This is a genomic window from Larkinella soli, assembly GCF_003703975.1.
Taxonomy (GTDB): domain Bacteria; phylum Bacteroidota; class Bacteroidia; order Cytophagales; family Spirosomataceae; genus Larkinella; species Larkinella soli.
Genome location: NZ_QTJY01000001.1, coordinates 575214 through 632884 on the forward strand (window position 1 = coordinate 575214; position 57671 = coordinate 632884).

At 56.1% G+C, this 57671-nt stretch carries 51 protein-coding genes and 1 other RNA gene (2 of these 52 cut by a window edge); 16 read left to right on the forward strand and 36 right to left on the reverse strand.

Translation table 11 applies throughout. The features are described from left to right. Nucleotides 1–774: the 3' portion of a D-alanyl-D-alanine carboxypeptidase/D-alanyl-D-alanine endopeptidase gene (gene dacB, locus DX909_RS04385; protein ID WP_128543897.1), read on the forward strand. It extends 750 nt beyond the left edge of the window; the window shows 774 of its 1524 coding nt (coding positions 751–1524); its start codon lies off the left edge, out of view; it ends in the stop codon at nucleotides 772–774. Nucleotides 775–799: 25 nt separating this feature from the next. Here dacB and DX909_RS04390 read toward each other — a convergent pair whose 3' ends face one another. The 5 genes from DX909_RS04390 to DX909_RS04410 form a co-directional block, all read right to left on the reverse strand. Beyond that, entirely contained in the window at nucleotides 800–1261 is a 462-nt protein-coding gene (locus DX909_RS04390) for a response regulator (RefSeq protein ID WP_128543898.1), read from the reverse strand. Further along, nucleotides 1212–2705 (reverse strand): sensor histidine kinase, encoded by a 1494-nt coding sequence (locus DX909_RS04395; RefSeq protein WP_128543899.1) that lies wholly within the window; start codon nucleotides 2703–2705, stop codon nucleotides 1212–1214. The genes DX909_RS04390 and DX909_RS04395 overlap by 50 nt, the downstream gene beginning before the upstream one ends. A gap of 90 nt (nucleotides 2706–2795) precedes the next feature. Next, nucleotides 2796–3332 (reverse strand): ATP-dependent protease subunit HslV, encoded by a 537-nt coding sequence (gene hslV / locus DX909_RS04400; protein ID WP_128543900.1) that lies wholly within the window; start codon nucleotides 3330–3332, stop codon nucleotides 2796–2798. A gap of 119 nt (nucleotides 3333–3451) precedes the next feature. Further along, entirely contained in the window at nucleotides 3452–5143 is a 1692-nt protein-coding gene (locus DX909_RS04405; RefSeq protein WP_128543901.1) for a pyruvate dehydrogenase complex dihydrolipoamide acetyltransferase, read from the reverse strand. 143 nt (nucleotides 5144–5286) lie between these two features. Then, the gene (locus DX909_RS04410; protein ID WP_128543902.1) at nucleotides 5287–6042 is read right to left on the reverse strand and encodes an oxygenase MpaB family protein; all 756 of its coding nucleotides are present in this window, start codon (nucleotides 6040–6042) and stop codon (nucleotides 5287–5289) included. A gap of 131 nt (nucleotides 6043–6173) precedes the next feature. On the opposite strand from DX909_RS04410, the gene DX909_RS04415 reads away from it, so the two are divergent. After that, nucleotides 6174–8735: a TonB-dependent receptor gene (locus tag DX909_RS04415; RefSeq protein ID WP_128543903.1), complete on the forward strand. Its 2562-nt coding sequence runs from the start codon at nucleotides 6174–6176 to the stop codon at nucleotides 8733–8735. Between the two features lie 32 nt (nucleotides 8736–8767). Here the strand turns inward: DX909_RS04415 and DX909_RS04420 are convergent, their stop codons facing one another. From DX909_RS04420 to DX909_RS04430, 3 genes are all read right to left on the reverse strand, one after another. Further along, nucleotides 8768–9505, reverse strand: a complete 738-nt coding sequence (locus DX909_RS04420) for an OmpA family protein (RefSeq protein WP_128543904.1) — start codon at nucleotides 9503–9505, stop codon at nucleotides 8768–8770. Between the two features lie 57 nt (nucleotides 9506–9562). Next, entirely contained in the window at nucleotides 9563–11350 is a 1788-nt protein-coding gene (gene lepA / locus DX909_RS04425) for a translation elongation factor 4 (protein WP_128543905.1), read from the reverse strand. A 75-nt stretch (nucleotides 11351–11425) separates the two neighbouring features. Further along, complete coding sequence (locus tag DX909_RS04430; protein WP_128543906.1) at nucleotides 11426–12652, reverse strand: DUF819 family protein; 1227 nt, start codon at nucleotides 12650–12652, stop codon at nucleotides 11426–11428. A gap of 515 nt (nucleotides 12653–13167) precedes the next feature. On the opposite strand from DX909_RS04430, the gene DX909_RS04435 reads away from it, so the two are divergent. From DX909_RS04435 to DX909_RS04445, 3 genes are all read left to right on the forward strand, one after another. Continuing rightward, nucleotides 13168–13671, forward strand: coding sequence for an Lrp/AsnC ligand binding domain-containing protein (locus tag DX909_RS04435; protein ID WP_128543907.1), 504 nt, complete (start codon nucleotides 13168–13170; stop codon nucleotides 13669–13671). Between the two features lie 151 nt (nucleotides 13672–13822). Beyond that, the gene (gene sufB / locus DX909_RS04440; RefSeq protein WP_128543908.1) at nucleotides 13823–15268 is read left to right on the forward strand and encodes a Fe-S cluster assembly protein SufB; all 1446 of its coding nucleotides are present in this window, start codon (nucleotides 13823–13825) and stop codon (nucleotides 15266–15268) included. An 85-nt stretch (nucleotides 15269–15353) separates the two neighbouring features. After that, on the forward strand, nucleotides 15354–15686 hold the full coding sequence (locus DX909_RS04445) for a DUF3817 domain-containing protein (RefSeq protein ID WP_206512960.1): 333 nt from the start codon (nucleotides 15354–15356) through the stop codon (nucleotides 15684–15686). On the opposite strand, the gene DX909_RS04450 is transcribed toward DX909_RS04445, so the two are convergent. After that, nucleotides 15680–16420: a hypothetical protein gene (locus tag DX909_RS04450; RefSeq protein WP_229310945.1), complete on the reverse strand. Its 741-nt coding sequence runs from the start codon at nucleotides 16418–16420 to the stop codon at nucleotides 15680–15682. The genes DX909_RS04445 and DX909_RS04450 overlap by 7 nt on opposite strands. A gap of 139 nt (nucleotides 16421–16559) precedes the next feature. On the opposite strand from DX909_RS04450, the gene DX909_RS04455 reads away from it, so the two are divergent. Beyond that, nucleotides 16560–17483: a polysaccharide deacetylase family protein gene (locus DX909_RS04455; protein ID WP_128543909.1), complete on the forward strand. Its 924-nt coding sequence runs from the start codon at nucleotides 16560–16562 to the stop codon at nucleotides 17481–17483. A 3-nt stretch (nucleotides 17484–17486) separates the two neighbouring features. On the opposite strand, the gene DX909_RS04460 is transcribed toward DX909_RS04455, so the two are convergent. The 3 genes from DX909_RS04460 to DX909_RS04470 all read right to left on the reverse strand — a co-directional run bounded on the left by DX909_RS04460 (nucleotide 17487) and on the right by DX909_RS04470 (nucleotide 19974). Then, nucleotides 17487–18479 (reverse strand): aldo/keto reductase, encoded by a 993-nt coding sequence (locus DX909_RS04460; protein ID WP_128543910.1) that lies wholly within the window; start codon nucleotides 18477–18479, stop codon nucleotides 17487–17489. A 134-nt stretch (nucleotides 18480–18613) separates the two neighbouring features. Next, complete coding sequence (locus tag DX909_RS04465) at nucleotides 18614–19531, reverse strand: 1-aminocyclopropane-1-carboxylate deaminase/D-cysteine desulfhydrase (protein WP_229310946.1); 918 nt, start codon at nucleotides 19529–19531, stop codon at nucleotides 18614–18616. Between the two features lie 8 nt (nucleotides 19532–19539). Continuing rightward, entirely contained in the window at nucleotides 19540–19974 is a 435-nt protein-coding gene (locus tag DX909_RS04470) for a hypothetical protein (RefSeq protein WP_128543912.1), read from the reverse strand. A 127-nt stretch (nucleotides 19975–20101) separates the two neighbouring features. On the opposite strand from DX909_RS04470, the gene DX909_RS04475 reads away from it, so the two are divergent. The 3 genes from DX909_RS04475 to DX909_RS04485 all read left to right on the forward strand — a co-directional run bounded on the left by DX909_RS04475 (nucleotide 20102) and on the right by DX909_RS04485 (nucleotide 23928). Beyond that, nucleotides 20102–21166, forward strand: a complete 1065-nt coding sequence (locus DX909_RS04475) for an RluA family pseudouridine synthase (protein ID WP_128543913.1) — start codon at nucleotides 20102–20104, stop codon at nucleotides 21164–21166. Nucleotides 21167–21192: 26 nt separating this feature from the next. After that, a complete protein-coding gene (locus tag DX909_RS04480) occupies nucleotides 21193–21636 on the forward strand; it encodes a GNAT family N-acetyltransferase (protein WP_128543914.1) in 444 nt (147 codons plus the stop codon). A gap of 93 nt (nucleotides 21637–21729) precedes the next feature. After that, entirely contained in the window at nucleotides 21730–23928 is a 2199-nt protein-coding gene (locus DX909_RS04485) for a transglycosylase domain-containing protein (protein ID WP_128543915.1), read from the forward strand. 37 nt (nucleotides 23929–23965) lie between these two features. Here the strand turns inward: DX909_RS04485 and trmD are convergent, their stop codons facing one another. From trmD to fabG, 10 genes are all read right to left on the reverse strand, one after another. After that, nucleotides 23966–24643, reverse strand: a complete 678-nt coding sequence (gene trmD, locus DX909_RS04490) for a tRNA (guanosine(37)-N1)-methyltransferase TrmD (RefSeq protein ID WP_128543916.1) — start codon at nucleotides 24641–24643, stop codon at nucleotides 23966–23968. Beyond that, nucleotides 24633–25223: a ribosome maturation factor RimM gene (rimM, locus tag DX909_RS04495; RefSeq protein WP_128543917.1), complete on the reverse strand. Its 591-nt coding sequence runs from the start codon at nucleotides 25221–25223 to the stop codon at nucleotides 24633–24635. The genes trmD and rimM overlap by 11 nt, the downstream gene beginning before the upstream one ends. A gap of 115 nt (nucleotides 25224–25338) precedes the next feature. After that, entirely contained in the window at nucleotides 25339–25971 is a 633-nt protein-coding gene (locus DX909_RS04500; RefSeq protein ID WP_374755856.1) for a 30S ribosomal protein S16, read from the reverse strand. A 100-nt stretch (nucleotides 25972–26071) separates the two neighbouring features. After that, nucleotides 26072–27628 (reverse strand): OmpA family protein, encoded by a 1557-nt coding sequence (locus DX909_RS04505; RefSeq protein ID WP_229310947.1) that lies wholly within the window; start codon nucleotides 27626–27628, stop codon nucleotides 26072–26074. 77 nt (nucleotides 27629–27705) lie between these two features. Then, an RNA gene (gene rnpB, locus DX909_RS04510) (RNase P RNA component class A) lies at nucleotides 27706–28132 on the reverse strand. Nucleotides 28133–28253: 121 nt separating this feature from the next. Further along, nucleotides 28254–29549, reverse strand: coding sequence for a DUF4403 family protein (locus tag DX909_RS04515; protein ID WP_229310948.1), 1296 nt, complete (start codon nucleotides 29547–29549; stop codon nucleotides 28254–28256). Between the two features lie 124 nt (nucleotides 29550–29673). After that, nucleotides 29674–30636 carry a Smr/MutS family protein gene (locus DX909_RS04520; RefSeq protein ID WP_128543919.1) on the reverse strand — a complete coding sequence of 321 codons (963 nt, stop codon included), beginning with the start codon at nucleotides 30634–30636 and terminating at the stop codon, nucleotides 29674–29676. 75 nt (nucleotides 30637–30711) lie between these two features. Then, complete coding sequence (locus tag DX909_RS04525; RefSeq protein ID WP_128543920.1) at nucleotides 30712–31656, reverse strand: DUF2279 domain-containing protein; 945 nt, start codon at nucleotides 31654–31656, stop codon at nucleotides 30712–30714. Next, nucleotides 31643–33727: a vWA domain-containing protein gene (locus DX909_RS04530; protein ID WP_128543921.1), complete on the reverse strand. Its 2085-nt coding sequence runs from the start codon at nucleotides 33725–33727 to the stop codon at nucleotides 31643–31645. The genes DX909_RS04525 and DX909_RS04530 overlap by 14 nt, the downstream gene beginning before the upstream one ends. A gap of 5 nt (nucleotides 33728–33732) precedes the next feature. Then, entirely contained in the window at nucleotides 33733–34479 is a 747-nt protein-coding gene (gene fabG / locus DX909_RS04535) for a 3-oxoacyl-[acyl-carrier-protein] reductase (protein WP_128543922.1), read from the reverse strand. Nucleotides 34480–34569: 90 nt separating this feature from the next. Here fabG and DX909_RS04540 point away from each other — a divergent pair, with 90 nt between their 5' ends. Next, complete coding sequence (locus DX909_RS04540) at nucleotides 34570–35394, forward strand: phosphatidylinositol-specific phospholipase C/glycerophosphodiester phosphodiesterase family protein (RefSeq protein WP_229310949.1); 825 nt, start codon at nucleotides 34570–34572, stop codon at nucleotides 35392–35394. Here DX909_RS04540 and DX909_RS04545 read toward each other — a convergent pair whose 3' ends face one another. The 3 genes from DX909_RS04545 to DX909_RS04555 all read right to left on the reverse strand — a co-directional run bounded on the left by DX909_RS04545 (nucleotide 35395) and on the right by DX909_RS04555 (nucleotide 39894). Next, nucleotides 35395–36567 (reverse strand): hypothetical protein, encoded by a 1173-nt coding sequence (locus tag DX909_RS04545; protein WP_128543923.1) that lies wholly within the window; start codon nucleotides 36565–36567, stop codon nucleotides 35395–35397. Between the two features lie 77 nt (nucleotides 36568–36644). After that, a complete protein-coding gene (locus tag DX909_RS04550; RefSeq protein ID WP_128543924.1) occupies nucleotides 36645–39173 on the reverse strand; it encodes an ATP-dependent Clp protease ATP-binding subunit in 2529 nt (842 codons plus the stop codon). A gap of 67 nt (nucleotides 39174–39240) precedes the next feature. Next, nucleotides 39241–39894: a WbqC family protein gene (locus tag DX909_RS04555; RefSeq protein WP_128543925.1), complete on the reverse strand. Its 654-nt coding sequence runs from the start codon at nucleotides 39892–39894 to the stop codon at nucleotides 39241–39243. A gap of 113 nt (nucleotides 39895–40007) precedes the next feature. Between DX909_RS04555 and DX909_RS04560 the strand changes: the two genes are divergently transcribed. Next, nucleotides 40008–40883, forward strand: a complete 876-nt coding sequence (locus DX909_RS04560) for a lysophospholipid acyltransferase family protein (protein ID WP_310589824.1) — start codon at nucleotides 40008–40010, stop codon at nucleotides 40881–40883. A gap of 12 nt (nucleotides 40884–40895) precedes the next feature. On the opposite strand, the gene DX909_RS04565 is transcribed toward DX909_RS04560, so the two are convergent. The 8 genes from DX909_RS04565 to DX909_RS04600 form a co-directional block, all read right to left on the reverse strand. Further along, a complete protein-coding gene (locus tag DX909_RS04565) occupies nucleotides 40896–41834 on the reverse strand; it encodes a hypothetical protein (RefSeq protein WP_229310951.1) in 939 nt (312 codons plus the stop codon). A gap of 230 nt (nucleotides 41835–42064) precedes the next feature. Next, nucleotides 42065–42685 (reverse strand): L-threonylcarbamoyladenylate synthase, encoded by a 621-nt coding sequence (locus tag DX909_RS04570; protein WP_128543926.1) that lies wholly within the window; start codon nucleotides 42683–42685, stop codon nucleotides 42065–42067. A gap of 71 nt (nucleotides 42686–42756) precedes the next feature. Then, entirely contained in the window at nucleotides 42757–43794 is a 1038-nt protein-coding gene (locus DX909_RS04575; RefSeq protein WP_128543927.1) for a glycosyltransferase, read from the reverse strand. Between the two features lie 268 nt (nucleotides 43795–44062). After that, nucleotides 44063–45088 (reverse strand): YihY/virulence factor BrkB family protein, encoded by a 1026-nt coding sequence (locus DX909_RS04580; protein WP_310589825.1) that lies wholly within the window; start codon nucleotides 45086–45088, stop codon nucleotides 44063–44065. Between the two features lie 12 nt (nucleotides 45089–45100). Beyond that, the gene (locus DX909_RS04585; protein ID WP_128543928.1) at nucleotides 45101–45508 is read right to left on the reverse strand and encodes an acyl-CoA thioesterase; all 408 of its coding nucleotides are present in this window, start codon (nucleotides 45506–45508) and stop codon (nucleotides 45101–45103) included. A gap of 25 nt (nucleotides 45509–45533) precedes the next feature. Beyond that, nucleotides 45534–46571 carry an endolytic transglycosylase MltG gene (gene mltG / locus DX909_RS04590; protein WP_128543929.1) on the reverse strand — a complete coding sequence of 346 codons (1038 nt, stop codon included), beginning with the start codon at nucleotides 46569–46571 and terminating at the stop codon, nucleotides 45534–45536. 94 nt (nucleotides 46572–46665) lie between these two features. Further along, nucleotides 46666–47610, reverse strand: a complete 945-nt coding sequence (locus DX909_RS04595; protein WP_128543930.1) for an EamA family transporter — start codon at nucleotides 47608–47610, stop codon at nucleotides 46666–46668. Between the two features lie 36 nt (nucleotides 47611–47646). Next, the gene (locus DX909_RS04600) at nucleotides 47647–48717 is read right to left on the reverse strand and encodes an Ldh family oxidoreductase (protein ID WP_128543931.1); all 1071 of its coding nucleotides are present in this window, start codon (nucleotides 48715–48717) and stop codon (nucleotides 47647–47649) included. Nucleotides 48718–48837: 120 nt separating this feature from the next. On the opposite strand from DX909_RS04600, the gene DX909_RS04605 reads away from it, so the two are divergent. The 5 genes from DX909_RS04605 to DX909_RS04625 all read left to right on the forward strand — a co-directional run bounded on the left by DX909_RS04605 (nucleotide 48838) and on the right by DX909_RS04625 (nucleotide 54653). Continuing rightward, nucleotides 48838–50460 carry a DUF4139 domain-containing protein gene (locus DX909_RS04605; RefSeq protein ID WP_128543932.1) on the forward strand — a complete coding sequence of 541 codons (1623 nt, stop codon included), beginning with the start codon at nucleotides 48838–48840 and terminating at the stop codon, nucleotides 50458–50460. A 27-nt stretch (nucleotides 50461–50487) separates the two neighbouring features. Beyond that, complete coding sequence (locus DX909_RS04610) at nucleotides 50488–51696, forward strand: SGNH/GDSL hydrolase family protein (RefSeq protein WP_128543933.1); 1209 nt, start codon at nucleotides 50488–50490, stop codon at nucleotides 51694–51696. A gap of 52 nt (nucleotides 51697–51748) precedes the next feature. Then, complete coding sequence (locus tag DX909_RS04615) at nucleotides 51749–52342, forward strand: hypothetical protein (RefSeq protein ID WP_128543934.1); 594 nt, start codon at nucleotides 51749–51751, stop codon at nucleotides 52340–52342. A 40-nt stretch (nucleotides 52343–52382) separates the two neighbouring features. Next, a complete protein-coding gene (locus DX909_RS04620; RefSeq protein WP_128543935.1) occupies nucleotides 52383–53633 on the forward strand; it encodes a 3-phosphoshikimate 1-carboxyvinyltransferase in 1251 nt (416 codons plus the stop codon). A 90-nt stretch (nucleotides 53634–53723) separates the two neighbouring features. Beyond that, nucleotides 53724–54653, forward strand: a complete 930-nt coding sequence (locus DX909_RS04625) for an RraA family protein (protein ID WP_128543936.1) — start codon at nucleotides 53724–53726, stop codon at nucleotides 54651–54653. A 135-nt stretch (nucleotides 54654–54788) separates the two neighbouring features. On the opposite strand, the gene DX909_RS04630 is transcribed toward DX909_RS04625, so the two are convergent. The 3 genes from DX909_RS04630 to DX909_RS04640 all read right to left on the reverse strand — a co-directional run. Beyond that, nucleotides 54789–56237 (reverse strand): PQQ-dependent sugar dehydrogenase, encoded by a 1449-nt coding sequence (locus DX909_RS04630; RefSeq protein WP_128543937.1) that lies wholly within the window; start codon nucleotides 56235–56237, stop codon nucleotides 54789–54791. An 18-nt stretch (nucleotides 56238–56255) separates the two neighbouring features. Further along, nucleotides 56256–56684, reverse strand: coding sequence for a c-type cytochrome (locus tag DX909_RS04635; protein ID WP_128543938.1), 429 nt, complete (start codon nucleotides 56682–56684; stop codon nucleotides 56256–56258). A 138-nt stretch (nucleotides 56685–56822) separates the two neighbouring features. Then, nucleotides 56823–57671 carry the 3' portion of an aminotransferase class V-fold PLP-dependent enzyme gene (locus DX909_RS04640; protein WP_128543939.1) on the reverse strand. Its footprint extends 372 nt past the window's final position, so the window shows 849 of its 1221 coding nt (coding positions 373–1221); its start codon lies beyond the right edge, outside the window; it ends in the stop codon at nucleotides 56823–56825.

Sequence of the window (57671 nt, forward strand, 5' to 3'; positions counted from 1 at the left end):
GTCTTTCTGGAAGGCACGGTTCCGGCGGGTCCCAGCGAATTTGGGGTGAAAGGTTCGCTGCCTGACCCGGCCTTTTTCACGGCCTTTGCGCTTCACGAGTACTTGAATCGAAACGGCGTTCCCGTCAGTTCACCCCCTCAGGCCCTGGGGCCCGGCCGGACTGTCGAAGGTACGGTGCCGGAGGCAAATTCAGGTAACCCACCCGGCCGGACCACGATTCATCTCCATACCTCGGTACCGCTGTCGGAACTGGTACGCCTGACGAACCATCAAAGCATCAATCTGTATGCGGAAGCTCTGCTGATCACCGCAGGCAGCGCCATGGCGAAAGGGTCGTTAAAAACGAGTCAGGCCCTTCAACGGGAGGTTCAGTTATGGCAGGGTAAAGGTTTGGATATCAGCGGGTTTCGACCTAAAGATGGAAGCGGTCTTTCGCCCGTCGGTGCCCTCACGGCGGCTAACCTGACGGGTATCCTGGCGGCCATGTCGAAGGAGAAAACCTTCCTGCCCTTCTACGAAAGCATTCCGGTCGTGGGTGAATCCGGGACGGTAAAAAGCCTGGGCAAGGGCACGGCTGCTTCCGGAAATATACGGGCCAAAAGCGGCACCATCGAGGGGGTGCGGGCGTATGCCGGATATGCTACCTCGGCCGACGGCGAACTGCTTGGTTTCACCGTCATCGTCAACAAATACCAACCCGGTTCTTTAAAAGGCGTTATGGGCTACCTGGAAAAAATAATGGCTCAGCTGACGGCGCTTAACGCCTACCCGTAAACGGAGCCGGAAAGGTTTTGACGGCTTAATTACCGTCCCGTCCGCAGGTTTTTACAACATTGAACCAGTATTCGCCGATGGTCTGGGTCACGTCCATTAACCTCTGGAAGGAAGTCGGTTTGGTGATGAAACTGTTGGCGCCCCAGAAATAGGAATTTTCAATATCGTCCCGCGCATCCGAGGTGGTCAGCACGACGACCGGGATGTGGCGGAGGTTACGATCCAGTTTGATTTCCTGCAGGGCTTCTCTGCCGTCCTTTTTGGGCATATTGAGGTCAAGCAGAATCAGTTCGGGGAGCGGATGCCCGGCCGTCTCATACCGCCCGGTTTTCTGAAGGTATTCCATCAACTCTTCGCCATCCTCAACAAAAATCATTTCACTGACGGGAAACTGCTGACGGAAGGCTTCTCGGGTCAGGAAGCGGTCATCCTCATCGTCATCCGCCAATAAGATATGTATTGTTTTCGAGGGGTGCTGTGTTGTCATGTACAGACTGAATTTGCTTTTCGGGTAAGACAATGATGAACTGAGTGCCTATACCAGGCTTGCTGCGGGCCGTGATGTACCCTTTGTGGTAATTGACGATACGCTTACAGATTGCCAGGCCGATACCGGTTCCTTCATAGGCACTTTTTCCGTGTAAGCGCTGGAAGATTTTAAAGATGTGATCGATGTATTTTTCGTCAAAACCAATGCCTTTGTCTTCAATCGTAATCCTATAATACTTTTTACCTGAAATCAGTTCCTCATATTCCTCCCCCCCGACGAATTCCCCCCGGATCGAAATTTCCGCCGGCTGATTGGGTTTGGTGAACTTCAGGGCGTTGGAAATCAGGTTGGAAAACAGGGGATCCATCTGGCTGTGTACCGCATCGATGACCTCCAGATTTCCGATGGAGATCTCCGCGCCATGGGCCCTGATCTTCAACTCCTGATCGTTCAGGACCCCCTGCACTACCTCCGAAAGCCGCACCGGGCGGAACGGTTCTTTTTTGCTGGAGATCCGGGAGAAATTGAGCAGGTCCTTGATCATTTTCGACATTCGCTCCGCCGATTGAAGGATTTTATCCAGATAGACGCTCCCTTCCTGGTTCAGCTGGGCCGAATGGCGGTCCCGAAGCAGATACCCGAACGACTGAATCTTGCGGAGCGGCTCCTGCATATCGTGGGAGGCCACAAAAGCGAACCGTTCGAGTTCCTCGTTGGAAATTTCCAGCAGGCGGATCTTTTCCTGAAGTTCATCCTCGTAGGCCCGAAGCTGGTCTTCGGTTTTTTGCCGGGAATTGAGTTCGTTTTCAAGCAGATTGTACGATACCAGCAGGGTGACCAGGGTCAGCAGAGAAAGAATGAAAATGATGTAAATCGTCTTCCGGTACGACTGCTTGGCTTCCAGCGTATGCTCGCGAAGCAGCCCCTGCTCCAGTTCACTCATTTTTTCGATGGTGTTCCTGACCAGGTCCATCCTCGTATTTGTGGACAGCATGAAGGCGCGGGCAATGGAAGCCGGAACCTTGTTTTCAACGGCCCCAATCTGCCGCTTCACCGAACTGATCGTCCGATCGATCAGGGAGGTTAGGGAATCGGCATTCGCCATCTGGGCCGGATTTTTAGCCACGGCCGTCCGAATGCCTTCCAGTTCGGCTGAAAGCAGGGGGAGTGCTTTCTGGTACTCCTTCAGATAGAGAGGATCGCCCTTCGAAGCCGAATATCCTCGCGCTCCGGTTTCGATATCGGTCAGCAGGGATTGAAGCCGGCTCAGCCGGTTCGTGATCTCATACGTTCTTTCTATTTCCTTGCTTTCCTGGCCGTACTGGTTGTAACTATACAGGGTCAGAGCAAAGCCAAGCGCAATCAGAAACAGTGCGGTAATAAAACCGAAAGTGATTCGCTTACGGACGGCGGTGGGCAGAACGGCTCTGATACCTCTCATATCGTATACTAGGTCATGCGAATATAGCGGATTTCCTCAGGGTTTGCGCAGGGAACCTTTTCAGCTTAGGAACTGGACCCTTTCACTGAATTAACGGATGGTTTCTACCGTCAGATTATGGTTGGTATAAATGCAGATATCAGCGGCAATATGCAGACTTTCCCGGACCATTTCCTCCGCCGTCAGCTGAGGTGCGTGTTTTTTCAGGGCTACGGCGGCCGACTGGGCAAACATGCTTCCCGACCCGATGGCCGCAATCTGGTTGTCCGGCTCCAGCACATCCCCGGTTCCGGAGATAATCAGCATATCTTCCTTATTGGCGACGATGAGCATGGCTTCGAGCCGCCGGAGATACCGGTCGGTGCGCCAGTCTTTCGCCAGCTCGATGGCCGCCCGCTTCAGGTTACCACCATATCCGTTGAGTTTTTCTTCAAACCGTTCGATCAGCGTGAAAGCATCGGCGGTGGAACCGGCAAAACCCGCCAGAACTTTCCCGCCCATCAGGCTCCGCACTTTGCGAACGTTGCTTTTGGCGACCGTATTGCCCATCGTGGCCTGGCCGTCCGCTCCAAGAGCGATTTCCCCGTTATGAAGAATGCCGACGACGGTTGTTGCGTGTATTTTCATGGATAGTAAATGTTAATCGCCGGTCTGCCAAGCAAATAGGTCAGAAGGAACCCTGTCTTTCAAACGGCGTCCCTCCTGACCTACCTGAATTTGCGAACGGGCCTGAATGCAATGACTGATTAAACCAGCATCTTCATCGGATCTTCGAGGAACCCTTTGAACGTCTGCAGGAAGGCGGCTCCCAGTGCCCCGTCGACGACGCGGTGGTCGCAGGAAAGCGTCACCTTCATCACGCTGACGGGTTTGGCGACTTCGCCCTCGAACCGAACCGACTGCCGGATCGCTCCGACGGCCATGATGCAGGAATCAGGCGGGTTGATGATCGCCGTAAATTCTTCAATGCCGAACATCCCAAGGTTGGAAATCGAGAAGGTGCTGCCTTCCCAGTCTTTGGGCTGAAGCTTGCGATCCTTGGCTTTTCCGGCCAGATCCTTCACCTCGGCCGCGATGGTCGACAGGGTCTTCTGGTCGGCATTCCGGACCACCGGCACCAGGAGGCCTTCATCGATGGCCACCGCCACCCCGACGTTGACGTACCCGTACCGCCGGATTTTATCGCCCAGCCACGAAGCGTTGACGGCGGGGTGCTGCTTCAGGGCAAGGGCCGCTGCCTTGATGACGAAATCGTTGAAGGAAATTTTGACCGGGCTGACCTCGTTGACCTTTCCGCGCAGTTCGACGGCCTTGTCCATATTGATCTCCATCGTCAGGTAGAAATGCGGAGAGGTATACATACTCTCCGACAGACGCCGGGCGATGGTTTTCCGCATCTGACTGACCGGAATATCCTCGTACTGGCCTCCGGCCGGTACAGGCTGCGGAGCCGGGGCAGGCGCTGGTGCCGACGGGGCTGCGGGCTGGCCGGCAGGTTGCGGAGCGGCCGCCGGTTTGGCCTGGGGCTGGAAGCTCTCCACATCCTTTTTCACGATCCGGCCCTCGGGACCGGAGCCGGGCACTTCGGCAATATTGATTCCTTTTTCCTCCGCAATGCGTTTGGCCAGGGGCGAAGCGAAGACGCGGCCATCATGACCGTTGGCGGACGCGGTTTCAGCCTGGTGAGCGGCCTGAGGGGCGGCTTCCTGCGCCGGTGCCGGTTGGGGCTGGGCTGCCGGAGCCGGCTGACCACCACCCTGAATCAGCACCTTGAAATCGGCCCCTTTTTCACCGACCACGGCGATCACTTCGTCTACGGCGACAGCCTGACCTTCCTTCACGCCGATGTAGAGGAGTGTTCCCTCTTCGTAGGCTTCCAGATCCATGGTCGCCTTATCGGTTTCGACTTCGGCCAGCACATCGCCGGCTTTCACCGTATCGCCTTCCTTTTTATTCCAGGCCACGATGGTGCCTTCCGTCATGGTATCGCTCATCTTCGGCATCCGGATCACCGATGCGTTGACGTTCGGAGCGGGGGCGGCTGAAACGGCCTGGGGAGCGGGTGTCTGCGAGGTAACCTGGGAGGTATCGGCCCCGTTCGGGCTGGGGACTGGACCGGCCGGCTTTTCGGCAGGGGCTTCGGCTTTGCCGTTTCCGTTGGAGGAACCACCCCCTTCCAGCAGCGGTTTATAATCTTCACCGGCCTTCCCGATCACGGCGATCACGCCGTCGATGGGTACGGCCTGCCCTTTTTCCACACCGATGTACAGCAAGGTTCCTTCTTCGTAGGCTTCCAGATCCATGGTCGCCTTATCGGTTTCGACTTCGGCCAGCACATCGCCTGACTTGACCGTGTCACCCACTTTTTTATGCCATTCAGCGATGACACCCTCGGTCATGGTGTCGCTCATCTTCGGCATTCGGATTAATTCTGCCATATGCGGTTTTGATGCGAGAAATTCTGTAGTTCTACTTCAAGTGTCCAAAATTAGGGGAAACCATGTAAAGTTGGTTACCTCGGGACGAAGTTTCCAAATCCCGCCCTTGCAAGGCCCTGACTTCGGGATCGAACCGGGCAGAATCAGCGGTCCAGCGCCTGAACCTGTTTCAGGTATTCGGCCGGAAGCAGGGCCCGCTGGGTCAGCGTTCGCAGCTGAAGGCGGTTCAGCAGTTTGTATAACCAAACGGTATAGGCCAGCAACGGTTTTTCGGGAAGTGGCAGCAGGTTCTTCACGGCGGCCGGCACCAGAATGGCCTGGGCCTGCAACAGGAGATCATACCGCCAGTTTCCCAGTTCTTCCCGATACCGCCGAAAAAGTTCATCGGTATAAGGGCTTCGAACCAGGTCACGGTCCAGGTGAGTCTGCCGGTCGGGGAGCCATTCCGTAAAGGTTGCCGGAAGGTCCGGGATTCCCATGCCTTCCCCGACCCGCCGGAACACGTCGAAAAGCTCGCGGTGCTCCGGCTGCGTCAGCGGTCGATGCAGCAGTTCAAAGGCCCGGGCGGAATAATCGATGAGCATATACAGGACGTCCCGGTAGGCCCAGTCCGGAATGTGGTCGCCCCGGCTTTTCTCGACTCCTGCATGAATGGCCCGCATCCGGCCGATGGCCTCCATGGCCTTTTCCTGCGGCATGAAAACGATTTCCTGCGCATATTTCACCGTGGAAAACAACCGGCCGATCGGGTCGGCGGGCAGCTTCCCGGTAAAAAACAGCCAGTCTACCGCCCGGTTGACCGCAAACTCGGCCGCCCCGCCGGCAAAGATGAGCAGAATGACATCCGCATCCCCCCATATTCTCTTGACGATGGAATCCTCCCGGACAAAAAAACGCATGATTCTGAATCAGTTCTTATTCCAAAACAAATCCATTCGGTCCTTTATTTACTGATTTGTTTTGGCGTTAAAAAAATTGATTTCATTTTTATTCGGACAACTAACCTTATCACCATTAATAATTACCTGCCATGAAAAATTGGTTACTATTAATTTTGTGCCTCATCAGCAGTACCGGCTTCTCCCAATCCCGGATCGTGACCGGGCGGGTAACCTCCGCTTCCGGGGAGGCCCTGCCGGGAGCCTCGGTGATCGAGAGAGGCACCAACAACGGAACCACCACCAACGCATCCGGGGGCTATAGCATAACGCTTCGTTCCGAGAATCCGGTATTATCCATTTCCTTCGTCGGTTTTCAGAAAGCCGACATTGCAGTGGAGGGCCGCAGCCAGATCGATGTGGTGCTGGAAGAAGCCGGAACCCTTCAGCAAATCAACGTCGTCGGCTCCAGGAACCTGAACCGGTCCGTAACCGATTCGCCCTCTCCCATCGATGTCATCGACATCCGGGAAGTGACCGCCCGGACCGGCCAGCTCGACGTCAATCAGCTGCTCCAGTTCGTAGCGCCCTCCTTTAACTCAAACCGCCAGACCGGCTCGGATGGTTCCGATCACGTCGATCCGGCTACCCTGCGGGGCCTCGGACCGGACCAGACGCTGGTGCTCGTCAACGGAAAACGACGGCATCAGTCCTCCCTGGTCAATCTGTTCGGTACCCGGGGGCGTGGTAACACGGGAACCGACCTGAACGCCATCCCTGCGGCCGCCATCGAACGCATCGAAATCCTGCGCGACGGCGCTGCCGCCCAGTACGGTTCGGACGCCATTGCCGGCGTCATCAACATCGTTTTGAAATCCAGTGCGAACGAATTCACCGGTAACGTCAATTACGGAGCCTATCAGGCCAGATACCGCTTCGACGACCAAGCGTTCGACGGCGGCAATTTCAACGTCAACGGCAACTACGGCTGGAAGATCGGCAAGGACGGCTTCATCAATCTGACGGCCGACTATAATTTCCGGGGCCACACGAACCGGGCAAACACCTCGCCCGACAGCGTGCTGCAGCGCCGGCAATTCGGGGATCCGCAGATTCAGAATACCTCGGTCTATGCCAACTCCCGGTTGCCGGTCAGCCCGAACGCCTACGTCTATGTGTTCGGCGGGCTGAATCTCCGCAAGGGCGACGCCTACGCCTGGACCCGGTTCCCCGACAGCGAACGAAACGTGCCGGCGATCTACCCCAACGGCTTCGATCCCCTCATTACCAGCGACATCACGGACGGTTCCCTGACCGGGGGCATCCGGGGCAACTGGAAAGGCTGGGATGTCGATTTCAGCAATGTGTACGGCAGCAACCGCTTTCACTACGGCGTAAAAAATACCCTGAATACCTCGCTGGGCGCCCAGTCGCCCACCTCGTTCGACGCGGGCGGTTTTCAGTTGAACCAGAACGTGACGGGTCTGTATTTTTCCCGGCTTTTTCGGGATAAGCTTCAGGGTATCAACCTGGCCTTCGGCGCAGAATACCGGGTCGAACAGTATTCGATTTTTGCGGGCGAGGAAGGCTCCTACCGGGCCTACGACCTGACAAAACCGGCCGGTTCTCAGGGCTTTCCGGGTTTTCAACCGACGGACGTGATCAAAAAATCCCGCAGTAATTTTGGCGTCTACGTCGATGCCGAAGCCGATTTCACCCGCTCGTTCATGCTCGGGGCGGCCGCCCGTTTTGAAAATTACAGCGATTTCGGCAGTACCATGAACGGCAAACTGACGGCCCGGCTCAAGGTTAGTCCAAAACTGACCCTCCGGGGTACGCTCAGCACCGGCTTCCGGGCACCCTCGCTGGCCCAGATTTATTTCAACTCCACGTTCACCAACTTTGTGAACGGCCAGCCGGTGCAGGTACTCCTGGCCCGCAACGGTAGCCCGGTCACCCAGGCCCTGGGCATCCCGCCCCTAAAGCAGGAAACCTCATTCAACGCCAGCGCCGGCTTCACCAGCACCCTGGGCAGCGGGTTCTCGCTGACGGTCGACGGATATTACGTCCGGATCAGAGACCGGGTGGTTCTGACAGGCTCCTTCACCAACGAGGACGACGTGATCGGGGCCGATCTGAACCGGCTGGGTGTCCAGAAGGCGCAGTTTTTTACCAATGCCATTTCGACCCGTACCTATGGGCTGGATGTAATCCTGGCCCATCGGGCCTTCCTCGGACAGGGCCGCCTGAACACCACGCTGGCCGCCAATTTCAACAAGCTGGACTTCGACCCGGCCAAAGACATCCGGACGACCGAGAAACTGAGAGGCAAAGAAGATACTTACTTCGACCTGCGGGAGCAATATTTCCTACGGGCCTCCGCTCCGCCCTCGAAGGTCAACCTGACGGTCGACTACGGAATCGGAAAGTGGAATTTCATCGTGCGGGCGGTCCGGTTCGGTGAGGTGACGCTGGCCAACTGGAACTACGACGCCAGCGATCTGGATGTATATGCTCCCCGGGTGACGACGGATGTTTCCATTGCTTACCGGATCACGCCCGGCCTGGGGCTGACCGTAGGCGGATCGAACATCTTCAACGTCTACCCGACCCAGTCGAACCCGCTGCTGACCGAATCGGGCGGTGCCTGGGACCCGGTCCAAATGGGTTTCAACGGAGCCTTCTGGTTTGCGAAACTGAACGTCCGGTTTTAGAGAAGAAATCAGAATGCACCGGCGGGTCGGGTTTACAGCTTCAGGACGGTAAACTCGACCCGCCGGTTTTTCTTTTTATTGTACTCGTTATCATTGGGAGCAGCCGGGTGCGTATCCCCATACCCCCGAAAGACTAAACGGTTTTCGGCAATTCCGCGGTGGATCAGGTAGTTGGTGATGACCTGCGCCCGGTTTTCGGACAAGGCCTGGTTCAGCCGGCGGTCTCCGACGTTGTCGGTATGCCCGGCAATTTCAATCACGAGGTTCGGGTAGGCTTCCAGCGTTTTTAGCAATTTTTCAAGCTGTGGATAGGACTCCTTCCTCAGTACGTAGCTGCTCTGATCGAAATAGACGTTATCCAGCCGGATTTTATCGTTCACCTTCAGGTCATGAAAAATGCTGTCGGGGCGGTCCGGCGAGTCGATCCGTTCCAGAAGAACCGAATGAACGAAACGGGCGCAGGTGTCGCAGGGAACGAAAAGCACTTCCTCGGAGACCAGAAAACCGTCGGCGGAAGACCGGATGCGGAGGGTGTCGGTGCGGTTCAGCGTAAAGAAGAATGGCCGTACCGCGGTGCTTCGACCATCGAAGGCAGTTCCCGATAATACCGCCCGAATCTGAAACCGCGCCGGAATCGGAAGGTTTCCCTGCGACTCCCTGGCCGATATCACAAAGGTGGACGAATGCCGCCGAACCTGCCGGACGGTCGGCTGGGCGTTGGCGAAAGCCATAAAATAGAAAAACCCGGTGAAGAGAATGGCTGTGCGCATAATTGTTCATACAACAAAAATGCTGCCATTCCCTCCTACCCGGGCTTCCGGAGGTAGTTAACTGATTTTCAAAACGGCCATGAAAGCTTCCTGCGGAATTTCCACGTTCCCGACCTGGCGCATCCGCTTCTTTCCTTTCTTCTGCTTTTCGAGGAGTTTTCGTTTCCGGCTGATGTCACCGCCGTAGCATTTCGCCAAAACGTCTTTGCGGAGGGCCTTGACGGTTTCGCGGGCGATGATTTTCTGGCCGATGGCGGCCTGAATGGCAATCTCGAATTGCTGACGGGGCAGCAGTTCACGAAGTTTCTCGCAGAGTTTCTTGCCCCATTCGTACGCCTTATCGCGGTGGACGATGGCCGAAAGGGCATCCACCCGCTCGCCGTTGAGCATGATGTCCAGTTTGACCATGGTCGACTCCCGGTTCCCGGTGAACTCATAGTCGAGGGAAGCGTACCCGCGGGAGATGGTCTTCAGTTTATCGAAGAAGTCGAATACCACTTCGGCCAGCGGCATATCGAATTGCAGTTCCACCCGGTCGGCGGTTAGGTACACCTGGTTTTTCAGGATTCCGCGCTTGTCCATACATAGGGACATGATGGAGCCGATGTATTCGGATTTGGTGATGATCTGTGCCTTGATAAAGGGCTCCTCGATGGTTTCGATCGAGCTGGGGTCAGGCATTTCGGAAGGCGCGCTGACCTGGATCACCGCCCCTTTGGTGGTCAGCACCTCGAACCGCACGGAGGGCACGGTGGTAATCACGGTCATGTTAAATTCGCGTTCCAGCCGCTCCTGGACGATTTCCATGTGCAGCATTCCCAAAAAACCGCAGCGGAAACCGAAGCCGAGGGCCGCCGAGGTTTCGGGTTCCCAAACCAGGGCTGCGTCGTTCAGCTGGAGTTTCTCCATGGCTTCGCGGAGTTCCTCGAACTCGTTGGTTTCTACCGGATAAATCCCGGCGAAGACCATCGGCTTCACTTCCTCGAATCCCTGGATCGGTTGTCTGGACGGCTGGACGGTTTGGGTGATCGTATCCCCGACTTTGACTTCTTTCGCCACCTTGATTCCGGAAATCAGGTAGCCTACGTCACCGCAGTCGACGACCTCCTTTGGTTGCTTATCCAGCCGCAGCGTACCGATTTCTTCGGCGAAATACTCCTTGCCGGTGGCCATAAATTTAATCTTGTCCCCTTTCCGGATGCGGCCGTTGACGACCCGGAAAATGACCTCGATGCCACGATACGAGTTAAACTGAGAATCGAAAATCAGGGCCTGAAGCTCGCCGTCGGGATTCCCTTTCGGAGCCGGAATCCGGTCGACGATGGCGTTTAGAATATCTTCGACCCCGATGCCTTCCTTGCCGCTGGCGTGGATGATCTCGTCGCGTTTACAGCCCAGCAGATCCACCATCTCGTCTTTTACCTCCTCGGGCATGGCTCCCGGCAGATCGATCTTGTTCAGGACCGGAATGATGACCAGATCGTTGCTCATCGCCAGATACAGATTCGAGATCGTCTGTGCCTCGATCCCCTGGGATGCATCCACCAGCAGCAATGCCCCTTCGCAGGCGGCAATCGAACGTGAAACCTCGTAGGAGAAGTCGACGTGGCCCGGCGTGTCGATCAGGTTGAGCGTGAAGGTCTCTCCTTTATAGGTGTAATTCATCTGGATGGCGTGGCTCTTGATGGTGATTCCACGTTCCCGTTCCAGATCCATATCGTCCAGCAACTGGGCCTGCATGTCGCGGTCCGCTACGGTTTTGGTAAACTCCAGCAGACGGTCGGCCAGCGTACTTTTCCCGTGGTCGATATGGGCAATGATGCAAAAATTCCGAATATGTTTCACGTTGTGGTAACTACGTTGTCGAAGGATTAATTCACAAAATTAACCGAAAAACCGAAAGTTCAGACGTTCTCCGGTTCAGGGTGAGACCAACTGCATCAGAACCCCGCAGAGATAACCCATATAGGTGCCCACGGCATACCCCAGAATCGCCATGAGAACCCCTACCGGGGCCAGAACCGGGTGAAAAGCGGCCGCCACGATCGGGGCGGTGGCCGGCCCGCCGATGCAGGCCTGGCTGCCGACGGCCACGAAAAAATACGGCGCCCGGATCAATCGGCTGAAGCTGACCATCAGAATCACATGAAAAAGCATCCAGACCAGTCCTACAAGAATCAGGCCCGGATGGTCGGCAATGGCCAGTATATCCATTTTCAGGCCGATGGTAGCTATCATCAGGTAGAGAAAGACTGAGGCCACCCGGGAGGCTCCTGCCCCTTCCAGCCGGCGAACGCGCGTAAACGAAAGTCCGATTCCGATGGCCGTGGCCAGTCCGACGATCCAGAAGAAGGGTGCATCCAGGCTGAACCGGCTGAGGGCGGGATAATTCGTTCCAATGTACGGGGCGATCCGGTCGCTCAGGGCGTGGGCCAGGGCGGTACCGCCGAAACCGACCGCCAGAATCGCCATCAGATCGGAGGTGGAAGGAATTCGCCGGACGGATTCCACCTCCTGCTCCACCCGCTGCCGCACCTCTTCCACGGCCCCGGCATCGGCCCGAAGCCAGCGGTCGATGGCCTCCGAGCGGCCGGCACCGTAGATCAGGACCCCCAGCCAGAGGTTGGAAACGAATACGTCCACGGCCACGATGGCCGAAAACAGGGCGTTGCTGGGCTGAAAAACCTCCTTGAGGGCAGTCTGGTTGGCCCCCCCGCCGATCCAGGTTCCGGCCAGGGTAGCCAGTCCGCGCCAGACGGCATCCGGCCCGGCTCCTCCCACGAGACCGGGGGCCAGTTGGGCCATTACCCATACCGCCAGCGGCCCCCCGAGCATGATGCTGACGGCCGAAGCGGCAAACATCAGCATCGACCGGGACCCAAGCCGGCGAAAGGCGCGCAAATCGACGCTAATCGTGAACAGGATCAGGGATGCCGGCAGCAGGACCCGCGAGACGACGGGATACAGACCGGTCGTGTTGCCGTCGACCCAGCCGAAGGTGTTCAGCAGGGAGGGCAGAAAATAACAGAGGAGCGTCGGCGGGACGTACTGATAGAAGGTGCGCCAGCCGGATCGGGCACTTTCGGCGGAGGTGAGGACGAAGGCCAGAATCAGAAAGAGGACGCCGAGCGTTACGGGATCAGACATGGTCGGTGGATTTCACTCCGGGCCGGAAGACGGAGCGACGGAAGCGCAAAAAACCACAAAAGCCTAAAATAAACAACGCCGGCCTCAACCTGAGCCGGCGTGTCAAGATTACACTTCATCAACAAACTAAAAACCAAATAAAACATTGTTGTGGCTGATCTGCATCAGGCCAGGTGCTGTAGGAGGGGGACTCGAACCACCCACGGTGCGGTTAGCTACAGTACAACTTCTGGTGGTCAACCCCAGTCGCTCTTGCGAGCGGCATTATGCTGCGTTTATCCCGTTATCACCACCCCCGAGACAGGAGGGCACGTCTGCCAATTTCGACATCCTACAGTGTTGGAAAAGAGCGATGTTGAAACAGTCCGTTGACCTTTTGCGATCGTTTCAACGTTACAAAGTTAACATACTTCCCAATTGATTTGCAAATTTTACATAAAAAAATTTAAAAAATTTGACTTTTTTCAAAAAAACACTTTCTTCGTTGAAAATTTTTAAATCTTGAGCCTAAAAAAATGGACAAAAATTTGGAGATTGACAATATCGACCTCAAAATTCTGACCCTGCTGATGCACGATGCCAACATGCCGTATACCGAAATCGGGAAACGCATCTTCGTTTCTGGCGGTACGGTTCATGTCCGCATGAAGAAAATGGAGCAGATGGGCATCGTCCGTGGTTCCCAGCTGGTCATCGATCATGCCAAACTCGGGTGGGATATCAGTGCCTTTCTCGGCATTTATCTGGATAAAAGCTCCCTGTACGATGAAGTGGCGTCCGAACTGATGCGAATTCCGGAGGTGGTCAACATTCATTATACGACCGGCATCTACAGTATATTCGCCAAGATCGTCTGCCGCGATACCCAGCACCTGCGGGAAGTCCTGCACGACAAAATTCAGAAAGTATCGGGAATCCAGCGGACTGAAACGTTTATTTCCCTGGAGGAGCGGATTCTCCGGCCTATTCCCTTCGGCGTCAATGTACCGGTCGAGAAGGAGTTTTCGGAAAAGCATTGAGGGGAAACAAAAGGTCCGCCGGGCATCCGTTCGGAAGAGGTTACCAGAATAAGGGAAAGTTTCCGATATTTGCCCAACGTGGCCGGAACACACCTTTGATCTAATTTGTTATCCCTTTGTACTTTTTGCGTGCCTCAACTCGCAACCCATCATGAGCAAAGACGTTGAAATATTAGAAAGCATTACCAATTCCGAATATAAGTACGGCTTCGAAACCATGATCGAGGCCGACGAAGCACCGGCTGGTCTGAGCGAGGATATTGTGCGGTTCATCTCTGAAAAGAAGAACGAACCGGTGTGGATGCTGGAGTGGCGGCTGAAGGCGTTTCGGTATTGGCTGACGCTCTCCGAGCCGCACTGGCCCAACGTGAAATACCCTCCCATCGATTATCAGTCCATAAAATACTACTCCGCTCCCAAGCAGAAGAAAACCGTCAACAGCCTCGATGAAATCGACCCGGAACTCCGGCAGACCTTCGAACGGCTGGGTATTTCGCTGCAGGAACAGGAACGCCTGTCGGGGGTTGCCGTCGATGCCGTGATCGACTCGGTATCCATCGCCACCACCTTCAAGGACAAACTGAAAGACCTCGGCATCATCTTCTGTTCGATGTCCGAAGCCGTCCAGGAGCATCCGGAACTGGTCAAAAAATACCTCGGGTCGGTCGTTCCGCCCCGCGACAACTATTTTGCGGCCCTCAATTCGGCCGTTTTCTCCGACGGTTCGTTCTGCTACATCCCGAAAGGGGTTCGCTGTCCTATGGAACTGTCCACCTATTTCCGGATCAATGCCGCCGGAACGGGTCAGTTCGAACGGACGCTGATCGTGGCCGACGAAGGCTCCTATGTCAGCTACCTCGAAGGTTGTACCGCTCCGATGCGGGACGAAAACCAGCTGCACGCGGCCGTGGTGGAACTGATTGCCGCCCAGGATGCGGAGATCAAGTACTCGACGGTCCAGAACTGGTATCCCGGCGACAAGGAAGGGAAAGGCGGTATTTACAACTTCGTCACCAAACGCGGCATCTGCAACGGTGCGAACGCCAAAATTTCCTGGACGCAGGTAGAAACCGGCTCCGCCATCACCTGGAAATACCCGTCCGTCATCCTGAAAGGTGATAACTCCATCGGTGAGTTTTACTCGGTAGCGGTGACGAACAATTATCAGCAGGCCGATACCGGCACTAAGATGATCCACGTCGGGAAGAATACGAAAAGCCGCATCGTTTCCAAGGGGATTTCGGCCGGAAAGAGCCAGAACTCCTACCGCGGGCTGGTGCAGGTCTTCAAACGGGCCGAAAACGCCCGGAACTTCTCCCAGTGCGACTCCCTCCTGCTCGGCGATAAATGCGGTGCACATACGTTCCCTTACATCGAGGTGAACAATCAGTCGGCCACTGTCGAACACGAAGCGACGACGTCCAAAATCGGGGAAGATCAGCTGTTCTACTGCAACCAGCGGGGCATCCCGACGGAGCAGGCCGTGGCCCTCATCATCAACGGCTACGCCAAGGAAGTGCTGAACCAGTTGCCGATGGAGTTTGCCGTTGAAGCCCAGAAGCTACTGGAAATCAGTCTCGAAGGCAGCGTGGGTTGATCCAGAAACGAAATGATACAAGAACCCCGGTAGCCTCTATCGGGGTTTTTCTTTAGCCTGTCCCCCATCAAAAATCGAAGCAACCATGCCATCACTGCTTTCCACCTCCCTCGGCCGGTTTCGTCTGGTCGCCGTTCTCGAAGGGATCTCTTACCTTGTTCTGCTGGGCATCGCCATGCCGCTGAAGTATCTGGCCGGATGGCCGCAGGCCGTCAAAGTGGTCGGCTGGGCACACGGGGTGCTGTTCGTGGCCTACCTTGTAACCCTCCTGGCCGTCTGGGTCGGCCGGCGCTGGTCGTTCGGTCGGGTGGTCGTGGCTTTTTTGGCTTCGCTGATTCCGTTCGGGACGTTCTGGCTGGATCGGAAACTGAAACAGGAAGAGCAGGCGGAAACGGAAAACAAATCGCCGGTTCATTGAATCTGGTTTCTGATCCGGCCCAGAATGATTCTGGCCTGCTTCAGGGCCCGTTCGTAGTTACCCAATAATTCCTGCCGGTTGCTCCGGCGCAGGAACAGCATATTTCTGAACTCCCGGCTGGAAGACAGACCTGCATCGAAGCCCGATCCGTTTCCAGTGAGCGGTATTTGCCGAATGAGAAACGGACCGATGATTTCCGTGATGGCATCCAGCTCCGCATTTTCAACCAGCACGTTGGATTCGTAGTTTTTATAATAGTCAAACAAGGCCCGTTTCAGGGGCATGCTGGACAATTGCTGCATATTTCCGGTGCTGGTCAGGTCCAGGAACGTGGCATTTTCGGAAATGAACCGGGGCCGTTTCATCACAAACCGGACGTCATCGACAAAGGAAGTGCGATCCGGGCCCGGTGAGACCGTCGGGCCGGAAAGCCGGTCGAGCCGGGTCAGAACCTGCCGGGTTTCGGCTATCACCTCCTGTAACTGGTCAATGTCGGCGGTCAGGTCGCTGGCCAGTCCTTTCAGATAGGCCTGTTCGCTTTCTTTCTTCCGCTGGTTGTCCCGCCATTCATCCAGCACGAACGAAATGGTAATACTGAAGATGATCACCAGGATTTCGATCACGTACTCCGGCCATTTTTCCTTCAGCAACCGCATCAGTTTCCCGTCCCGCTCGAATGATTCCGGCCGTTTTTCCCGATCATTAAATTTTTGTGATTCGTTCGTCGTATCCATTAATCCTGATTGTCAGGGCGAAGCAAAAAAATGTTTAAAAGCCGGTAAGTCTACCGAATTTCGGTCATTTGCCAAAGAGTCGTTTTGTGTATATTGCCCTTCGAACAGACCGACTACTAAACGTGCTGAAAGGAAGAAGATGAACCAGAAATACCGTACCCTCTTTCCCATTGCCTTTTCCATCCTAACGACCGCTACGGTCCTCTCCTGCTCTCAATCGAAGGGCACCGAAAAAACCGCCGAATCTGAAGCGAAAACCGAAGCCACGGCGAAAGCCGTCCCGGTTTCATCGGAGAGCGCACCCGCTACCGCACCCGACCCGGCCGACATCCCGGCGTCCCGGATCGCCGACGCGGCCACCATCCTCAGCCGGAAGCAGGTGCCGATTCTGTGTTACCACCAGGTTCGGGAGTGGCGGCCGAAGGACTCGGAAAACGCCCGCAGCTACATCATGCCGGTGCAGGTGTTCAAGGACCAGATTAAGATGCTGGCCGACAGCGGCTACCATTCCATCTCCCCGGACCAGTTGTATGCCTACCTGACTACCGGCGCGGCCTTACCGCCCAAACCGGTCATGCTGACGTTCGACGACGGCGACCTGGAGCAGTACGAACTGGCGGCCCCCCTGCTGGAAAAGCACGGCTTTAAAGGCGTTTTCTTCATCATGACTGCTTCCATCGGCCGCCGTGGGTACCAGCATTACATGGACAAACAGCAGATCAAGGACCTGGCCGACCGGGGCCATACCATCGGCTGCCATACCTGGGACCATCATAACGTGAAGAAATACCAGGGCGAAGACTGGAAGACGCAGATCGAGGAACCAACCAAAAAACTCGAAACCATCACCGGCAAACCTATCCGGCATTTCGCTTATCCCTTCGGCCTCTGGAACCACGAAGCCACCGTCGAGCTGAAAAAACGCGGGTATCTGTCGGCGTTCCAGCTTGCGGAGAAAAAGCGGGATGAAGAAAACCCGCTTTTAAGTGTCCGCCGGATCATCGCCAGCGGCTACTGGTCTCCGCGGACGCTTCATAACAATATGCAGAACAGCTTTAAGTAGCGGTCAAACGACCGCTACTTCTTCCAGTTGCCGGTTGATAAACGCAATTTCGTCGGCCGACAGCTTCACCTCGATGGCTTTGGCGTTCTGAACCGCCTGGTCGGTGTTGCGGGCGCCCACGAGCGCCACCGTGATGCCCGGCTGCTCGATGGTCCAGCGAATGACCAGCTGTCCGAGCGTGGCGTTCTTTTCTTCCGCCAGCGGTCTGATCTTTTCCAGAAAAGTGTTGACCCCGACGATATTTTCCGGTTTGAACGCCTTGTAATTGGCCCGGTGATCGCCTTCGGCAAACTGATGGCCGGGTTTGATCTTGCCCGTGAGCAGGCCCCGCTCCAGCGGACTGTAGGCCAGTATGGCTTTCCTGTTTTCGAGGCAATAGGGAACCACCTCCTCCTCGATGTCCCGCTTCACCATGCTGTAAGGCACCTGGTTGGAGGCCAGCTTCAGCCCTTTTTCAGCCTCACGCATCTGCGAAATGTCATAATTGCAGACGCCGGCCTGCAGAACTTTTCCCTGCTCGATCAGCCGCTGAACGGCTTCCATGGTTTCAGAAATCGGGGTGGTGACGTCGGGCCAGTGAATCTGGTAGAGGTCGATATAATCGGTTCCCAGGCGCCGGAGGCTGTCCTCGCACTCCTGGATAATGCTTTCTTTTCCGGCGTATTTATAAATGTCGATGGGGTTGCCGTCGTTATCCCGGGAATGAAAGGCCAGCGTTCCTTTGGTCTGGTTCCAGCGCATCCCGTATTTGGTTAGAAGCTGAACCTTGTCACGAGGCAGCCCTTTGATGGCTTCCCCTACAATCTCCTCGCTGGTTCCCTGTCCGTAGACCGGGGCGGTATCGATCGAGGTCACTCCCAGATCATACGACGCCCGGATGGCTCCGACGGATTCTTTTCGCTCCGTTCCACCCCACATCCAGCCCCCGGCCGCCCAGGCACCAAAGGTTATAACCGATACTTTAAGGTCAGTTTCACCCAAATTTCTGAATTCCATATCCGCAGAAGTTAGAGGTTGTATTTTCGGCTGCAAAGTAAGGCAATAACCCGGATTGCAAAACTTCGGGCGGAGCTTACAGGACCGCCAATCGGAAAAATGAGCATCTGGACGAAAAGGAGCCATGCCTCTGCTCAGGCATCCAGCTCCGGGCTTCTCCCCTGCAACCCACCGGTATGCACCGCCACCACCGTGGCTCCGGCTGGAAAAAAGCCTTTCGGGCAAAGATCGAAGAGAGCGACCATCATTTTCCCGGTATACACCTGATCGAACCGGACACCGGTGCGGGCTTCGACATCACGGATGGCCTGGATCAACGCCGGAGTGGTTTTCGCATACCCGCCGAAATGAGCATCGAGAATTTGAGAAGGCGCTTTAAAGCTGGTTCCCGGCAAGTCCGACGATAGTCTTTCGATACAATCAGGGGCAAGCCCTTTCAGGACCGCAAACCCGATGACCCGGGTTTCGGTGGTAGCCGAAGCGAGGAGGCCGGCAGCGGTGCCGCCCGTGCCGACCGGACAGCAGACGAAGTCGGGAGGGCGGCCCAGTTGCTGGGTGATCTCCGGCAGGATTTCAGCGGTTCCACGGACGGCCAGGGCATTGGTTCCTCCTTCCGGAATTTCATAAAATGGCCCAAACCGGTGGCGCAGGCTTTGCCGGAAAGCCGCATCGGTTTGGTTCCGGAACTGGGTGCGGGAAATGAAGTGAAGGTGCATGCCCTGTTCACGGGCGAAAGCCAGGGTCGGTGTTTCCCGCTCCCCGTAGTCTTCCCCCCGGATGATGCCGATGGTGGAAAAACCGAAGGTCCTGCCGGCCGCAGCTACCGCATAGATATGATTGGAGAAGGCACCGCCAAAGGTCAGCAGGGTATCCTGTCCGGTACGACGGGCTTCCAGCAGGTTGTATTTCAGCTTCCGCCATTTATTTCCGGAAACGAGCGGATGCAGTTCATCGTCCCGTTTCAGGAAAAGGCGGATGTAAACGGGTTCCGGGAATGGGTCCGGAAGCGGTTGCAGACGCGAAAAAGGGGCCTCGCCGAAAAACCGCTCCACCGAAACCGCTATTGCTTTTTGGCGTAAACCGCTCCGTTGTAACCGTCGGGGCCTTTGATGCTGTAATGCAGCACCAGCACCTCATCCTGTTTTTCAGCCTCACCGGAGAGCGTCTGCTCGCTTCCGAAAGGGCCTTTGATTCCCTGGGCCGGGATGATGAGTTTTTTGCCGTTCAGGTATCCCAGGATGGGAGTTTTTACGACGTTGGCCAGATTATCGATAATGTAACCATCCGCATGTTCCGGATTTTTCCGAAGGGTGATCACATAATTATCTTTGGGGTTCGGTTCTTCCACTTTATACGTACCCTCGATGGAATAAGCCGGCCGGGCAATTTCAGCCGGTTCACAGGCACTTAAGATCAGTAAGGATAAAAAAAACGCACCGGAACCCGTCCAGGCAAACCAGAAAGGCCGCCGGGCGGCTGAAAAGGCAGTTTTCATTGAAGAGGTGTGAATGCTTGATTTAAAGTCGTTTATATGAAATGCAAAAATAAGAAGTTCTTTTACTTTTTTGACAAAAAACCGTTACCGTTTACTAAAACGACCGGTTTATTGGTACTTTTGCAAGATGTTACAAGATTACGCAAATGGCCCCAAAGGTGAGGAATTGGCCGGAATCGACCCGGAAGAGGAGGAATTGTACGAACATTACCGGATCGTCGCCGACCGTGGTCAGAACCTGATGCGCATCGACCGGTTCCTGGTGGACCGCATTCAGAACGCTACCCGAACCAGAATCCAGAACGCCATCGACACGGAATCGGTCAAAGTCAACAACCGTGGCGTCAAGGCGAGTTATAAAATTAAACCGCTGGACGTGGTGACGGTTTCCCTGCCGCATCCGCCCCGGGAAACCACCCTCCTACCGGAGAACATTCCCCTGAATATCATTTTTGAGGACGACGATCTGCTGGTGCTGAACAAGCCGGCCGGCATGGTCGTACACCCTGCCTACAGCAACTGGACCGGAACCGTCGTGAACGCCCTCGTGTATCATTTCCAGAACCTTCCGACCTCCCGGAATGGGGAAGCACGGCCGGGCCTGGTCCACCGGATCGACAAGGACACGTCGGGTTTGATGGTCATCGCGAAATCGGAATATGCGATGACGCATCTGGCGCGTCAGTTCTTCGAGCATACCATTGAACGCACCTACTACGCCCTGGTCTGGGGAGAGCCCAAAGAACCGGAAGGAATCATTACCGGACACGTTGGCCGGAGCCTGCGGGATCGCAAGGTGCAGGCGGTTTTTCCGGACGGCAGCCAGGGCAAGCACGCCGTCACCCATTACCAGGTGCTGAAGCCGCTGCACTACGTTTCGCTGGTCCGATGTAATCTGGAAACCGGCCGGACCCACCAGATCCGGGTGCACATGCAGTATCTCGGCCATCCGCTGTTCGGTGATGCCACCTATGGGGGCGACCGGATTCTTCGCGGCAATCCCAACGGTTCCTATAAAGCCTTCGTCCAGAACTGCTTTGCCCTGCTGCCCCGGCAGGCCCTCCACGCCAAATCACTGGGTTTTACGCACCCCCGGACCCGGGAATGGCTCCAGTTCGACTCCGACCTGCCGGACGACATGAACACAGTACTTGAAAAGTGGGAGAAGTACTCTGAACACATACGATCCTGAAGTTTACCATCCTTCTAATTCTGTTTATGCATATCAGAAAAGGCGTGCCTGCCGATGTCCCCCAATTGTTCGAACTGGTTCGCGAACTGGCCCTGTATGAAAAAGCCCCCCACGAAGTAACCAATACTCCGGAACAGATGCTGATCGACGGGTTTGGGGAACAACCTCTCTTCGGCGTCCTGGTGGCGGAAGTGGAAAACAAGATCGTCGGCATGTCGTTATATTATTTCCGGTATTCGACCTGGAAGGGAAAGCGGCTTTATCTGGAAGATATTATCGTCAATGAAACCTATCGGGGAAAAGGGCTGGGAAAGGCGCTCTTCGAGGCCACGATCGCCGAAGCGCAGCAGACCCGATGCACGGGAATGATGTGGCAGGTCCTGGACTGGAACGAGCCGGCCGTGAATTTTTACAAACAGTTCGGTACCCGGTTCGACACGGAATGGTGGAACTGTCATCTGGACTTCTGAAGAGCGGTTACCGAACTAATCGACCAAAATCTGTAACTTCGCACCGTTCGTTTTCGCCCCGGGATTCCGGTGCGGACGCATCATTCGCATACAATGCAGATCAACACCAAACGAGTTCTGATCATTTCCGGCTGGGTTTTACTGGTATTGCTGACGATAGGTGCCATCGGAGCCGGAATTGCTTATAACAAACGTGAAGCGCTTTTGCAGCAGGGGCTGAAACGGGCCGTTCAAAAAGCCAAACGGGATTACAACCTCAACGTTACCGTAGCCTCCGCCCGTTTTACCGGGCTTTCCACCGTCGACTTTTCGGGAATTACCGTCGTACCGGAAGGCCGCGACAGTTTATTACGACTCTCCAGAGCCGAGGTTGGCGTCAGTCTGTGGCCTCTCCTGTTCGGTCGGGTTTCGCTGGCCAGTCTCAATCTCCAGAACGGCCTGGCCCACATCGTCCGCCGGGACAGCACCACCAACATCGATTTCCTGATCAAAAGCCGGCAAAAGGATTCGACTGGTACGGCCGTCGCCGAAACCGAAAACCGCCGGGCCGATCTGTCGGACGTGGCCGAAAAACTGGTAGATAACCTGCTGTCGAAAATCCCGGACGATATGGACATCCGGAACCTGGAACTCCGGTTTACGGACAATAAACAGCAGCTTCGGTTTCTGACCGAAACGGCTCTCATCGACGATGAGGAACTGACCTCCACCATCCGGGTCAACGGCAACGAATCGGTCTGGCACCTGAACGGAACGGTCGATCCGGCCGACCAGGAGGCCAACGTTTCCCTCTTTGCGGAAGGCAAACCGCTGGAACTCCCTTACATTCAGCAGCGCTTCAACCTCAAATTGCAGGTCGATACACTCCGCGCCGAACTCCGCGACATCAACAGTTCGGGTGGGGAATTCCACCTGGAAGGGCTGGGTGCCGTCCGAAACCTTCGGCTGAACCACCCGGCCGTGGCCCTTGGGGATGTGGTGGTGGACCAGGCCGCGATGGACGCCAATCTCTTTTTCGGGGATAATTATCTGGGCGTCGACAGTTCCTCGACCATTTATCTGGGAAAAGTCAAAGCCCGGCCGTTCCTGAAATACACCGTGGCGCCTACCAAGATCTACGACTTTCAGCTCCACACCGATTCCATGAACGCCCAGGACCTGTTCGATTCGTTTCCTCAGGGCCTCTTCGAATCGCTGGAGGGAATCAAAGTTGCCGGTACGCTGAAATATGATCTGAATCTTCATCTGGACAGTTCCCTGCCGGATTCGGTCCAGTTCAATGCCGGCATGACGCCCAGCAACTTCCGGATTCTGCAATTCGGCAAAACGGATTTTTCGAAGGTCAATCGCTCGTTCGAGCATGAGGTGTACGAAAAGGACAAGCTGGTCCGGAAGTTCATCGTAGGGCCGGAAAACCCGAATTTCACCCCGCTGAACGCCATCTCCCGCAACATCCGGAATGCTGTCCTGACGGCCGAAGACTACAACTTCTTTACCCACAAGGGCTTCAATGAGAAAGCCTTCCGCGTTTCCATCGCCACAAATTTCAAAACCAAAAAATTCAAGCGCGGGGCCAGTACCATCTCGATGCAGTTCGTCAAGAACGCCTTTCTGAACCGGAATAAGACGCTTTCCCGGAAAGTGGAAGAAATCCTGATCGTCTGGCTGATTGAAAACCAGCGCATTATCAGTAAGGAACGGATGTACGAAATCTACCTCAACTTCATCGAGTGGGGTCGTAACATCTACGGCATCGGGGAGGCTTCCCGGTATTATTTCGGCAAAAGTCCCTCCGACCTCGATATCGGCGAAAGTATCTTCCTGGCCTATGTGGTGCCTTCTCCTAAGTCGGCGATCAGTCGATTCAATCCGGACGGTACGCTGAAAATTTACCTGAGGGGCTATTTCCGGCTGATTGGCCGGATCATGGCCCGGCGGGGTCTGACGCCCTATGATACGACGGCTTATGGTTTCTACGGCGTGCGGCTTCGGGAAGGACTTCGTCAGCAGATTGCTCCGGTGGATTCCATCGAAATCGACTCGCTGATGATGCCCGATCAGGAAGACGGCAATGAGGATAACAGCAACGGGATCAACGATCTCTTCCGCCGGATTTTTGGCCGCGACCGATCCGAACCCGAGGTGGTCACCCCGCAGCAGGAATCCGCCGACGGAGAAGCCGTCCTGACGGATTCCCTCCCCAAAACCCGCCGGCAGCTCCGGAAGGAACGCAGGGAGCGAAAACGAAGAGAAAGGGAACAGGAAGAACAGGACGGATCCCCTGATCCCTGAAAACAAAAAGAGGAACGGCACTCCGTTCCTCTTTTTGTCAATGGTTCAGCAGGTCGGGCCTGCGCTGTCGGGTTCGTTCAAGGGCTTTCTCAAAACGCCACTCGCTGATGTTGGCCTCATGTCCGGAAAGCAGGATCTCGGGCACCGGATGCCCTTCGAAATCGGCCGGTCGGGTGTACACCGGAGGAGCCAGAAGATCATCCTGAAATGAGTCGGTCAGAGCCGAAGTTTCGTCGTTCAGTACGCCGGGCAGAAGCCGGATAATTGCATCCGAAATCAATGCCGCCGGCAGTTCTCCACCGGAGAGGACGTAGTCGCCCACGCTGATTTCCTTCGTGATAAACAACTCCCGGACCCGCTCATCGACCCCTTTGTAATGGCCGCAGAGGATGATCAGATTCTGGAGGAGAGAAAGCCGGTTGGCGGTTCGCTGCTCGAATCGTTCGCCGTCGGGCGTAACGTAAATGATCTCATCGTAGGTCCGATCCGCCTGAAGCGTGCGGATGCAACGGGCAATCGGCTCGATGGACATAACCATTCCGGCCCCTCCCCCAAAGGCATAATCATCCACCCGCCGGTGTTTATCGACTGAGTAATCCCGCAGGTCATGCACCACCACCTCGACGAAACCGCCCTGTTGGGCGCGCTGAAGAATGGAATGGGCAAAAAAGCTGTCGAGCAGCCGCGGGAGGCACGTAATGATGTCAATCCTCATCGGAATCGCCGGTCCCCAGGTCTTCGACATCGGATTTGGAAAGCAGGCCGGAGGGATCGGTCATGTACACATCGACCAGACCCTCGGGAAGCCGGACATTCAGAACCCGGTTTTCCTTATCCGCCGACGGTGTAATGTCGTCGTTGATGGGAATCAGGATTTCCCGTCCCTGATAATCCATCGAAACCAGATCCTGGGCGTTCAGATTATAGACCGTCCGGACGGTTCCGAGGTCGCCGAGCTTTTCGTCCCGCACCTGAAAACCGATGATTTCATGGTAATAAAACTGGCCTTCCGGAAGTTCTTCCAGGTTTTCAAGGGGCAGATACAGATCGCAGTTGACCAGTTTCTGGGCGTCTTCGATGGTATCCACCCCATCCAGCGCGACGATGGCCCGGTTGCGGTTGACCACGATCGACTCGATGAAATGAGGCACCAGATCGCCTTTGATTTCGATCAGCACCGAATCCATCTCACTATAGATTTCCGGCATATCGACATCGAGAAAAAACACCAGTTCACCCTGTACACCGTGGGTTTTGGTGATTTTCCCTAATTGGAAACATTCGTCTTTTGTCACAGCTTGTTAGTTTCAGTATCCTGGATAAAACAACAACTGACGGAAATCTATTCCCTTCGGATACAGACTTCGGTCAGTTGCTGGACTTGTCATCCGGAATGACAAAAAGAAAAAATTACTCGGCTGCCGGTTCGCCTGCTTCGGCGGTTGCTTCGCCTTCCGCTTCGCCCGTAGGTTCGGCAGCGGCTTCTTCAGCAACAGGCGCTTCAACGATGTTTTTCTTGGCAATGGCCTGGGCACGGGTTTCGTTCACCTTACGCTCAGCCTCCAGACGGGCCTTCTGGGCATCAGCTTTCTGCTGTGACTTAGCTTCGACGGTACCCGTTTTCCGGTTTTCCTTCTCCTGTTTCCAGGCTTCAAATTTAGCTTCGGCCTCCTCCTGAGAGAAAGCGCCTTTGTTAACCCCGATCTGAAGGTGTTTTCTCAGCATGACCCCTTCGTGCGAAAGAATTGAACGGGCGGTGTCGGTCGGCAGGGCACCCTTCAGCAGCCAGTCGACGGCGCGGTCGCCTTTCAGAACCACCGTTGACGGATCGGTGTTCGGGTTGTAAGACCCGATTTTCTCAATAAATTTCCCATCCCGGGGAGATCTGGCATCCGCTACGACAATGTCGTAAATAGCCAGTTTTTTGCGTCCACGACGCGATAAACGGATTTTAACTGCCATTTTATTGTTGGTTTTCCTTGAAGGATCTCGTCCTTCGGGTGAATCAGGGGGCAAAGATACAACTTTTTTGCGAAAAGCCATTCTCAACCGGCAAAACCGGTGTAATCCCCGGATTACCCACTGCCCTGAAAACAAAGAACCCCGACCTGAGTCGGGGTTCCGGTATTTTCTTTGAAGAAGATTATTTCGGCCATCTTCCGTCAAACCGCTGCCCGGACTGGTAGGGCGAGCGCAGCATGTTCATCGGAACGATCTTGATCTCGACGCGCCGGTTTCGCTGAAGGTTGTCCGAGGAGGTATTCGGAGCCAGCGGTCGGTATTCCCCGTAATATTCCACGGTGACGCGGCTCGGGTCGGTCAGACCGGCACGGGTCAGGAACCGCTTGGTGGCATCGACCCGACGTCTCGACAGCTGAACGTTATAGCCGTAAGAGGCCCGGTAGTCGGCGTGCCCGACCAGGATCAGACCGCAGTTGGTTTTCAGGTTCAGCAGTTCGATCACCTTCCGCAGAACATCCTGCGAAGCCGGACGGATGGTGGCCTTATCGGTATCGAATTCGATGTTACTGAAGAGGGCTTCACATTCGGGCGCAAACTTCGACCGCAGGATGGAGCTGATGATACTGTCGAGGTTCATGGCCACCCCGGCTCCGGAAACGACACTCCCTGCCGGCGTATTGGCTTCCTTGTCGAACAGGTCGGCTACGCCGTCGTTATCCGAATCGGTATACAGACGGGGATCGACCGGCTTTGGCATATTGGCTTTGGCAATGGAGTCGGCGTCGTTCATCGTCGGGTTATACGGCTCCTTGATCAGGTCTTTCGGATCGGCCCACCGCAGGTGATACCGTCCTTTCGTAGCATCGTATACGCCGTCTTTACCGACCCGGATCGCATTCTTACCGATTTTGTAGGTAACCGCCAGGCCAAGGCTCGCCCACTTGTCGGGGGCTGAGGTTCCGCGCTTCCAGCCGAATACGTTGGCCGGGTTGGAGTTATCGACTCCGCCGACGGTCATGTCCAGTTTTTCGGTATTCACCATGTTATAGCCCAGGTCCAGACCAATGTCCAGGCGCGGGGTCAGTTCATAATGGATGGCTGTACCCACGGGGAAGACGATCTCCCGGGTATAAACCGAGCCGTTGCCCTCCCAGCGACCCTGCGTCACGGAACTGTAGTCACGGCGGTCATTGCTGTAGCGGATCATATTCCCGGTCGAAAGGCTGTACACGCGGGTATCGAACCACATCAGACCGGCACCGCCGTAAACGTCCCACTTCCAGCGCTTCAGCTTGCGGGTACCCATCAGCAGGGATTTGAGGTTGACGTTGGCCGTCAGGGTTCCCTGCAGGAAGTCGGAACGGAAATAGGCATTGTAGAGGTCCTGTTTGGAACCCATGACCGATCCGAAATGGAAGTTGGCGGAGGCTCCGAAGAGGTGTGTAAGCTGCTTATTGATCGACACACCAAGGGCTCCGGTGGTCTTGATTCTTGGTCCTTTTTCAGGTAGCCCCTTGTAAATCCCGTAGTTGTCAAGATCCCCGAAGAACCGGGTGAGGGCGGGAGTAACCGTTACCGACCAGGTATTCATTTTGTACTCTCCTTCGTAGGAACGGTTCCGAGTAGAGCCGGAGGAGGAGGTACTGGTCATGGTGGAGTCGGTGCGGTTTTGGGCATACCCTGTTGCCTGCGTGAATAACAGAAGCGTCAGAGAAGCAAAAAGGGAAATTTTCTTCATGAGAACTCAGGTTTAATTCATAAGCCTTTTACGTAGAACGACCTTACATTGTATTTCCTCGTCGAGTCGGCAACGTCCAGCGGAGTAAATTCATAAGCCGGATTCTGTTACCCGTAAACGTCGTAAACCGACGGCTTCGGGCTCTTACCATTTATCTCGATTCCGAATCGCTCCGGAACTCTATCGACCTACCCGCGCCGGCATCACCCCGAAGGGCTACGGGAACGAGCAGCTCCCCTTCCGACGCCTATTTGGTCTTTCAGCCCATAAGGTTTACCCTGCCCCGTCTGTCACCAGCCGGGCGGTGGGCCCTTACCCCACCTTTTCACCCTTACCGGGGCGAACCCCGGCGGTATATTTTCTGTGGCACTTTCTGTCAGAACCACCTGCCGCGACGGGCGCTGCCGGCTTTCTGCCTTCCCGTTAGGAAGTATGGCGCTCTATGCTGTCCGGACTTTCCTCCCCACCTTCTTTTAAAGGCAGAGCGATAAGACGACTCACTCCGCTTTGGTTGCCTTTGTCGAGGTCACGCAAATCTATAAATACTTAGGTTCTTTAAAAACCTGACATCAAAAAACTACTAATTTTTCGAGCCAATTCCCTAAAACACGCGGATCTGCTTTCCTTATTGCAGTCCTTCTACCTTCAAGCCGACTTTGCCGGTGGCATATACGACCGCCAGCAGCGATTCCGATGTCAGATAAACCTGATCCGGCTTGACATGCTCGATCGTTCCGTTGACAATAACCCCTTTGGTTACCTGATTGTTCGTCAAACGGGACTGAAGCGATTTTCTGGCCTCATCGATCTGGTTACCAACGGGTATAGTCAACTGCTTTTCCAGCGTCCGGGCGAAGCTTCCCTGAAGCAGCCAATTGGCCGTCCGGAATAACAGATTCCGGGTATCGAGGTCATACTTCAGGTCCCGCAGGGAAATCGTCCGGGTTTCCGGGTCATAGAAAGGTTGCCCGCGGAGATAAATATCCCCGTTGATGCTGCCCTTCAGGCCCGCCTTGATGATCAGTTGGTTGTTCTGGCCGTACAGGTCGATACCGGTAAACGTAATCTTATACCGCCCGTCCCGAAACTCATAGGTCTGGCCGACAAACTCCGAGGAGATCACCCTGGCGGCTTCCGCATAGGTGGCCTCGCTCAGCAGACCGATCCGGAAATCATCGGGAATCTCCTTTGAGACGATCAATTCGGGAATAGTAACGGCCGGTTTCACTTCCGGTTTGTCGCCGGTTTGGGTCAGGGTATAGCCTTCGATCCCGATTCTGGATCGAATGGCGTTGTTTTCCAGGCGAAAAGGTGCAATCAGAATGCGCTTGGGAACGACCAGCAGCCAGGTACGGTATTTTTCGGAAAGCAGATAAGGAACCCGGAGGGTATTCCAAGCTTTCAGCACCGGCGTCTTTAAATCGACCTCCTTTCGAACCTGTTCGTCCAGTGCTTTGGAAATTTTGCCCAGATTTTTGTCGATCAGCCGGCCGACGATGCCGGTCACCGGAATTTCAATACCGGCTACCTTGAGGGTGGGTCTGGTCACCCATTCGTACCCCTGCGGGGTGGTCTGCGTATTCACCGACCAGTCGGGATCGATGGAAAACCGGGTATGGAATTTTAGATCCAGTTCAAATTCGGTATCCTGATACTGCACGAACCCCAGGATCTTCATGCCGGCCTTTGCCCAGATTTTTAACGGAACGTGAAAGTGAAAGAGGCTGTCCCTGGCCGAAACCCGGATCGGCGCCCGCTTCCAGACTTTGGCCATGAACTGGTCATTATCGTTATCCGTCGGACTGTTGTCTTCATAAATCAGGCCGTTGACCTGGAGGTTGATCTGGCGCTCGACGTCGGTCAGCGCAATGGAAACGGGGATGTTTACGGTCGATAAAAATTTGTCGTTCTGGACGTCCATTCTGGTGACCGGGTAGGCCGCTTTCGGAGCTTTCGGGTTTGTGATGACGGAACGCTCACATGACTGAGTGAGGATAAATACCGACAGGAAAAACAGACAACGGCTGAAAGTAATGAATTTTACCCTATTTAATTTTAACCTTCGTCGCTCCATATCCGAATTTTTCCTTCTGTGCGTCCTCGAAAAACCGCACGCCGGAGTGCTTCCCGAGCCGCCGGTGAATTTCGTTCCGCAAAACTCCATTTCCCACGCCGTGAATAAACGTGATTTCTTCCATCCCGACCGCAATCGCGTTCTCCAGACTTTTTTCAAATTCCTGCAGTTGCACCTCCAGCAGTTCGGCATTCGTGCGACGCCCGAAACCGTCAGGCAGCAGCTTCTCAATGTGAAGGTCGACTACGGAGGACGGCCGTTTGACCGCCGGAGCCGGAACGGCCGTCTCCGACGGCTCCAGCATCTGGCTCCGGATCACCGCCGGTTCGACCGGTTTGCTGCCGACCTCGTCGTCCAGTTGAAACAGGTGACCCGGCTCATTCAGGACCGGCACCGTTTTCTTATTTTTATAATAAGTCTGCGCCCGGCATTTGAGCCGTTTGATCAGCGGCTCCCGAAGCGTGGAGCCACCCCGGCGGAACCAAAGCGCCTGAAACAAAAAGGTCGGCCAGTTTTCGAAGGTGGAAACGGCATACATCTGGTTCAGCTTGAGCTGGGTCCGGGGGCGGAGAATTTCGGATTGCAGCCCCGTATAGCGCCCGTCCCGCTCCTCTCCAATCGTCATCGGAAGGTCCCAGTCGGTATTGTTGACGAGGTGAAGGGCCACTTCCCGGTCGTTCTGCGGAACGAAAGCCAGATAGATCCCGGTATTTCCGATGATTTCGGAGCGGTAGCTTTTTTGGGGTTCCAGGGCCGCCGGTTCATTTTGAAACCGGGCGGCCTCCAGGGGAGACACCACCACGATTTCCGAGCGCATGACCGGAATCCGAAAACCGTCTTCAATTTCAATTTCAACCTGGTTTCCGGGCAGGAAGCGGGTGATTACGCCCTGCTCCTTCGCCCGAAGCATTCGAATTTTATCGCCGATATTCATGAAAAATTAGACCGGATAATTTAAAAATCTTCCTTTTCCGGAAGGACAAGGCAAAACTACAAATTTAGTGCCCTTTCAGAAATATAGTGGGTGGAACCTCAATCCGTTCCGGCCATTGATCTCCAGGGCCGGGGCGGGCACTTTCAGGTTATTTAACAAAAAAAACAGGGTTCTTACTAATTTATTTTTTGTAGGAATCCGCGTCAGGTCCACATCGAGAGAAAGGTAATACTGGCGGTAGGGCCGATAGCCCAGTTCGATGCTTTTACCGGTTTCGGCCGCCACCATGTTCTGGATTCCGTAGCCGAAGGCGATGTTCAGCCATTTCGGGAATTTCGACTCCCTGCTTCCGAACGACCAGGGGTTGACGGAAAACCAGTAGGTCTGGCCGTTATAATCCTTGAGCCACTGTTCATTCAGACTTCGGCCGAGCAGCTCCGGCCGAACCTGCGCCAGCGCGGTCTGGTGAAATGAGAACTTGGGATGAATCCGGAGTTCGTTCCAGGCCATATATTGCCCCGCGTAAAGAACCGGACCCGCTACGTTGGCCACCATATCCCCCACCGAAAAACCGTACTCCGGCGAAAAGCCGTCCAGGATCTCGATCGGGGTCTGGAAAATCACCCCTGTAATTCCGGCGTAGATGGCGGCTTTCCGGTTGGAAAGCCCCGCCCAGCGGTAGGCTTCGGCGGCATGGCGGGTGATCTGGTAAGCCGTGAACAGGTGGCCTACCTTATCGAACTGCTTCCACTCGCCGTTGTCGTTGAAAAAATGAAAATTGGTCAGCGGGTCGTTATACCAGGCCCGGCTCAGCCCATAGATAGTCCCGGCGTAGACCACGCTTTCCCCGATAATCAGGGCCTGAAGACGACACCGGTAACAAGGCTCCTTCCGACTGGTGTCCTGTGGGATTTCGGTCGGAGCGGCCCGGCCGGTGACGACGGGCGCGAGATAAAGTAAAAACAGAATCAGGCAAATCGCTTTGGTTCGTCGTCTGCCTTCAGGATTAGTAAGCTCCATGATACTTTCTTAACCCCCACTCGACCGCGGCCAGCAGCAGGACCAGGAAGAACAGCCATCGCAGGTTGATCAGCTCATTAAGCTCCTCGGAGCTGGTCAGGCGTCCGGCCGGCTTTTCGCGGGTCAGGTTATCGGCCAGGGAAGCCAGGCTGGCGGTATTGTAAAATTTTCCTCCGGTCTGCTGTGACAGCTGCCGCAGCATCAGGTGGTCGGCGGTGGTATTGATGGCTTCCAGCTGCTGCTCCCGGATGATGAATTCGCCGGTGGCGGTTTCGGTCCTTCCGTTGAGAGAAGCCGTTGCGCGGAACCGGTAAACACCTTCCGGCAGGTTGCTGACCTGGAAACGGGTGTTGCTGGCGGTCGGCGTATAATTATAACTCCGGGTGATCGAGCGTTCGTTGGTAATTTCCATCCGAACGGGCCGGTCGTACAGCTTTTCGTAAATATCGTTGTACATCTCGGTTTCGAAACCGACTTCCTCGCCCGTCATGAATTCGTTCCGGATCGGATAAACCCGCAGTTTCCGGCGGTCTTCCTTGATGGATACCAGCTGCATGACCTTCTGGAGCAATTCGTCCACCACGTTCTGTTTGTCGGTCAGGGCGAATTCTTCCAGCCGCCATTCCCACAGCCCTTCGCCCGCCATGACGGCCGATTTCCGCTGACCCCGGGCATTGAGCGCCAGCAGGGGCTTGCTGGTGCGGACACTGCCGACCTGCTGCCACAGAACCACCTCGGTGCCCGGACTCAGCTTATAGTCGCCGAACGGAACCGAGACCGGCGGAAGCTGGTCAAAAATCGTCAGCTTCTGGACGTCGAGATTGAGCTGGCGAAAATCCGCGTTGAAACGTCCGGTTACCTTGTCGGTCTGCCCGCCCCCGGCCGTCACCTGCATCACCGGATTCAGACCGTTGAACGACTGGAGGCCGGACTGGTTGCCGAGCACGAACAATACCGGCGTATTTTTCTGAAGAATTCGCTGCACGATGGCGGCCCCGGAATTGAGATTATCCGGCAATTGATGCAGGATAACCAGATCGTAGGCTTTGTCGGGAATGTCGGCGGTTCCGTTGTTCAAAATCCGGATGTCGAGTTCGTAGTTTTCGTTTTTCTCGATAATGCTGCGGAACGCCTTGATGTCGGGGTGGGGCGTCAGGGCAAGCATCAGGATTTTTTCCTTGCCGTCGATAATGTCGATATAAATATCGCGCTTGTTGTTCCGGGTCGTGAACTCCCCGCTCTGCGGAAGTACCTCGACCACGAAATGCTGAACGCCTTTCTGGCTCGAAGAAGTCTGGAAGGTCAGCTGCTGGAAGGTTTCCGGTCGGCTGAAACTGACCGTCTGGCGGCTCAGTTCGCGGCCGTTCTGCCGCAGAACCACAACGGCGCTCCGGCCCTGAAACCCGTTGCTGACAATGTCCGCCTGGATGGGAAACTGGTTTCCGAGGTACGCAATTTTGTTGGCGACGGCATCCTTCACCTGCACGTCCCGCTTGGGAATCGTATCGCCCAGACCGACGGCATGGACGGCAAAATTATACCGCCCGAAAGTCGGGGAAAGACCCTGATTGGCGATGCCGTCCGAGATCAGAACTACATCGGTGAGGTTGCGGCCTTCATAAGCCGTCCGGATGCCGCCCAGGAGTTGGGAAAGGTCCGAACTGCGCTGGTTAAACGGAATGCTTTTCAGATCTCCCGACACCAGGCTGTCGCCCAGCGTTTGAACCGAAACTTCAATCCCCTCCTCCGTGAGCCGGCTGCGAAGCTGCTCGGCGGCTTCCAGGGCGCGGTCCACGGCGCCCCTGCCCCCGATGGTCATCGACTCGGAATTGTCGACAGCCAGCACCACCTTCGGTTTTTCCGTCAGGGTCCTGACGCTCCGGATGAGGGGGTTGAGCAGCAGAAAACATACCAGGCTGACGGCAATAAAACGGAAGGCCGACAGCAGGTAGTTCATCCGGGAACTCCATCCGGCGTTCTTCTGGTACAACGCAAAGGCATAGATGCCGCCAATCACCATACAGAGCAGAATCCACCACGGAGAGGATTGAAAATACAGTTCGGAGCGCATGAGTTCTAAGTTAGCATTCCCCCGTCCACCTGCAGCACCTGACCGGTGATGTAGCGGGAAAGATCGGAAGCCAGAAAGAGCGCACAATCAGCCACTTCTTCCGGTTGTCCGCCCCGTTTCAGCGGGATGGACTGTTTCCATTCTTCCAGGGCCTTTTCATTGATTTCGCCGGTCATTTCGGTCTCGATAAAACCCGGCGCAATGGCATTCGAGCGAATATTGCGCGACCCCAGTTCCAGCGCGACCGATTTGGTGAAACCGATGATGCCCGCTTTGGAGGCCGCATAATTGGCCTGACCCGCATTGCCGCGAATTCCGACTACCGACGTCAGGTTGATGATCGATCCGGCCTTCGCTTTCATCATCGGTTTGATGACGGCTTTGGTCAGGTTGAATACCGACTTTAAATTAACGTTTATTACGGAATCCCATTGTTCTTCGGTCATTCGCATCAGCAAACCGTCGCGCGTGATGCCGGCGTTGTTGATGAGGGCATCGAGGCTTCCGAAGTCGGCCAGGACGTCATTCACCAGATTTTCGGCGGCCTTGTAATCCGAAGCATCGGACCGGTAGCCTTTGGCTTTGACACCGAATGCGGCCAGTTCGGCCTCCAGGGCCTGCCCTTTTTCAACACTTGACAGATAGGTGAATGCGATGCCGGCGCCTTCCCGTGCGAACCGGGTTGCGATGGCCCTTCCGATGCCCCGGGAAGCCCCGGTAATCAAAGCAACTTTTCCTTGGAGTAAACCCATTGTAGTTTTTTGGAACGAATGAGGATGAATCAGATTGGCTCCAAAAATAATAGTATATATCCTATCATCCGACTACTTTTGTTTGAAACGTTGCAAGACGATTTTACCACCGAATTTCCGGAAACCTTTCATAAAGCCATGCTGCGCCTGTTCATCATTCTCTGCCTTTCTGCGGCCTGTCTCGTCGATCGGAGCTACGCCCAGCAGATTCACTCCCATAACGATTATGAAAAGGCTGAACCGCTTCAGGCCGCCCTCCGGAACCAGGCCGGCTCCATCGAAGCGGACGTATATCTGGTCGACGGAAAACTGATGGTGGCTCACGAGAAGCAGCAGATTCAGCCCGGCCGGACCCTCGATTCCCTTTACCTTAAACCAATTGCCGGCCTTTTTGATAAGTACCGGGATAAGAATTTCGCCGGAGCGGTCTCGAAAGACCGGCGGTATACCTTCCAGCTGGTGATCGACGTGAAAGACAACGGGCCGGAAACCATCAAGCAACTGGAAGCCGCCATCGTCCCCTACCGCACCTGTTTCGACCGGGCCATGAACCCGCTGGCGGTGCAACTCGTCATCAGCGGCAACCGCCCGCCGATTGCCTCCTGGGTCGACTATCCGTCCTACATCCTGTTCGACGGCCGCCCGAGTGAACTCTACGACGACGAAACACTCAAGCACGTGGCCCTCATCAGCGATACCTTCCGGAATTATTCCCGCTGGGACGGCAACGGGGACATTCCCGACAAAGACAAGGAAACGCTGAAACGGTTCATCAAACGCGCCCACAGCCAGAACAAGCCCATCCGGTTCTGGGCTTCGCCCGACCAGCCGAATGCCTGGAAACAACTGGCCCGGCTCGGCATCGACTACATCAATACGGACAAGGTCGAGGAATGTGCCAAAGTGATCAAATAATCAGAATACATAACGCACAGAAAAACCGGGCACCGAAGTGACCTGGATAGAACCGATCCAGAGACCGTTTTTCTGTTGATTGTTCTGAGTTTGTTTACTGAGCGACAGGTTCAGGAGGTTAGCCTCAGCAATGAAATGCCGGCCGAGGAGGTAAGCCAGCCCCCCGTGCAGGGTGCCGCTGATGGTGGAATTGATTTTTTCCCTCGGAAAAGGGTCCTGTTTATAGGAATAGGAAGAATAGAGAGCCGTCAGCCCCACATACGGCCGAAGTCGCGTGCTGGAAAGATAAGCCCTCACAAATGGTGCAAAACCGAGACTGATCTGACTGGTTTTGGTCGTACTCTGCCCCGAGGCTCCATCCGCACTGATCCGATCCAGACTGAACGGTACGCCAATACCAACCAGGAGGTTGTCGGCGACAAACAGGCCGATGGAAGGCGAGAACGACAGGCTCCGGCCGTTGCCCTTCCGCCCGTTTTCCTCATTGGAAACTCCGGAATAGGCCAGACTTCCCCCAACCGCAAACCGCCCGGCCCGGGTTTGAGTCCCCTCGGTCGGGGGAGTAGCCGCCTGGATGGCGCGGTCCGCTTCCGTTGAACCGGTCATGTAGACCAGCCCGGCCGTCAGGCCGCTGAAGCTAAAGGGAAAAACCGTGGAGGTCGTCGATAACTCGAAGCCCCAGCGGCTGTTTAAGAAATAGACTCCGCCCAGCTGGGTAAAAGGCGCCACCTGATACGACAGGGCGCTGGTCTCCGTTCCGCCCACCCCGGAAGCCGTGCTGATCGTCCGGTTCAGCTGATCGACACTCCCCCCTATTCCTCCGCCGACATACACCCGCCACTGATTCTGCCCCCAGTATTTCCGAACGAAAGCCGACAGTCCGCCCCGCCAGTACCGTTGTTCAAGCGAGCTGGTGTTGCTGAAATCCACCTGTTTAAAATAGGAGCCGGTCACGGATCCGCCGACCAGCCAGTTATTGTTCAGAAAAACGCCGTGGCTGAGGGACAGGACGATTTCGGGGTCCCGGCGGGTGTAACCGGAAGGATAATCCCCCGATAGCTGAACGGTCTGAATCTGGAGGCTGGCACTCCACAACCCGCGGCCGGGTTCGGTCTGGGCTTGAGCGAAAAATGACAGGAAAAGCAAGGTGGGCAGGAGGATAGCGCTTCGCATCTCATAGAGGGTTGAAGCGGCAATATAAAAAAAGGACGGATTGAGAATCCGTCCTTTTATCTACTAACGTTTTATTTTTATTCGGTTACCGTTTCCGGCTTTTTGACGGAGATGGTGAGGGTTTCACCGTTGTCGTCGTAGTCGGCCAGAATAACGTCCCCATCCTTCAGGTCTCCTTTCAGAATTTCCTCGGCGACAGGGTCTTCGAGGTATTTCTGAATGGCCCGGCTGAGCGGACGGGCGCCGTACTGCGGATCATAGCCTTTTTCCGAAAGGAAGTCTTTGGCTTTCTCCGTCAGCTCGACTTTGTAGCCGAGGCTCGTCACACGGCCCAGCAGTTTACCCAGCATCAGGTCGATGATCTTATGGATGTGCTCACGCTGCAGGGAGTTGAACACGATCACATCGTCCAGACGGTTCAGGAATTCCGGGGAGAAGGCTTTCCGAAGAGCGTTCTGGATGGTGCTTTTCATGATCTCATCCTGATTTTCGGATTTGCCACGAGTGGCGAAACCGATACCGCTTCCAAAATCCTTCAGGTCACGCACCCCGATGTTCGAGGTCATGATGATGATGGTGTTCCGGAAGTCGACCCGGCGACCCAGACCGTCGGTCAGGATACCGTCGTCGAGGACCTGAAGCAGGATGTTGAACACATCCGGGTGTGCTTTTTCGATTTCGTCGAGCAGCACGACCGAGTACGGCTTCCGGCGGATTTTCTCCGTCAGCTGACCGCCTTCTTCATATCCGACATAACCCGGAGGAGCTCCCACGAGCCGGCTGACCGAAAATTTCTCCATATACTCCGACATGTCGATCCGGACCAGCGCGTCTTCCTTATCGAAGAGATAGGTCGCCAGCACTTTTGCCAGCTCGGTTTTACCCACCCCGGTCGGGCCGAGGAAGATAAACGAGCCGATCGGCTTCTTGGGATCTTTTAAACCGACGCGGGTCCGCTGGATGGCTTTCACCAGTTTCTCAACGGCTTTGTCCTGTCCGATGACCCGGCCGCGAAGCTGGTCGGCCATGTTCAGCAGTTTGGCGCCTTCGTTGGTAGCCACCCGGTTGGTCGGGATCCCCGTCATCATCGCTACGACCTCGGCCACGTTTTCTTCCGTTACCGTGTAGCGTTTTTTCTTGGTTTCCTCTTCCCAGGCCTGCTTGGCCCGTTCGAGCTGGTCGATCAGGCGTTTTTCCTTATCGCGAAGCTGGGCGGCTTCTTCATATTTCTGGCTTTTCACCACCTGATTCTTTTCCTTCTTGATATTCTCGATGCTTTCTTCGAGCTTCAGAATATCTTCAGGAACCGAGATGTTGGAGATATGGACACGGGCGCCCACTTCGTCCAGCACGTCGATGGCCTTGTCGGGCAGGAATCGGTCGGAAATGTAACGCTCCGACAGTTTTACGGCCGCTTCCACGGCTTCCTGCGTATAGTTGACGTGGTGGTGATCTTCGTACTTATCCTTGATGTTGTTCAGAATCTCGATGGTTTCTTCCACCGAAGTGGCATCGACCATCACGACCTGGAACCGGCGGGCGAGCGCACCGTCTTTCTCGATGTACTGCCGGTATTCGTCCAGCGTAGTCGCACCGATACATTGGATGTCACCCCGGGCCAGTGCCGGTTTGAACATGTTGGAGGCATCCAGTGAACCGGAGGCACCGCCTGCACCGACGATCGTATGCAGCTCGTCGATGAACAGGATCACTTCCGGCGACTTTTCGAGTTCGTTCATCACAGCCTTCATCCGTTCTTCAAACTGACCGCGGTATTTCGTACCGGCCACCAGTGAAGCCAGATCGAGCGTTACGACGCGCTTGCCGAACAACACCCGGGAAACCTTCTTCTGGACGATGCGAAGGGCAAGACCTTCGGCGATGGCGGTTTTACCGACACCGGGCTCACCGATCAGAATCGGGTTATTCTTTTTCCGGCGGCTCAGAATCTGGGCCACCCGTTCAATTTCTTTCTCACGGCCGACGATCGGGTCAAGCTTGCCCAGTTCAGCCAGTTTGGTTAAGTCACGACCAAAATTATCCAGAACCGGGGTACGTGACTTCTCCGAACCTTTCGGGTCTTTACCCGATCCGGAACTGCCGCTGCCGAACATGCCGCGATCGTTGTCGTCGTCGTCCGTTTCCGGTCCCATATGAGGACGTGTACCTGAAGATTGATATTCAAGCATCTCTTTGATTACCTCATAGTTGACGTTAAACTTGTTCAGAATCTGCGTCGCTACGTTATCCTCGTCACGCAGGATCGAAAGCAGCAGGTGCTCGGTGCCGATCAGCGGGCTTTTGAATATTTTAGCTTCCAGATACGTGATTTTCAACACTTTCTCCGACTGGCGGGTTAGTGGGATGTTAGCCAGATTTTTGACGTTGTTGGTCGCGGTTCCTTTGGTCGCCTGCTCAATAGTCACCCTGAGTTCGTCCAACGAAATGCCCAATTTTTTCAATAACCCGACAGCTACCCCTTCTCCTTCCCGAATCATTCCCAGCAGCAGGTGTTCCGTGCCTATGTAATCATGGCCAAGACGCAGGGCCTCCTCTCTGCTGAGCGAGATAACTTCCTTAACTCGGTTCGAAAATTTAGCTTCCATTCGCTTGGGGTTGTATTATTTTTCTTTGCGTCTGATACTGTACTAACGAAATTTTTTTCGGTATTGTTCACTGTCTCAAAGACTCCTTCAACACATCCGAAGAATGGGGTCCCTGATTGAAAATCAGATCCATCAGACTGAGGTTCGGTACAAATACATTGCCAAAGTTCTGAGGGTATGAAACCGGCCGATAAATACTGCCACTTTGATCATCGCCCCGGGCCTTCAGCTTTCCGTGGAGATCAAAAAAATCGTCATCCACTTGTTTTTCAAACGTTTCCGTCAATCGAACCTCTTTTTTCCAGCCAAGCCATTTCAGACAAATTGTCAGCAGTTCCAGGTTGAGGTCGAACAGGAATTTCCGGTTGGCGATCAGGACCGTCCTGAGTTCCTGGGCGTAATACTCGAAAAACGGGGCCTTTCCGTAAGCGGCTACCAGACTCTGCCAGTGCCGGTCGGGCCAGGGCTGCCGGTAATCGATCCGCACGTTCCGGATCGGCTGGTGGTGGGTTCCGTCCAGTACCGGCACCGTCAGCCGGTCAACGCCGTTCGCCGTAAGAACGTAACAGCGATTTCTGTAACTTTGCTTCTGATAATGTTCGGCCGCTTCCAGCCAAACCGTATCGAAAGGGGAGATTGCGGCAAAATACGCGAGACCGGGGAGGTAATGTAATTCGATCCGAACATTTCGGCACAAGCTGCCAACTTGGTACTTTTCCAATATTTACCACACGATAATACTACCAAGTAAATGAATTCGTGCGGAACAAGCAAACGGTTCCTCAAAATTTTAATTTGCCGGTAAGTTTCGCTGGTCCGGCTTTCAACATTGAAATGGGAATATTCTTTTTCCGAGTACTTACCCGGCTTCCGCTCCACCTTCTGTACATCGTCTCCGACATCTTGTACTTTTTTTTGGCCTACCTGATCCGTTACCGCAAAAAGGTCGTCCTTTCCAACCTGAGGAATTCCTTTCCCGGTCAATCGGAAGCTGAACTTCAGCGGGTTGCCAAAGATTTCTACCGGAACTTCGCCGATGTGCTGGTTGAAACGCTGAAGTTACCCGGCCTGTCGGAGGAGGAGCTGAGGGCACGGGTGCGGTTTACGAATGAAGAACTGGTGAAGAAAAATTTAGTAAAAGGTCAGCCGGTTCTGATCATGGCTTCACACCAGTGCAACTGGGAGCTGGCCCCTTCGGCATCGGTCGTTAACGGTATGCCGGCCGATGCCGTCTACAAGCCGCTCAACAACGCGCTTTCCGAACGGATCGTACACCATATCCGGTCGCGCTTCGGGGCCAAACCGGTGCCGATGAAGAAACTTCTCAGGGAAATGGCCACCCGCCGGAACGAACCCCGCCTGATCGCCCTGGTGGCCGACCAGATTCCCGACCAGCCGGAATTCGGCTACTGGACCCAGTTTCTGCACCAGGATACGCCCTTTTATCCCGGCACCGAGCGACTGGCGAGGGCGTTCGGTCTGCCGGTCTTCTACGTCGGCATGCGCCGGGTCCGGCGGGGGTTTTACGAACTGACGTTTTACCCCATCGCCGAGCCTCCGTACCGTAACCTCCCGGAAGGTGAAATTCTCAACCGCTATCGCGATGCGCTGGAAAAAACCATCCGGGAGGCCCCGGCCGACTGGCTCTGGTCCCACAAGCGCTGGAAACACCGGCGGACCCGGTATAAAGAGATCAGGGTGAAATTTTAAACTCCGGGTTTTCTACTGGTACTGAATATAGATCGGTTTGGGATCGAGGGCCAGAACCTCCTCCGGCTCCATCAGGTGAGGTACCTTATGGTTGGAGCGCAGATCAACCTTTTTCATGTCGTTTTTGTAGAAGATTTTGAAACCCGTATACTGCACCGGTTCCTTCACGATATAATCCTGATAAGAATCGCGCTTCAGGGAGGGCGGACCCCAGCCGTCCATGTTCATAACGATCTGGACGTTCGGGTCGAGTTTGATGTTCTTGTAGTTGGTAACCATCCGCTGCGTAAAGCGGTGAACGATCAGGATTTTGGGCGGCAGGTTGTTCTCCTTCTTGACCCGGCTCAGGAACCGAACGGCATCGTTGATGTCACTGGCGTCGTAGGTTCCGATTCGGGTGCCCGGCCGGGCACCTGTCTTCATCGAGAACTCCGGATCGATGCCGAGGTGAACGTAGGGCAGCTTCAGATACTTCTCCAGAAAGGCCATCTCTCCTTTCAGATCGGCCAGGCCCACCTGAATGTCCAGAAACACGATGGCACCGTGCCGGGCTCCCCAGCTGATCACTTTCCGGATGGTCTTATCGCTCATCCGCAGGCGGTATTTTCCGTCCTTACCCGGAGCGCCCTGGGCGGAAATAGCCACCAGGTGCAGCGCTTTCTGAACCGGTTTTGAAGGATCGGCTTTCGCCCAGTTTTCGGATTCCTCATCCAGCCGCCGGAGCATTTCCTTCAGAGGGTATTCCCCCAGGATCCCCATCTTCTTGGAATGGGGGTTGCCGTAATAGGCCAGAATGCGGTATTTCGGAAGAATCGTGTCCGGCAGGTCGCCGGCGAACCGGAGCGAGTCGGCCTTCAGCGGGTCTTTTTCCGTCGTGTCCGGGGTCGCGGGCGCAGCCCCGGCCGTCTTCCGGGTCGTGTCGGCGGCCGGTTCGGCTTTGCCGACGGCCACGCTGTCGGCTTTCCGGCCTTCCTCACTCGTGCCGTTGCTCGACGTGCAGCCTGTTAAATGGTTTGAAAAAATGAATAATGAAGCTATTAGCGAAACTCTCCATGCCGAACGGCACACCTGTAACCCTCCCTTTACCACTTGTTCCTGATTGATTGACGTGATTGATTTTCAACTCGGCTTAAAAATACGAACTCTCTCCAGAATCAAAAATTAAGTTTTACATATCCTGCTCAGACCTCCACTTCGCCCAGTCCCTGCCGGATTATCTCGAACGCATCATCGGTTGCGTTGACGATGGTGGAGGGAACATTTCCGCCGTAACCCCCGTCGATGACGAGGTCCACCAGGTGTTGAAACCGCTCGAAAATAATTTCCGGATCGGTCGGGTACTGCAGGATTTCGTCTTCATCCCGGATCGTGGTCGTGATGATGGGGTTGCCCAGTTCCTGCACGATCCGGCGCGGGATCGGATGGTCGGGAACCCGGATACCGACGGTCCGTTTGTTGCTGTGGAGGATTTTCGGCACCCGGCTGCTGGCTTCCAGGATGAAGGTGTATGGGCCGGGCAAAAGCCGCTTCATCATTTTGAAGGCCTGGTTCCCGACCCGGGCGTAGTCGGCGATATGGCTCAGATCGTAACAGATGAAGGAGAAATTGTTCTTCTGTGGTTTGATGCCCTTGATGCGGGCGATGCGCTCCACGGCCCGGGCATTATGAATGTCGCAGCCCAGCCCGTAGATGGTATCGGTCGGATAGATGATGACCCCCCCGTCGCGGAGGATGTCGACGACGTGCAGGATTTTGCGTTCTTCGGGTGTGGTCGGATGAATCTTTAAAAACTCGGCAGGCATACCTTGGCTGTATTCTTTCCTGCATAACTACAGAAAAATGGTTTGGTTACCGAATTTTTGATCGGCCGCTTTCAGACTTCCAGCCGGACGGGGGTCCGGCGGCTTTCCTGCCACCGGCTGTACCGCTGGTAGAGGCCGTTGACCGGTATACGCCACCGGCAGCATTGCAGAACGAGACTGGTCTGCCAGCCGGGTGGTTCCATGAATTCGAGTAACTCGCGGAATTTGAAGGCAAGTTCGTACTGATGGGAATAAAAACATTGCCGGATGAACCAGCGGATGCGCCCGGCCAGCGCCCGGTATTCTTCGGCGGTCTGGCACTGGTCGAAGGCTTTGTAACAGACCGCCAGCGTCGAGTCCAGCAGCGCATTGCCGGCCTGCCGGAACTGGCCGGAGAGCGACGAACTCAATAACCGCTTGGCCGTCAGCACATCGTCCTGGTAATGGTAACGGTAATCCCGCGCCGTCCGAACCCAGAAATCGAAGTCTTCATAGCTCAGGGATTCATCATATCCTCCGAGGCTGTCCAGCACGTCCTTCCGCATCATCATGGTCGGAGTACAGACGAAATACGACCTGAGAATTTCCCGAAAGACCCAGCCGGTCGGGACGGGAACGGTGGCCTGCAGGGCAGCATCGACCGGAAAATGATACCCCAGGAGCCGGTCGTTTTCGTCGATGAAGGCCGCATTGCCAAACACGACGGCGTAATCGCCCGGTAGCCGGTCGAAGGCCGCCACCTGGCGGGCGATCCGTTCCGGGTACAGGATGTCGTCGGCCGACAGGTCGATCACGTATTTTCCCCGGGCCCGCTCAAGGCCCTGATTAAATGCCCGGCAGATTCCGGCATTGGACGTGTTCCGGATCAGTTGGATTCCCGGGGATTCCCGCAGCAACCCTTCTATCTTCTCCACGGTGGCATCGGCGCTGGCATTGTCCACAACGATCAGTTCGACGGCCGGATAGGTCTGCTTCAGAACCGACCGCAGGGATGCCTCAATAAAACGCTCATGATTGTAGCTGATGCAGATCACCGACACCAGTGGCCGGATCGACGAAAAATATTCGGCAAGCAGGCCGGGGGGTACCGCTCCTGGAACTTCACTCATTTTGATGATGTACTAAAATCCAATTACCAGACAAGGAAGGTTTGGGCCATCTTACACCAATACTATCGATTTGTCGAGAGATTTCCGTAACACTTTTGAGCGAACGGCAGAAGTAACGCTCCAAAAAAAGGTCCGGTCTTTCTCCTGAACAGAGAAAGCCGGAGACTTTTGGCATGGTTTTTATACGGAATTAAAGAAGAAAACAATCAGTCTTCAGGAGTCCATCCGGAGTTACTGATTAATGGGTTAGGGTTTTTGTAAATGCTCTCTAAACTGTTTGGGGAGCATTTATTGTTTTTTCGTGAACCTTCGGATTCCTTTCCCCTTCGAGGTTGTACAGGGCAATGTTCATGTCGAAGCCCAGTATCAGCAGCAGTGAAACCAGATTGATCCAGACCATCAGCACGATCAGGGTTCCGATGGAACCGTACAGCTTGTTGTAGGAAGCAAAGTTGGAGACGTAATACGAGAAGCCGTAGGTGGTCAGGACGATCAGAACCGAAGCCGCGATGCAGCCCGGTGTGATAAACCTCCATTTCATCTTGACGGCCGGACCATACCGGTAGATCACCGCAATCACCGCCACGAACACCACAAAGACCACGAAATACCGGCTGAAGTGCAGCAGGCTGGTCACAAACGCATTGTCCAGAATCCGGATCTGCTGGAGATAATCGGTGATGACGCCCCCGATGACCAGAATCGCCACCGCCAGGAAAAGACTGACGGCCAGCATGAGCGTCAGGCCAAAGGCGATCAGGCGGGTCTGGATGAAACTCCGGCCCTCGCCCAGCCGGTCGGCTACGTTGAAAGCCATCATGAGCGACAGAATGCCGTTGGTGGCCGCATACAGCGCCAGCACGAAACCAAACGACAGAATACCGCTTCGGGGCCGGCTGATGATGTCATAAATGGTGGTTTTGACCGTATCGTAGGTCGAAGCCGGCAGCACCTTGCTCAAGAAATCCATGATCTGGTTTTCCAGGTCCGGAATCGGAATATACGGAATCAGGGTAAACAGGAAAATGGTGAACGGAAAGACGGCCAGCAGCAGACTATAGGACACCGAGGCCGACCGTTCGCTGGTATCCGGGTCGGAGATTTTCGGCAGAAACCGCTGCAAAAATTCAAACCAGGACTGCTTCGAGTCCAGGGCCCGGTGGGTTTTCAGGTATTGAATCAGGTTCTGAACCCAGGAAATTCGTTCGATTCTCTCCCACATACGGAATCCATTGAGGTATCGGGGATAAACGGCGCCGACGGACAACGGCCCAAACCGGCCGATCGTTTCCATCTTAACGTAAGCTTAGAAAAAAGGTTTGAGCTTTTCAAGCAGTTCATCCGGCGCCCGGCACAGCCGCCCCGTCCGGATCTGCTGAAATACGAGGGTGGTTTCTCCGATATTCAGGTGGTCTCCCTCCTGGTTGTAAATGTCGTATTGAAACACGATCCGGATGGTCGGCAGTTCGCGGATGGACACCCGGACCGTCAGCAGGTCGTCGTACCGGGCGGGTTTCAGATACCGGGACCGGTTTTCGTACACCGGCATCATCACCCCCGAACTTTCCATTTCCTTGTAATGAAAACCAAGGCTTCGCAGGGCCTCTACCCGACCGATCTCGTAATACCGGGCGTAATTACCGTAATAGACATAGCCCATCTGATCGGTATCGGCATAACGGACCCGAATGGGCGGCACACTGTAACTGAACATGGTTCCGGTTTCTGGTCGACCTTTCCTACTGAAGTATGCCCCGCTGGTTCAGTGCCGCCTGATAAATCCGGGCGTTGCTGAGGTGTTCGTCGTACGTCCGGGCAAAAGTGTGGTACCCGGAGAAATCGGCGCGGGCCACAAAATACAGGTACTCGTGGTTTTCGTGGTTCAGGACGGCATCGATGGAAGACAGCGTCGGCAGGTTGATGGGGCCGGGAGGCAGTCCCCTGAAGCGGTAGGTATTGTAGGGCGAATCGATGGTTTTGTGCCGATTCAGCACCCGGCGAATCGTGAAATCCCGGTGGGCAAAGACCAGCGTCGGGTCGGCCTCCAGCGGCATGCCCCGGTTCAGCCGGTTCAGGTAAACGCCGGCCACGCGGGGTTTTTCGTCCTCCTTTTTGGTTTCGGCTTCGACAATGGACGCCAGCACCTGCACCTGGGTTTGCGACAATCCGAGTTCTCCGGCCTTTCCCTTCCGGGCCGGAGTCCAGAACTTCTTATACTCGCTGCCCATCCGCTCCAGAAATTTTTCGGCGCTGGTCGTCCAGAAAAACTCGTAGGTGTTCGGCAGAAACATACACATGATCGTGGTGGTATCGAAACCGAACGATTGGCAGACCTCCGGGTCGTTCAGGAGGGCACTCAGCTTCTGCGGTCCGAACTCGAATTTCGACCCCAGGCGGGCCACCAGATCGTCTTTCAGGCGGAGGTTGTTGAACGTTACCCGAACCGGGTCCTGATCACCGGACCGCAGTTTCCGAATGGCGTCGTAGTTGGTCATGCCCTTTTTGATGACGTAATGACCGAATTTCACGTGCTCCGGATATTTCATCATCCGGGACAGAAACCGAAACGACATCTGGTCGTTCAGCACCTTGTGTTTATTGAGGGAGTCCATCACCGCTTCGTAGGAAGCCCCGCGCGGGATGAAAAGGTCGAAATTTCCGTCGTTCTCACCGGCCTGCAGGTTCGGCGTCTTGAAAATTTGCCAGAAATAAAACGAAAACGTAGCTAAGAGAACCGTTAAGGTTACAAAAATCCCAATCTTGAAGTTTCTGGACATACCAATTCGGGGATTGGAGTTCGATAGCGGTCCTTCCGTCCGAAACCAATCGCCGTCACAAAGGTAGAAAGGATCAGGGTTGAATTACAAGAACTCACTGCTTTGCCGGTACGGATCGGCCCAGTTGCCGGTATTTGGGCAGGTTGACGAGCAGCACCCCGAGCAGAATAATACCGAGCGCCACCATCTGCCGGGTCGATACGGGTTCATGGGCAAACAGCCAGCCCAGCATCACGGCAATGACCGGATTGACATAGGCATACGTGCTCACCACCGCCGGCGGCCGTACCTTCAGCAGCCACAGATAGGCCAGAAACGCTATGATCGAGCCAAACACGATCATGTATCCGAGGGCCAGCCAGGTTTTCAAACTTACCTCTTCAGGGTGAAAGCCGGTCCATTCGCCGGCCAGCCCGCTCACCAGCCCGCTGAACAGACCGGCGGCCAGGAGCTGGAGGCTGCCGTTCACGAGCGTCGAAGGCGAAAGGGTCTGGTATTTGGCGTAGAGCGAACCGACCGTCCAGGAAATACCGCCCGCAATCAGCACGGCCATGGCGGTCCAGTATTGATCGGTTCCGGAAAATAGACCGCCGGTCTGCTCCGGTTTGGTGAGCAGCAGAACCACCCCGGTGAATCCGATGAGCAGCCCGGCCGGAATCAGCAGGTTGGCAAAATAATTGGACCACTGCCGGCGGTCCAGAATGACGAACCAGAACGGAAGCGAGGTCACGATGATGGCGGCCAGGCCGGAAGGAATATACTGCTCGGCCCAGATCACGGACCCGGTTCCCCCGAACAGCATCAGAATCCCGCCCAGGGCATTCCGCCCGACCACCCCGACCGACGGACGCGGCTCCCCCGCCATCAGGCACCAGGCAAACAGCAGCGCCCCGGCCAGAAAGAACCGCAAACCGGCCATCATGAACGGCGGCATGGTTTCCAGGCCCAGCAGCACCGCCAGGTAGGTCGATCCCCAGATGATGTACACGGCCGCAAAAGCCAGGATGACGAGAAGCTGATTTTCTTTGGGTGGTTTCATCCGTATTAGTTACCGGGGTGTTGGCCGGTTTTCTGGTCAACCCCAGGGCAGGCCAAACCGTTCCGCCAGCGTCTGTAAACCCTTTTCTACCGGCTCAAGCAGCGGAATGCCGTGCTGACCGCGTTCGGCTTCCATGTCCCGTTCCGGGTCACCGGGAATCAGCACCTGCTTTCCGGGAACGGCCCGCGCCCCCCGAAAGGCTGAAATCCACTGGTCCATGTGCTGCTTGAACTCGTCGGCCGGACGGAAGGCATCGACCCGCATGGCTCCGAAGAAATGGCCGGTCCCGCTGCCGACCCCTTCCTGCGCCGTCATGAACCCGGCCGTCGCGAACGGGGGTACCCACGGGCCGTAGTTGGCCCCGGATAAGACCCCTGAAAAAATATCGACGATGGCGCCCAGCCCGTACCCTTTGTGGCTGCCGTGTTCGCGGTCGGAGCCGAGCGGCAGCAGGGCCCCGCCGGAAGGCAACGGGTTGGCGTCGGTCGTGGGGTTGCCTTCCGCATCCTGGGCCCAGCCGGGCGGGATCGGCAGCCCTTTCCGCTGGAGGATTTCCAGCTTGCCGTAGGCCACGGCCGTTGAGGCAAAGTCGGCTACGAAGGGCGGCTGGGTCAGGGCCGGAACCGCTACCGCATACGGGTTGGTTCCCAGCAGCTTATCGAGGGAAAACGTAGGAGCGACGAGCGGAGCGGCATTGGTCATGGCCCACCCGATCATGTCGTGTTCGAGGGCCATCATGGCGTGGTAGCCGGCGATGCCGAAGTGGTTCGAGTTCCGGACGGCCACCCAGCCGGTGCCGGCGGTCCGGGCCTTCCCGATAGCGATCTGCATGGCTTTCGGACCGACAACCAGCCCGACCCCCCGGTCGCCGTCGACCACGGCCGTCGAAGGAGTTTCATGGACGATGCGGATGTCGGGCGTCGGGTTCAGGCGGCCATGGTCGTACAGCCGGACGTACCCGGCCAGCCGGGCCACCCCGTGGGAATCGACCCCCCGGAGGTCGGCCTGGACCAGGACCGTCGTCGCCAGATCGGCATCGGCATCGGAAAACCCGATGGAAAGAAATACCTGTCTGGTAAAGTGTTTGAGTTGCTGAACGGAGATCATCGTGATGGGAATCCGTCCCAAAGGGCGGCATTTTCGGCAAAAATAGAAAGCAGACTAAACGAAAGCACGTCCGGCGGCATCTATATTCACAGGCGTATCCACTTTCACTATTTTCTTTCCATGAGAACCATCCTGCTTTGGGTTATTTTCTGCTGCGGATTCTATCCGGTTTTAGCCCAGGACGAACAGCGCATTTCCTCGACCATCCGGCAAGTCACTGTTTTTCTCAACCGCGCCCAGATCGACGCACAGGCCCGGGCCACCCTGTCTCCGGGAACGACCCGCCTGATCATCGACAATGCTTCCGCCCAGACCGATCCGCAAAGCATTCAGGTCAGCGGCCGGGGGGAGGCCGTTATTCAGGGCGTTCAGTTCCGGACCAACTTTCTGACCAACGTCCCCAAACCTGCATCCCTCCAGCGGCTGGAAGATTCGCTGAAACTGGCCCGCGACGGCTACGAAGCCCTGACCCTCCAGAAAGAAGTACTCGACAACGAGAAAAAGCTGGTGCTGGCGAACCAGAAGGTCGGCGGGGAGAAGGGAACGACCGTCGTCGAGGTGAAAACCATGGCGGATTTCTACCGGGAACGACTCACCGAGATCGGTAAAAAGCTGCTGGTGGTGGAGAAACAGCTTACCGAACAAAAGAAAAAACTCGACCGGCTCGAAGGGCAGGTCCGGGAGCAGAACGCCCGTCGGGAACGCCCGGTCGGGGAGATCGAGGTCACGCTGAAAGCCGCCGGCCGGGCTACCGTCGAGCTGGCCCTGAGTTATGTCGTTGCCAACGCCGGCTGGGTTCCCTTCTACGATATCCGGGTTCGGGACACCAAAAGCCCGGCCACCCTGGCGTACAAGGCTAACGTCTACCAGAACACGGGCTTCGACTGGCAAAACATCAAACTGGCCCTTTCCACCTCCAACCCGGCCCTGCCCGGCACCCAGCCCCGGCTGGAAACGCAGTATATCGGTTTTTATGAACCCCGCCCCGCTCCCCTGAGCAAACCGGCCTTCCGGGCCAAAACGGCCGAGACGGAAGCAAGCCGGGAAAACGCTCAGGATGCCGGAGCGGCTGCCCCTGCGGCTGAACCCGCCCTGACCTCCACGGCCGACTTCACCCAGGCCGCCGACCAGCCGACCAGCGTGCGGTTCGATATTTCGATTCCCTACACCATCCTTTCCAACAACCGCCCGCAGGTGGTCGACATTCAGACCTCCGAGGTTCCGGCCACCTACCGCTATACCGCCACGCCGAAACTCGATCCCGACGCTTTCCTGATCGCGACGCTCCAGGGCTGGGAAAAACTGAATCTCCTGAACGGTACGGCCCGGACGTATTTCGAGGGAACGTATGTCGGCGAGTCCCGGGTGGAAATCCAGAACGCCGGAGACACGCTGGCGTTGAGTCTCGGCCGGGACAAACGAATCACCCTGAAGCGGGAAAAAACGCAGGACCTCAGCAGCCGGAAAACGCTCGGCTCCTCGGTGCGCGACAGCTACCGTTTCCGGATCACCGTTCGAAACACCAAATCGGAGCCGGTCAGCCTCACGCTTTTCGATCAGATTCCGGTTACGACCGACAGCCGCATCGAGGTCGAAGCGGAAAATACCGGCGGGGCTGAACTGAACCGCGAGACCGGCAAACTGAGCTGGAACCTGTCGCTGAAACCGAACGAAAGCCGGGAGATTGAATTTTCGTATTCGGTAAAGTACCCGAAAGGGCGGCAGTTAATGTTTGCTGAATAACTTTGCCCATCAACTGCCCCTTTCGGTATGCCGTCCCCTGCCCTGCTTCTGTGTTCTGTCCTGGTGTTTCTGTCCGGTTTCAGGACGCCCGACCCGTCTTTCAGGAAAGTGGAGCCATTGCCGAAAACGCCCTACGTTCAGGTGAGGGGCGGCCTGCCGAACGCCTTCCGGGCCATGAGTGAGAAAAAGAAGGCGACGGTGGCTTTTCTGGGCGGTTCGATCACCTTCAACCCCGGTTGGCGGGACAAGGTGTCGGCCTACCTGCAGGAGCGGTTTCCCGACACACGATTCACCTTTATAAAGGCCGGTATTCCCTCGCTCGGCAGCCTGCCCCATGCCTTCCGGTTTCAGCAGGACGTGGCCGGTCAGGGAACCCCGGACCTGCTGTTTCTCGAAGCCGCCGTCAATGACCGGGTCAACGAGACCGACAGCCTGACCCAGCTCCGGGCGCTGGAAGGCATCGTCCGGCAGGCCCGCCGGTTGAACCCGGACATGGACATCGTGCTGATGTCGTTCGTCGATCCCGACAAACTGGCCGACTTTGCCGCGAACCGGGTTCCGGCCGAAATAGCGAACCACGAGCGCGTGGCCGCGCACTACGGACTCCCCTCCATCAATCCGGCGAGGGAGGTTTACGACCGAATTAAAGCTGGTGAATTTTCCTGGGAAGGTGATTTCAAGGACCTTCACCCCTCTCCTTTCGGTCAGGAATTGTATTTCCAGACCATCCGGTATCTGCTGGAAACCGCTCCGGCAAAACCGGCCGGAAAACCGGTTTCTCCGAAAAAAACGGCGGCCCTGAACCCGACCAGTTTTGATAAGGGACGCTATCTGCCTCTCGAAACCGCCTATCTTCAAACCGGCTGGAAACGCCTGGAGAACTGGCATCCGGCGGATGCCGTCGGGACGCGGCCCGGTTTTGTGGATCGGCCGGTGCTGGAGGCTTTGACGCCCGGCGCTGTTCTTTCGCTGCCGTTTTCGGGTTCGGCCGTCGGGATGGCGGTGGTATCGGGGCCGGACGCCGGGGTGGTGGAATACCGGATCGACGGCGGACCCTACCGGAAAATGGACCTCTACACCCAATGGAGCCACCTGCTCCACCTGCCCTGGTACAAACTGTTTGCGGAAGATCTGCCGGCGAAAAACCATGTCCTCGACCTAAGGATCAGCTCCCAAAAAAATCCGAAGAGTGCCGGCACCGCCTGCCGGATCGTCTACTTTCTGGTGAATGGTTGAGCGGGAAGCGGTTTTTTTTCAATCTTTATCCGATTTTCCCCGTTATGTATTCATGCTGAACCGTCTGTTTTCAACGATTGCTCTGCTCTGCTTCGCCCTGACGCTCCGGGCGCAGACCGATACCCTTTCGATTGATTCGCTGATGATCCGGCAGCGTTCGCCGTATGCGGCTCTGATTCGGCCGGGGCAGAAATATCTGGCGCTGGATGTCATCGGCGGTATCGGCGGGTTCAGACGATACCGGTATTTTCCGGGAGAGGAAATCCGGTTCCGGTACAACGGCCGGAAATACCGGGAACCGCTGTATGCCGTCACCGACACCTCGCTGGCCCTGGTGCTGGAAGACCCGAATACCTTTCTGCCCGAAACCATCCATTTCCGGCTCGACCGCATCGAAAAAATTTACATGAACCGCCAGATCCCGTTCATCACCCAGGGCACGTACCTTTTTCCGATTGCCGGCACCCTGTTTTTCCTGGCCGACGTGATCAATGTGTCGCGGGCGGAACGGCGGCTGGTGGCCGATCCGAGGGCGCTGAAGGCCCCGGCGGTGCTGTTCGCGCTGGGCGCCATCTGCTATAAAATGAGTTTCCCCCGGTATCGGATCAACAAAAACCACCGGCTTAAAGTACTTGAAACGTATTGATTAGTAGTTTTGCACGAACATCAAACCATCCGTTTCTGCTTTGAGTGCCGTACGCTTAACACCTCCCGCCGGCCCGGTTCGGGCCACGATTCCGCTGCCTTCCTCGAAAAGTGAAAGCAACCGCGCCCTGATCATCGACGCGCTGACGCAGTTCCGGAGTACGCTGCACAATGTTTCGGCCGCCCGCGATACGCAGACCATGATCCGGCTGCTGCAATCGGAAGAGCCCATTGCCGACGTACTCGATGCCGGAACCACAATGCGATTTCTGACCGCCTATTTTGCCGTTACCGGAAAACATAAAACCCTCACCGGCACCCCCCGGATGTGCGAACGGCCCATCGGGATTCTGGTGGATGCCCTCCGGTCGCTGGGCGCCGACATCGAATACCTGAATCGGGAAGGCTACCCCCCGCTCGTCACCAAAGGTTTCTTCGACAACTCCCGAACTTCCGGCGATACCAGCCAGGTCTCCATCCGGGGCGACGTCAGCAGCCAGTATATCTCGGCCCTCCTGATGGTGGCCCCGACCTTACCCCGGGGCCTGACTCTAAAGTTAACCGGCGAGGTCGGCTCCCGGCCCTATATCGAAATGACCCTGCGCCAGATGGAACATTTCAGAGTGAAAGCGAACGTCGACTGGGAGAAAAACACCATCGCGGTAGCGCCTACCGCCTACGTCCCGCAGGAGTACGCCGTCGAATCCGACTGGTCGGGAGCCAGCTACTGGTTCAGCGTCATGGCCCTGGCGGAAGAAGGCTCCGAAATCGAACTCCTCGGCCTGAAGGAGCACTCGCTCCAGGGCGACAGCGCCATCGTGGACATCATGCGGCCGCTCGGCGTCCAAACCACCTTTACCGAAACCGGCGTTAAACTGACCCGGCAACCGGCTGAAACCGCCCTGAGCTGGGATTTCACCAACTGCCCCGATCTGGCCCAGACGGTGGCGGTCTGCTGCGCCCTCAAAGGCGTGTCCCTTACCCTGACCGGCATTGAAAGCCTCAAGATCAAGGAAACCGACCGCGTATATGCCCTCCAGGCAGAACTCCGGAAGATCGGTTCCGAACTGGTAGAGGTGGACGCCAATATCCGGTATGTAGTTCGACCGTCGGCTTCGGGGAAACCGGCCGGCGTCCCGCAGATTCATACCTACGACGACCACCGGATGGCGATGGCGTTTGCTCCGGTGGCGATCAAACAGGAAGTGGTTATCGAGGAACCGGGCGTGGTGGCGAAATCCTACCCGTCCTTCTGGGACGATTTTGGCCGGGTGGCCGGCGTGGCAATGTAGGAAACGGCCCGTTAAAAAATCCATCCCGCCCGGAGTAATCCGGAGGTATATTTACATCTTAAGGGAAATTTTACTTTAAGCCTATATTCCATGAACCCTAAATTCAGAAAGCTGCTGCCTCTTGCCTTTGCCTTTTTCCTCCAGCAACACGTTCAGGCCCAGACCATTCCCCGTGACGAACTGGTTTTTCTGACTTCCGAATGGAAAGGAGAACGCTTTCCGGACGGCCGACCCAAAGTGTCGGACGACATGCTCCGCCGGGCCAGAAACATCGGCATCGAGGAGGCCTGGACGGTCCTGAAAAATGAAGGATACAACTGCCAGTATGAAGGTGGCTGGAAGATCATCCACACGCAGGAGCCCATTGTCGGGCGCGCCCTGACCGCCTTGTACATGCCGAGCCGCCCGGATGTCGAGAAGAACATTATGGAGCGGGGCAAGAAGGAAGGCCGGATCGGAAATACCAACGCCTGGCCCATCGACAAGCTCTCGAAGGGCGATGTGTATGTGGCCGACGGTTTCGGAAAAACCGCCGACGGCACGCTGATCGGCGACAACCTCGGCAACTCGATCTTTGCCAAATCCGGCAACGGGGTCATCTTCAACGCGGCCGCCCGCGACCTGGAGGGCCTGCGGCAGATCAAGGGTTTCAACGCCTATGTCCGCGACTGGGACCCCTCCTTCCTCAAGGATGTGGTGTTGATGGGGCTGAACACCCCGATCCGGATCGGGCGGGCCATCGTGCTGCCGGGTGACCTCGTTCTGGCCAAAGCCGAAGGCGTTCTGTTCGTTCCGGCGCACCTGGTCGAGAAGGTAGTCATGACGGCGGAATTCATCGGCCTGCGCGATAAGTTCGGGCACGCCATGCTGCGGGAAGGAAAATATACGCCGGGTCAGATCGACAACCAGTGGACCGATGCCATCAAGGAAGACTTCCTGAGATGGCTGGATAAAAACCCCGGTGAAATGCCCATGAAACGGGCCGAACTGGATGCCTACATGAAAAACCGGACCTGGTGAACGACCTCCTGACTCATTTATCACCCCGACGAAAGTCCGGTAAAGACCTCCTATCGAAAAACCCCGGCCGAAGATCTGCCGGGGTTTTTTATTTATTATGAGAAAATCTGGTTTTGATCGAATGGGATGTCGGCCTCAAAGAGTGTTTTTCCTGCCGTTTTTCGAGCTGACGTTCGATTCCGTCGGCAGGCTGATCCTCCAGAGGTGGCCGCCTTCCCGCCCGCCGTACTCGATGATGTACACGTCGCTGCCGACCAGGACCGCATCCGTCGGGCCGGTGAAGCCCTCCACGATCCGTTTGGTTTTGACGGTGTAGTTGTCTTTCCCCTTGTCATAGGTCAGGTCCAGGTGCAGCAGGTCGCGGCCCTGGGTGGTGAACGGCCGCATCATGCCGGACCGCGCCCCACCCGAATACCGCATGACGAAACCGTCGCCCTTCAGGTCGTCGGCCAGAATTTTCCGGGTATCGAAGAACAGGGCCAGCGGGGAGCAGTGGGCCGTGAAGGTGCTGGTGGTGACGCCGGTGGTGTCGCCGTCCATGATCTTCCCGGTTTGGCGGTCTCGGTATTCGTTGGCGTCCGGGCCGAGGTTCTGCACCGCCGGCGAAAAGGTGACCCCTTCCGGGCGTTTCGGAAACCCGGGGTCGTTGTGCATGTATTTCATCAGGAAAGCGTGCGAAGACCGCGGGATGAACGGGTCTTTCACGGGGTCGGGCTGCCAGTCGGCAAACTGCTGCGGGTTGTCGATGCCGCCCATCACCCACGGAAAGCCGTAATGCCTCCCCTCCCGGATCCAGAACATATCCTCGCCGTGGTCGTAGTCGCTGGAGTTCGACACCCCGAACAGGTTGCCCTCCGCGTCGAAGGCAATGTCGTAGGCGTTCCGGATGCCGTCGGCGTAAATGTACCCCTGCTGCTTCAGCCTGGCTTCGTCCGGGGACAGCATCAGGTCATGGGCTTTGATCGGAAACCGGAACACCTTCGAGGTCAGGCCATTGTCGCGGGCATTGGGATAGGCCCCTCCGTTGTCCTGCACCTCGCCGTGGTCGGTCCGGGCCCCGGAGTTGACGAAGATGTACTTTCCGTCCGGGCTGATTTCCAGCGCGTTCCAGCCGTGGTCGAAGGTGGTTTTGTTGGTCGGGTATTCTTCGGTATCGAAGATCACCGTCATTTTGTATTTCCCGCGCCGGTTCGTGAAGCTCACCATCCTGCCCTTCGTGCCCTTCTTGTTGTTGGCGTCCACGTTGCCCGTCAGAAAAAGCGTGTTTTTATGGAAAGCCGCCCCCTGAAGCCGGTTGATGCCATGATCGGCCAGACTCAGCACTTTCCGGGCCACCGGCCCGTTTCCGTCGAAACCGGTAATTTCAAACACGTCGCCGGGGAAGGTGGTGTAATACAGCTTCCCGTCCACCGGGTTCAGCAGGATGCGGACCGCTTCCGGCTCGACGGTCATGACGTGGGCAATCCGGATGTCAGGTCGAAGGGCCGTGGGCATTTTCAGGTCCTGGGCCGCGGCCGGCTCCCGGCCGGCTATAAGGCTCGCCAGCAGGCCGAAGGCGGCAATCGTTGAGCGAAAGGATGACATGATTAAGGGGTTCAGGATCTATGGGGTTTGGGATAACTTCCGCAGGTAAGCCACAAGCTGCCAGCGCTGATCTTCGGAAAAGACCTCTTTGAAGGGCGGCATGTTGCCTCTGCCGGTGGTCATTTTCCAGAATAGGGCGCCGTCGGACTGTTTCACCGAGAGCGAGTCGTGAAAGTTGGCGGGTTTGACCCCTAGGGCCCCGCCCGCAGCGCCGTCGCCATACCCTTTTTCTCCATGACACGACTCGCAGTACAGCCCGTAGAGTTCTTCGCCCTGCGCCAGCACCAGCGGGCCGGGCTGGAGGGAACTCTTCAGGGTGTCGGCCCAGACCGGCGCTTTCCACCGGTCCTGAAACACGGACCGGGGGCCGGCCGTGAACGCAAATCCGCTCACGGCCAGCCCGGTTACTGCGACCCAGAGTGTTGTTATTTTATGTGGTTTCATCATTTACGGGTTTAGAACCGGTTTACCTCCCAACTGACCACCCCCCGGCCACCTCCTTACCAAGGAGGGGGTGGCTCCGCAGACACGAATAGTGGCAGCGCACTCTCCCCCTCCTTGGTAAGGAGGGGGCCGGGGGTGGTATCAGGCGGAGGCTTTGGAAAGCTCCTCCCGAAGCCGTTTGGCCACGATTTTCTCCTGACCGGGTTTCATCATCCACACCGTCACGTTGACGCCGTTGGGGCCGCCCCCGCCGACTTCGATGGAAGGGTCACCGGCGCGCAGGCGGTCCTGAAGGTCTTTTCCGGTCAGCCTGATTTTGGCGGCATCCCAGCGAATCCGGAGGGTGGGCGTGTGGTTGCCCATGGGCGGCACATGCACCTCCGTCTGGATGCCGGGCAGGGGTTTCACGGTGCCTTCAATGTGGGCGATGCCGTCTTCCCACGACTTCCAAAGTTTGGCGTGGTCGGTATTGATGAACTTCTCCAGCGCCACATACATCCCCAGAACTTCCTCCTTGTTCACTTTCATGCCCCGCCCGATGTTGAAACCCCGGGGCGGCATATGCAGACGGGCGGCCGCGATGATGTCCTTTCTGCCCATCAGCAGGCCGGCGCTCTGAGGTCCCCGCATGGCCTTTCCGCCGGAAACCACCACGAAGCTGAAACCCATGTCGTTGAACCGCCAGAGGTTCTCGACCGGAGGCACGTCGGCCGCGATGTCGATGGAGGTCGGGATGTTGTGTTTCTTTCCAAGCGCCACCCATTCCTCGTGCATGATTTTGCCCTTGTCGGCTTCGATGTGCAGGAAGTGCATGAGGGCGGTCCGCTCGTTGATGGCCTTCTCGACGTCCTCCGCCGTTTCGACCTGAACGATCTTACAGCCGGTATTGGTCAGGGCGTGGTTGTAGACGATGTCGTGGGCCTTCTGACAGATCACCTCCGACTTCATGCCGGTGTATTCGAGGTGCGGCAGCTGCTCGACTTTCTTTAA

Coding starts and splice junctions, on each gene's coding strand:
- DX909_RS04390 (WP_128543898.1), bottom strand. CDS start 1,261: ATGACAACACAGCACCCCTCGAAAACAATACATATCTTATTGGCGGAT.
- DX909_RS04395 (WP_128543899.1), bottom strand. CDS start 2,705: ATGAGAGGTATCAGAGCCGTTCTGCCCACCGCCGTCCGTAAGCGAATC.
- hslV (WP_128543900.1), bottom strand. CDS start 3,332: ATGAAAATACACGCAACAACCGTCGTCGGCATTCTTCATAACGGGGAA.
- DX909_RS04405 (WP_128543901.1), bottom strand. CDS start 5,143: ATGGCAGAATTAATCCGAATGCCGAAGATGAGCGACACCATGACCGAG.
- DX909_RS04410 (WP_128543902.1), bottom strand. CDS start 6,042: ATGCGTTTTTTTGTCCGGGAGGATTCCATCGTCAAGAGAATATGGGGG.
- DX909_RS04415 (WP_128543903.1), top strand. CDS start 6,174: ATGAAAAATTGGTTACTATTAATTTTGTGCCTCATCAGCAGTACCGGC.
- DX909_RS04420 (WP_128543904.1), bottom strand. CDS start 9,505: ATGCGCACAGCCATTCTCTTCACCGGGTTTTTCTATTTTATGGCTTTC.
- DX909_RS04430 (WP_128543906.1), bottom strand. CDS start 12,652: ATGTCTGATCCCGTAACGCTCGGCGTCCTCTTTCTGATTCTGGCCTTC.
- DX909_RS04435 (WP_128543907.1), top strand. CDS start 13,168: ATGGACAAAAATTTGGAGATTGACAATATCGACCTCAAAATTCTGACC.
- sufB (WP_128543908.1), top strand. CDS start 13,823: ATGAGCAAAGACGTTGAAATATTAGAAAGCATTACCAATTCCGAATAT.
- DX909_RS04445 (WP_206512960.1), top strand. CDS start 15,354: ATGCCATCACTGCTTTCCACCTCCCTCGGCCGGTTTCGTCTGGTCGCC.
- DX909_RS04450 (WP_229310945.1), bottom strand. CDS start 16,420: ATGGATACGACGAACGAATCACAAAAATTTAATGATCGGGAAAAACGG.
- DX909_RS04455 (WP_128543909.1), top strand. CDS start 16,560: ATGAACCAGAAATACCGTACCCTCTTTCCCATTGCCTTTTCCATCCTA.
- DX909_RS04460 (WP_128543910.1), bottom strand. CDS start 18,479: ATGGAATTCAGAAATTTGGGTGAAACTGACCTTAAAGTATCGGTTATA.
- DX909_RS04470 (WP_128543912.1), bottom strand. CDS start 19,974: ATGAAAACTGCCTTTTCAGCCGCCCGGCGGCCTTTCTGGTTTGCCTGG.
- DX909_RS04475 (WP_128543913.1), top strand. CDS start 20,102: ATGTTACAAGATTACGCAAATGGCCCCAAAGGTGAGGAATTGGCCGGA.
- DX909_RS04480 (WP_128543914.1), top strand. CDS start 21,193: ATGCATATCAGAAAAGGCGTGCCTGCCGATGTCCCCCAATTGTTCGAA.
- DX909_RS04485 (WP_128543915.1), top strand. CDS start 21,730: ATGCAGATCAACACCAAACGAGTTCTGATCATTTCCGGCTGGGTTTTA.
- trmD (WP_128543916.1), bottom strand. CDS start 24,643: ATGAGGATTGACATCATTACGTGCCTCCCGCGGCTGCTCGACAGCTTT.
- DX909_RS04500 (WP_374755856.1), bottom strand. CDS start 25,971: ATGGCTTTTCGCAAAAAAGTTGTATCTTTGCCCCCTGATTCACCCGAA.
- DX909_RS04505 (WP_229310947.1), bottom strand. CDS start 27,628: ATGAAGAAAATTTCCCTTTTTGCTTCTCTGACGCTTCTGTTATTCACG.
- DX909_RS04515 (WP_229310948.1), bottom strand. CDS start 29,549: ATGGACGTCCAGAACGACAAATTTTTATCGACCGTAAACATCCCCGTT.
- DX909_RS04520 (WP_128543919.1), bottom strand. CDS start 30,636: ATGAATATCGGCGATAAAATTCGAATGCTTCGGGCGAAGGAGCAGGGC.
- DX909_RS04525 (WP_128543920.1), bottom strand. CDS start 31,656: ATGGAGCTTACTAATCCTGAAGGCAGACGACGAACCAAAGCGATTTGC.
- DX909_RS04530 (WP_128543921.1), bottom strand. CDS start 33,727: ATGCGCTCCGAACTGTATTTTCAATCCTCTCCGTGGTGGATTCTGCTC.
- fabG (WP_128543922.1), bottom strand. CDS start 34,479: ATGGGTTTACTCCAAGGAAAAGTTGCTTTGATTACCGGGGCTTCCCGG.
- DX909_RS04545 (WP_128543923.1), bottom strand. CDS start 36,567: ATGCGAAGCGCTATCCTCCTGCCCACCTTGCTTTTCCTGTCATTTTTC.
- DX909_RS04550 (WP_128543924.1), bottom strand. CDS start 39,173: ATGGAAGCTAAATTTTCGAACCGAGTTAAGGAAGTTATCTCGCTCAGC.
- DX909_RS04560 (WP_310589824.1), top strand. CDS start 40,008: ATGGGAATATTCTTTTTCCGAGTACTTACCCGGCTTCCGCTCCACCTT.
- DX909_RS04570 (WP_128543926.1), bottom strand. CDS start 42,685: ATGCCTGCCGAGTTTTTAAAGATTCATCCGACCACACCCGAAGAACGC.
- DX909_RS04575 (WP_128543927.1), bottom strand. CDS start 43,794: ATGAGTGAAGTTCCAGGAGCGGTACCCCCCGGCCTGCTTGCCGAATAT.
- DX909_RS04580 (WP_310589825.1), bottom strand. CDS start 45,088: ATGGAAACGATCGGCCGGTTTGGGCCGTTGTCCGTCGGCGCCGTTTAT.
- DX909_RS04585 (WP_128543928.1), bottom strand. CDS start 45,508: ATGTTCAGTTACAGTGTGCCGCCCATTCGGGTCCGTTATGCCGATACC.
- mltG (WP_128543929.1), bottom strand. CDS start 46,571: ATGTCCAGAAACTTCAAGATTGGGATTTTTGTAACCTTAACGGTTCTC.
- DX909_RS04595 (WP_128543930.1), bottom strand. CDS start 47,610: ATGAAACCACCCAAAGAAAATCAGCTTCTCGTCATCCTGGCTTTTGCG.
- DX909_RS04600 (WP_128543931.1), bottom strand. CDS start 48,717: ATGATCTCCGTTCAGCAACTCAAACACTTTACCAGACAGGTATTTCTT.
- DX909_RS04605 (WP_128543932.1), top strand. CDS start 48,838: ATGAGAACCATCCTGCTTTGGGTTATTTTCTGCTGCGGATTCTATCCG.
- DX909_RS04610 (WP_128543933.1), top strand. CDS start 50,488: ATGCCGTCCCCTGCCCTGCTTCTGTGTTCTGTCCTGGTGTTTCTGTCC.
- DX909_RS04615 (WP_128543934.1), top strand. CDS start 51,749: ATGCTGAACCGTCTGTTTTCAACGATTGCTCTGCTCTGCTTCGCCCTG.
- DX909_RS04625 (WP_128543936.1), top strand. CDS start 53,724: ATGAACCCTAAATTCAGAAAGCTGCTGCCTCTTGCCTTTGCCTTTTTC.
- DX909_RS04630 (WP_128543937.1), bottom strand. CDS start 56,237: ATGTCATCCTTTCGCTCAACGATTGCCGCCTTCGGCCTGCTGGCGAGC.
- DX909_RS04635 (WP_128543938.1), bottom strand. CDS start 56,684: ATGATGAAACCACATAAAATAACAACACTCTGGGTCGCAGTAACCGGG.